The 45,464-nt window shown below is 77.0% G+C and carries 47 protein-coding genes and 1 rRNA gene; 26 read left to right on the forward strand and 22 right to left on the reverse strand.

Annotation, left to right across the window (positions count from 1 at the left end; translation table 11 throughout):
• Positions 1 to 233 precede the first annotated feature (233 nt).
• Entirely contained in the window at positions 234 to 1,850 is a 1,617-nt protein-coding gene (locus ACI8AB_RS21210) for a long-chain fatty acid--CoA ligase (protein ID WP_456951756.1), read from the forward strand.
• A gap of 9 nt (positions 1,851 to 1,859) precedes the next feature.
• Here ACI8AB_RS21210 and ACI8AB_RS21215 read toward each other — a convergent pair whose 3' ends face one another.
• On the reverse strand, positions 1,860 to 2,192 hold the full coding sequence (locus ACI8AB_RS21215) for a rhodanese-like domain-containing protein (RefSeq protein ID WP_387990640.1): 333 nt from the start codon (positions 2,190 to 2,192) through the stop codon (positions 1,860 to 1,862).
• Positions 2,193 to 2,256: 64 nt separating this feature from the next.
• Here ACI8AB_RS21215 and ACI8AB_RS21220 point away from each other — a divergent pair, with 64 nt between their 5' ends.
• Positions 2,257 to 2,775, forward strand: a complete 519-nt coding sequence (locus tag ACI8AB_RS21220; RefSeq protein ID WP_456951757.1) for a PH domain-containing protein — start codon at positions 2,257 to 2,259, stop codon at positions 2,773 to 2,775.
• A complete protein-coding gene (locus tag ACI8AB_RS21225; RefSeq protein ID WP_456951758.1) occupies positions 2,772 to 4,280 on the forward strand; it encodes a PH domain-containing protein in 1,509 nt (502 codons plus the stop codon). Before ACI8AB_RS21220 ends, ACI8AB_RS21225 begins: the two co-directional genes overlap by 4 nt.
• 108 nt (positions 4,281 to 4,388) lie before the next feature.
• Here ACI8AB_RS21225 and ACI8AB_RS21230 read toward each other — a convergent pair whose 3' ends face one another.
• Complete coding sequence (locus ACI8AB_RS21230; protein WP_456951759.1) at positions 4,389 to 5,084, reverse strand: transcriptional regulator; 696 nt, start codon at positions 5,082 to 5,084, stop codon at positions 4,389 to 4,391.
• Positions 5,085 to 5,144: 60 nt separating this feature from the next.
• Here ACI8AB_RS21230 and ACI8AB_RS21235 point away from each other — a divergent pair, with 60 nt between their 5' ends.
• From ACI8AB_RS21235 to ACI8AB_RS21245, 3 genes are all read left to right on the forward strand, one after another.
• Positions 5,145 to 5,891, forward strand: coding sequence for a sensor histidine kinase (locus tag ACI8AB_RS21235; protein WP_456951760.1), 747 nt, complete (start codon positions 5,145 to 5,147; stop codon positions 5,889 to 5,891).
• A 192-nt stretch (positions 5,892 to 6,083) separates the two neighbouring features.
• Positions 6,084 to 6,947: a manganese catalase gene (locus ACI8AB_RS21240; protein WP_387990655.1), complete on the forward strand. Its 864-nt coding sequence runs from the start codon at positions 6,084 to 6,086 to the stop codon at positions 6,945 to 6,947.
• A gap of 111 nt (positions 6,948 to 7,058) precedes the next feature.
• Complete coding sequence (locus ACI8AB_RS21245) at positions 7,059 to 7,316, forward strand: hypothetical protein (RefSeq protein WP_456951761.1); 258 nt, start codon at positions 7,059 to 7,061, stop codon at positions 7,314 to 7,316.
• A gap of 117 nt (positions 7,317 to 7,433) precedes the next feature.
• Here ACI8AB_RS21245 and ACI8AB_RS21250 read toward each other — a convergent pair whose 3' ends face one another.
• A complete protein-coding gene (locus tag ACI8AB_RS21250) occupies positions 7,434 to 9,077 on the reverse strand; it encodes a solute symporter family protein (RefSeq protein WP_387990660.1) in 1,644 nt (547 codons plus the stop codon).
• Positions 9,067 to 9,462 (reverse strand): DUF485 domain-containing protein, encoded by a 396-nt coding sequence (locus ACI8AB_RS21255; protein ID WP_387990663.1) that lies wholly within the window; start codon positions 9,460 to 9,462, stop codon positions 9,067 to 9,069. Before ACI8AB_RS21255 ends, ACI8AB_RS21250 begins: the two co-directional genes overlap by 11 nt.
• Positions 9,463 to 9,625: 163 nt before the next feature.
• Here ACI8AB_RS21255 and ACI8AB_RS21260 point away from each other — a divergent pair, with 163 nt between their 5' ends.
• Positions 9,626 to 10,864 carry a Rieske 2Fe-2S domain-containing protein gene (locus ACI8AB_RS21260; protein ID WP_387990666.1) on the forward strand — a complete coding sequence of 413 codons (1,239 nt, stop codon included), beginning with the start codon at positions 9,626 to 9,628 and terminating at the stop codon, positions 10,862 to 10,864.
• 104 nt (positions 10,865 to 10,968) lie between these two features.
• Here ACI8AB_RS21260 and ACI8AB_RS21265 read toward each other — a convergent pair whose 3' ends face one another.
• Entirely contained in the window at positions 10,969 to 11,139 is a 171-nt protein-coding gene (locus tag ACI8AB_RS21265) for a hypothetical protein (protein ID WP_456951762.1), read from the reverse strand.
• 87 nt (positions 11,140 to 11,226) lie between these two features.
• On the opposite strand from ACI8AB_RS21265, the gene ACI8AB_RS21270 reads away from it, so the two are divergent.
• Entirely contained in the window at positions 11,227 to 12,462 is a 1,236-nt protein-coding gene (locus ACI8AB_RS21270; protein WP_456951763.1) for an MBL fold metallo-hydrolase, read from the forward strand.
• A gap of 141 nt (positions 12,463 to 12,603) precedes the next feature.
• Here ACI8AB_RS21270 and ACI8AB_RS21275 read toward each other — a convergent pair whose 3' ends face one another.
• The 4 genes from ACI8AB_RS21275 to ACI8AB_RS21290 all read right to left on the reverse strand — a co-directional run bounded on the left by ACI8AB_RS21275 (position 12,604) and on the right by ACI8AB_RS21290 (position 15,641).
• Positions 12,604 to 12,747, reverse strand: coding sequence for a substrate-binding domain-containing protein (locus ACI8AB_RS21275; RefSeq protein WP_456951794.1), 144 nt, complete (start codon positions 12,745 to 12,747; stop codon positions 12,604 to 12,606).
• Between the two features lie 39 nt (positions 12,748 to 12,786).
• Positions 12,787 to 13,641 (reverse strand): Fpg/Nei family DNA glycosylase, encoded by an 855-nt coding sequence (locus tag ACI8AB_RS21280; RefSeq protein WP_456951764.1) that lies wholly within the window; start codon positions 13,639 to 13,641, stop codon positions 12,787 to 12,789.
• A gap of 88 nt (positions 13,642 to 13,729) precedes the next feature.
• Positions 13,730 to 15,220 carry an NAD-dependent malic enzyme gene (locus ACI8AB_RS21285; RefSeq protein ID WP_387990680.1) on the reverse strand — a complete coding sequence of 497 codons (1,491 nt, stop codon included), beginning with the start codon at positions 15,218 to 15,220 and terminating at the stop codon, positions 13,730 to 13,732.
• 34 nt (positions 15,221 to 15,254) lie between these two features.
• Entirely contained in the window at positions 15,255 to 15,641 is a 387-nt protein-coding gene (locus tag ACI8AB_RS21290) for a hypothetical protein (RefSeq protein WP_456951765.1), read from the reverse strand.
• 127 nt (positions 15,642 to 15,768) lie between these two features.
• On the opposite strand from ACI8AB_RS21290, the gene ACI8AB_RS21295 reads away from it, so the two are divergent.
• Both ACI8AB_RS21295 and ACI8AB_RS21300 read left to right on the forward strand, forming a co-directional pair.
• A complete protein-coding gene (locus ACI8AB_RS21295) occupies positions 15,769 to 16,692 on the forward strand; it encodes a CPBP family glutamic-type intramembrane protease (RefSeq protein ID WP_456951766.1) in 924 nt (307 codons plus the stop codon).
• Between the two features lie 36 nt (positions 16,693 to 16,728).
• Positions 16,729 to 19,935 (forward strand): BTAD domain-containing putative transcriptional regulator, encoded by a 3,207-nt coding sequence (locus tag ACI8AB_RS21300; RefSeq protein WP_456951767.1) that lies wholly within the window; start codon positions 16,729 to 16,731, stop codon positions 19,933 to 19,935.
• 35 nt (positions 19,936 to 19,970) lie between these two features.
• Here the strand turns inward: ACI8AB_RS21300 and ACI8AB_RS21305 are convergent, their stop codons facing one another.
• Positions 19,971 to 20,423: a DUF309 domain-containing protein gene (locus ACI8AB_RS21305; protein WP_456951768.1), complete on the reverse strand. Its 453-nt coding sequence runs from the start codon at positions 20,421 to 20,423 to the stop codon at positions 19,971 to 19,973.
• A gap of 176 nt (positions 20,424 to 20,599) precedes the next feature.
• On the opposite strand from ACI8AB_RS21305, the gene egtA reads away from it, so the two are divergent.
• The 9 genes from egtA (at position 20,600) to egtE (ending at position 29,046) form a co-directional block, all read left to right on the forward strand.
• A complete protein-coding gene (gene egtA, locus ACI8AB_RS21310) occupies positions 20,600 to 21,898 on the forward strand; it encodes an ergothioneine biosynthesis glutamate--cysteine ligase EgtA (protein ID WP_456951769.1) in 1,299 nt (432 codons plus the stop codon).
• On the forward strand, positions 21,895 to 23,187 hold the full coding sequence (gene egtB, locus ACI8AB_RS21315) for an ergothioneine biosynthesis protein EgtB (RefSeq protein WP_456951770.1): 1,293 nt from the start codon (positions 21,895 to 21,897) through the stop codon (positions 23,185 to 23,187). Before egtA ends, egtB begins: the two co-directional genes overlap by 4 nt.
• Before the next feature lie 2 nt (positions 23,188 to 23,189).
• On the forward strand, positions 23,190 to 23,879 hold the full coding sequence (gene egtC, locus ACI8AB_RS21320; RefSeq protein ID WP_456951771.1) for an ergothioneine biosynthesis protein EgtC: 690 nt from the start codon (positions 23,190 to 23,192) through the stop codon (positions 23,877 to 23,879).
• 24 nt (positions 23,880 to 23,903) lie between these two features.
• Positions 23,904 to 24,866: an L-histidine N(alpha)-methyltransferase gene (egtD, locus tag ACI8AB_RS21325; protein ID WP_456951772.1), complete on the forward strand. Its 963-nt coding sequence runs from the start codon at positions 23,904 to 23,906 to the stop codon at positions 24,864 to 24,866.
• Positions 24,867 to 24,935: 69 nt separating this feature from the next.
• Positions 24,936 to 25,751, forward strand: a complete 816-nt coding sequence (locus ACI8AB_RS21330) for a DUF4397 domain-containing protein (protein ID WP_456951773.1) — start codon at positions 24,936 to 24,938, stop codon at positions 25,749 to 25,751.
• A gap of 1 nt (position 25,752) precedes the next feature.
• Positions 25,753 to 26,388 (forward strand): class F sortase, encoded by a 636-nt coding sequence (locus ACI8AB_RS21335; protein WP_456951774.1) that lies wholly within the window; start codon positions 25,753 to 25,755, stop codon positions 26,386 to 26,388.
• Positions 26,389 to 26,489: 101 nt separating this feature from the next.
• On the forward strand, positions 26,490 to 27,089 hold the full coding sequence (locus ACI8AB_RS21340; RefSeq protein WP_456951775.1) for an RNA polymerase sigma factor: 600 nt from the start codon (positions 26,490 to 26,492) through the stop codon (positions 27,087 to 27,089).
• The gene (locus ACI8AB_RS21345) at positions 27,070 to 27,906 is read left to right on the forward strand and encodes an anti-sigma factor (protein ID WP_456951776.1); all 837 of its coding nucleotides are present in this window, start codon (positions 27,070 to 27,072) and stop codon (positions 27,904 to 27,906) included. The genes ACI8AB_RS21340 and ACI8AB_RS21345 overlap by 20 nt, the downstream gene beginning before the upstream one ends.
• 9 nt (positions 27,907 to 27,915) lie before the next feature.
• Positions 27,916 to 29,046: an ergothioneine biosynthesis PLP-dependent enzyme EgtE gene (gene egtE / locus ACI8AB_RS21350; protein ID WP_456951777.1), complete on the forward strand. Its 1,131-nt coding sequence runs from the start codon at positions 27,916 to 27,918 to the stop codon at positions 29,044 to 29,046.
• Here egtE and ACI8AB_RS21355 read toward each other — a convergent pair.
• On the reverse strand, positions 29,043 to 30,434 hold the full coding sequence (locus ACI8AB_RS21355) for an 8-oxoguanine deaminase (RefSeq protein ID WP_456951778.1): 1,392 nt from the start codon (positions 30,432 to 30,434) through the stop codon (positions 29,043 to 29,045). The genes egtE and ACI8AB_RS21355 overlap by 4 nt on opposite strands.
• 133 nt (positions 30,435 to 30,567) lie before the next feature.
• On the opposite strand from ACI8AB_RS21355, the gene ACI8AB_RS21360 reads away from it, so the two are divergent.
• The 3 genes from ACI8AB_RS21360 to pucD are packed head-to-tail and all read left to right on the forward strand — an operon-like array spanning position 30,568 to position 34,297.
• Entirely contained in the window at positions 30,568 to 31,443 is an 876-nt protein-coding gene (locus ACI8AB_RS21360; protein WP_456951779.1) for an FAD binding domain-containing protein, read from the forward strand.
• Positions 31,434 to 31,922, forward strand: coding sequence for a (2Fe-2S)-binding protein (locus ACI8AB_RS21365; RefSeq protein ID WP_456951780.1), 489 nt, complete (start codon positions 31,434 to 31,436; stop codon positions 31,920 to 31,922). The genes ACI8AB_RS21360 and ACI8AB_RS21365 overlap by 10 nt, the downstream gene beginning before the upstream one ends.
• Entirely contained in the window at positions 31,919 to 34,297 is a 2,379-nt protein-coding gene (gene pucD, locus ACI8AB_RS21370; protein ID WP_456951781.1) for a xanthine dehydrogenase subunit D, read from the forward strand. Before ACI8AB_RS21365 ends, pucD begins: the two co-directional genes overlap by 4 nt.
• Here the strand turns inward: pucD and ACI8AB_RS21375 are convergent.
• Together ACI8AB_RS21375 and alc are read right to left on the reverse strand one after the other, a co-directional pair.
• Positions 34,284 to 35,030, reverse strand: coding sequence for an SDR family NAD(P)-dependent oxidoreductase (locus ACI8AB_RS21375; RefSeq protein WP_456951782.1), 747 nt, complete (start codon positions 35,028 to 35,030; stop codon positions 34,284 to 34,286). The two genes, pucD and ACI8AB_RS21375, sit on opposite strands and share 14 nt — an antisense overlap.
• Before the next feature lie 9 nt (positions 35,031 to 35,039).
• Complete coding sequence (gene alc / locus ACI8AB_RS21380; RefSeq protein WP_456951783.1) at positions 35,040 to 36,035, reverse strand: allantoicase; 996 nt, start codon at positions 36,033 to 36,035, stop codon at positions 35,040 to 35,042.
• 83 nt (positions 36,036 to 36,118) lie between these two features.
• Between alc and ACI8AB_RS21385 the strand changes: the two genes are divergently transcribed.
• Positions 36,119 to 36,280, forward strand: coding sequence for a hypothetical protein (locus ACI8AB_RS21385; protein WP_387994136.1), 162 nt, complete (start codon positions 36,119 to 36,121; stop codon positions 36,278 to 36,280).
• 36 nt (positions 36,281 to 36,316) lie between these two features.
• Here the strand turns inward: ACI8AB_RS21385 and allB are convergent, their stop codons facing one another.
• From allB to ACI8AB_RS21425, 8 genes are read right to left on the reverse strand one after another with little or no spacing between them, the layout of a single operon-like run.
• Complete coding sequence (allB, locus tag ACI8AB_RS21390; RefSeq protein ID WP_456951784.1) at positions 36,317 to 37,630, reverse strand: allantoinase AllB; 1,314 nt, start codon at positions 37,628 to 37,630, stop codon at positions 36,317 to 36,319.
• Positions 37,627 to 38,310 (reverse strand): urease accessory protein UreD, encoded by a 684-nt coding sequence (locus tag ACI8AB_RS21395; protein WP_456951785.1) that lies wholly within the window; start codon positions 38,308 to 38,310, stop codon positions 37,627 to 37,629. Before ACI8AB_RS21395 ends, allB begins: the two co-directional genes overlap by 4 nt.
• The gene (gene ureG / locus ACI8AB_RS21400; protein ID WP_456901467.1) at positions 38,307 to 38,981 is read right to left on the reverse strand and encodes an urease accessory protein UreG; all 675 of its coding nucleotides are present in this window, start codon (positions 38,979 to 38,981) and stop codon (positions 38,307 to 38,309) included. Before ureG ends, ACI8AB_RS21395 begins: the two co-directional genes overlap by 4 nt.
• Positions 38,971 to 39,600, reverse strand: a complete 630-nt coding sequence (locus ACI8AB_RS21405; protein WP_456951786.1) for an urease accessory protein UreF — start codon at positions 39,598 to 39,600, stop codon at positions 38,971 to 38,973. Before ACI8AB_RS21405 ends, ureG begins: the two co-directional genes overlap by 11 nt.
• A 15-nt stretch (positions 39,601 to 39,615) precedes the next feature.
• The gene (locus tag ACI8AB_RS21410; RefSeq protein WP_456951787.1) at positions 39,616 to 41,337 is read right to left on the reverse strand and encodes an urease subunit alpha; all 1,722 of its coding nucleotides are present in this window, start codon (positions 41,335 to 41,337) and stop codon (positions 39,616 to 39,618) included.
• A complete protein-coding gene (locus tag ACI8AB_RS21415) occupies positions 41,337 to 41,639 on the reverse strand; it encodes an urease subunit beta (protein ID WP_456951788.1) in 303 nt (100 codons plus the stop codon). The genes ACI8AB_RS21410 and ACI8AB_RS21415 overlap by 1 nt, the downstream gene beginning before the upstream one ends.
• Positions 41,636 to 41,938, reverse strand: a complete 303-nt coding sequence (locus ACI8AB_RS21420) for an urease subunit gamma (RefSeq protein ID WP_456951789.1) — start codon at positions 41,936 to 41,938, stop codon at positions 41,636 to 41,638. Before ACI8AB_RS21420 ends, ACI8AB_RS21415 begins: the two co-directional genes overlap by 4 nt.
• A 58-nt stretch (positions 41,939 to 41,996) precedes the next feature.
• Positions 41,997 to 43,127 (reverse strand): epoxide hydrolase family protein, encoded by a 1,131-nt coding sequence (locus tag ACI8AB_RS21425; protein WP_456951790.1) that lies wholly within the window; start codon positions 43,125 to 43,127, stop codon positions 41,997 to 41,999.
• A 110-nt stretch (positions 43,128 to 43,237) separates the two neighbouring features.
• On the opposite strand from ACI8AB_RS21425, the gene ACI8AB_RS21430 reads away from it, so the two are divergent.
• The 3 genes from ACI8AB_RS21430 to ACI8AB_RS21440 all read left to right on the forward strand — a co-directional run bounded on the left by ACI8AB_RS21430 (position 43,238) and on the right by ACI8AB_RS21440 (position 45,240).
• Positions 43,238 to 43,600 carry a GntR family transcriptional regulator gene (locus tag ACI8AB_RS21430; RefSeq protein WP_456951791.1) on the forward strand — a complete coding sequence of 121 codons (363 nt, stop codon included), beginning with the start codon at positions 43,238 to 43,240 and terminating at the stop codon, positions 43,598 to 43,600.
• 148 nt (positions 43,601 to 43,748) lie between these two features.
• Positions 43,749 to 44,546: an ATP-binding cassette domain-containing protein gene (locus ACI8AB_RS21435; RefSeq protein ID WP_456951792.1), complete on the forward strand. Its 798-nt coding sequence runs from the start codon at positions 43,749 to 43,751 to the stop codon at positions 44,544 to 44,546.
• A 181-nt stretch (positions 44,547 to 44,727) separates the two neighbouring features.
• A complete protein-coding gene (locus ACI8AB_RS21440; protein ID WP_456951793.1) occupies positions 44,728 to 45,240 on the forward strand; it encodes a hypothetical protein in 513 nt (170 codons plus the stop codon).
• Between the two features lie 151 nt (positions 45,241 to 45,391).
• Here the strand turns inward: ACI8AB_RS21440 and rrf are convergent.
• A 5S ribosomal RNA gene (gene rrf, locus ACI8AB_RS21445) occupies positions 45,392 to 45,464 on the reverse strand; the annotation flags it as partial.

Below are 45,464 nucleotides of genomic sequence, written 5' to 3' on the forward strand. Positions count from 1 at the left end.
GGGGGCGCAGCGCGGGCCCCGGCCGCGGCCCCGGTCGGCGGCGCGGGCGCCCGCGGCGCGCCCCCCCCCCCCCCCCACCCCCCCCCCCCCCCCCCCCCCCCCCCCCCCCCCCCCCCACGGGAGCTGCGGTCGGGCGGCCCCGGCGCCCGCTGGGTCGGCACCGACGCCCTGAGGGAGCTGGAGCGGCGTACTCCGCGGTAGATCGTGAGCGCGGTCACTGGCACGATGCCGCCATGCGCGGCCTCATGCAGGACTTCCCTCTCACGATCGACGCGATCTTCCGGCACGTCGAGCAGCACTACGGCGACGGGACGATCGTCACCGGCAGCCCGACCGGACCGGTGCGCAGCACCTACGCCGAGTGGGCCGATCGGACCCGCCGGCTGGGCGGGGTCCTCGACACCCTCGGCGTCAGCGAGGACGGCCGGGTCGGCACCTTCGGCTGGAACAGCCAGCGGCACCTGGAGCTGTACTTCGCCGCGCCGGCCACCGGGCGGGTGCTGCACACCCTCAACATCCGGCTGTTCCCCGAGCAGCTGACCTACATCGCCAACCACGCCGAGGACGAGGTGGTCTTCGTCGACCGCACCGTCCTGCCGCTGTTCTGGCCGCTGGTCGACACGATGAAGACGGTCAGGCACGTCGTCGTCATGGACGACGGCGGCGACAACGAGATCCCCGACGACCCGCGCGTCCTGGACTACGAGACGCTGCTGGCCGAGGCGCAGCCGGTCGACTTCCACGTCGAGGACGAGAACCGCGCCGCCTCGATGTGCTACACGTCCGGCACCACCGGCAACCCCAAGGGCGTGGTCTACAGCCACCGCTCGACGTTCCTGCACACGATGGGCGTGATGCAGCCGAACGCCTTCGGCCTCGGCATCCAGGACGTCGCCATGCCGGTCGTGCCGATGTTCCACGCCAACGCCTGGGGCATCGCCCAGGCCGCCCCGGCCGCCGGCGCCTCGCTGGTCATGCCCGGGCCGATGATGCAGCCCGAGGCGCTGGCGAAGCTCATCGTCGAGGAGGGCGTCACCTTCACCGCCGGCGTCCCGACCATCTGGCAGGGCGTGCTGCCGCACCTGGCCGGCAAGCCGCACAAGCTGCGCGACATCGGCTGCGGCGGCTCCGCGGTGCCCAAGGCGCTGTCGGAGGCCTACCGCGAGCAGGTCGGGCTGCCGATCCTGCAGGCCTGGGGCATGACCGAGACCCACCCGGTCGCCTCCTCCGGGGTCCTGCCCAAGCGGTACGCCGACGCCGACGACGAGACCAAGGCGGCCCAGCGCGCCCGCGCCGGCATCCCGTTCCTCGGCGTCGAGGCGCGCATCGTCGACGCCGAGACCCTCGAGCCGCAGCCGTGGGACGACAAGGCCACCGGCGAGCTGCAGGTCCGCGGCCCGTGGTGCGCGAAGGACTACTACAACCCCGACGCCGGCGTCGTCCTGACCACCGACGACGGCTGGATGCGCACCGGCGACGTCGCGGCGATGGACCCCTTCGGCTCCATCCGCATCGCCGACCGCACCAAGGACCTCATCAAGTCCGGCGGCGAGTGGATCAGCTCGGTCGACCTCGAGAACGCGATCATGAGCCACCCGAAGGTCAAGGAGGCCGCGGTCGTCGGCATCCCGCACCCGAAGTGGGACGAGCGGCCGCTGGCCTGCGTCGTCCTCAAGGACGGCGAGGAGGCGACCGAGGAGGAGATCCTCGAGCACCTGAAGCCGCTGGTGGCCAAGTGGTGGATGCCCGACGCCGTCGAGTTCATCGACGAGGTGCCCAAGACCAGCGTCGGCAAGTTCTCGAAGAAGGACCTGCGCACCCGTTTCGCGGAGTACGCGCCAAGGTCCTGAGTCGGGGTCCTAGCGGACGAAGGGCGGCCGGCCGGTCTCGCTCACCAGGGGCCGGCCCGCCGCCTCCCACTCCCCCATGCCGCCGCCGACGTTCACCGCGTCGTAGCCGTTGAGGTTGAGCCACGCGGCGACCCGCGCCGAGCGCCCGCCGCTGCGGCAGACGACGTAGACCGGGTCGCCGTCGGGGACCTCGTCGAGCCGGGCCGGGACGTCGCCCATCGGGATGTGCGTGGCGCCCTCGGCGTGCCCTGCCACCCACTCGCCGTCCTCGCGGACGTCGAGGAGCACGGCGTCCTCGGGCACCTCGGCGGCGGACACGGTCGGGACCTGCTGGGGCATCATGCGCCCGATCCTCCCAGCCCCGGCGCAGGGACCCGGCCGCGCCGGGGGCTGGGAGGATCGGGCCGTGACGTCCGCTCCCCCCGCGCCCCCGGTCCGCGAGCCGGCCTGGTCGCTGTCGCGCTCGGCCATCTGGCTGTGGGTCACCCAGGGCGTCATCGGCACGCTCGTCTACGGCGTGCTCGTGGCGGCGCTCGTGCTGACCGTGCCGGCGTCGGTGGGCGGGCCGGTGCCGGTCCTGCGGTGGCTGCTGCCGGTGCTCCTGGTCGGGTACGCGGTGGTGGCGATCGGGGTGCGGCCCTGGATCCGCTACCGGGTGCACCGCTGGGAGGTCACCGCGGACGCGGTGCACACCCTCACCGGCTGGCTGAGCCGCACCTGGACGCTGGTGCCGGTCGCCCGGATCCAGACCGTCGACGTCACCCGCGGCGTGCTGCAGCAGCTCTACGGGCTGGCCAGCGTCGCGGTGCTGACCGCCTCGTCGCAGGGCACCGTCCGGGTGCCGCACCTGGAGGTCGCCGTCGCCGAGCGGGTGGCCGACGACCTGGCCCGCCGGGCCGAGCAGGTGCGGGACGAGGCCACGTGACGGACCCGGTCCTGACGGCGCCCGAGACGACCGCCCCTCGGCGCACCTCGCCGCTCGTCGTGCTCGTGCACACCGTCACCTTCCGCCAGGCCCGGCAGGTGGTGCCGGCGGCGATCCCCGTCGTCGCCGCGGTGGGCGTGGACGGGCCGGGGGTCGTCGTCGCGCTGGTCGTGGCGGTGACGGCGCTGTCGCTGCTGTTCGCCGCGCTGACGTGGTGGCGGACCACCTACCTCGACACCGCGTCCGCGGTGGTCGTCACGCGCGGCCTGCTCGCGCGGTCGGTGCGCACGGTGCCCAACGACCGGATCCGCGGCGTGGAGGTCGAGGCGCCGGCGCTGCACCGGCTGTTCGGGCTGGTCCGCGTCCGCGTCGACGCCGCGGCCGGCACGCTCACCGGCGGGGACGAGGAGGTCGTCGTCGACGGCGTCCCGCGGGCGGAGGGCGACCGGCTGCGGACCTCGGTGCTCACCCACCGGCGGGCCGCGGCGGTGTCCCCCGGCACGGACCCGTCCGCCCCGCCGCCGGCGGAGCCGGCCGAGCAGGAGCTGGCCCGGTTCGACCGGCGCTGGCTGCTGTACGCGCCGCTGGTCGCAAGCTACCTCGCCGTGCCGCTGGCCGCCGTCGGCGCGCTGTCGCGGCTGCTGCAGGAGCTGCCCCGGGACCTGCGCCCCGACCTGACCGGCCCCGACCTCACCGACGTCCGCGTCCTCGTCGTCACCGCGGTGGTCGCGGTGGTGCTGCTCGCGGTCGGGGCGGTCGCCGGGGCGGCGGTGGTCAACTGGGGCTTCCGGCTGGTGCGCCGCGGGGGCTCGCTGGTCGCCGTCCGCGGGCTGGTGACCCGGCGGCACACCGAGCTGGAGGTGGACCGGATCCGCGGCGGCACCCTCGCCGAGGGGCTGGGCATGCGGCTGGTGCGGGCCGCGCGGGTCAACGCCCTGGTCACCGGCCTGGGCGCGGCCAGCCGGCGCGGCCAGCTGTTCCCCCTGGGCCCGCGCGCGGAGGCGGTGCGGCTGCTCGGCCTGCTGGTCGACGACCCGGGCCCGCTGACGCCGCACCCGCCCGCCGCCCGCCGGCGGGCGGTGGTCCGCGCGGTCGGCACCGGGCTGCTGGTCGCCGCGGCCGGGGCCGCGCTGACGCTCCTCACCGGCTTCTGGGGCGTGCTCGCCGCCGGGATCGTGCTCACCGTGCTCGGCGTGCCGCTGGGCCTCGGCCGCTACGCCGCGCTCGGCCACGCCACCGGGCCCGGCTCGTTCAGCGTGCGCAGCGGGCTGCTGGTGCGCGAGCAGGCGGTGCTGCAGCGGCGGGCCGTCGTCGGCTGGCAGGTCCGGCAGACCTGGTTCCAGCGGCGCGCGGGCCTGGCCACCGTCGTGGCCTGCGTCGGCGCCGGCAACGGCGGCTACGCCGCGGTGGACATGGCCGCCGACGACGTCGCGGCCTTCACCGTCGCCGCGTCGGGACCGTGGGCCGCGGCGCCCGGCACGGGAGCGCCCCGCCCGACCGGCTGACCGGGGAGGTCGCTGGCCCGTCGGGGCCAGGTCACCGGAACGCGGGAGTGTCGATCATCCGCCCGGGTAGCCCGGCGCTCGATGACCGCCGCCACGCGGTACGCCCGCTCAGCGCAGGCCGCCGCCGGCCCCCTTGCCGAGGCCGACGCGGCCGGCCAGCGCGGCCGCCTCCACGCGGGTGGCCACCCCGAGGCTGCGCAGCAGCGAGGCGACCAGCCGCTTGGCGGTCCGCTCGGACACGTGCAGCGTGGTGGCGATGTCGACGGTGCTCGTGCCGTCGGCCACCAACCGCCACAGCCGGCGCTCGTCGCTGGTCAGCCGGTCGGCGACGGTCTGCTCGCCGGTGGGTGCGGCGTCGTCGAGCAGCTGGCGCAGCAGGGCCTCGGGGATGACCGACCAGCCGTCGAGCACCGACAACAGCGGGCGGACGAGGTGCTCCGGATCCGCGGACTTCGGCAGGAAGCCCGCCGCCCCCGCCCGCAGGGCCTCGAGCGCCGCGTCGGCCTCGGCCAGCCCGGACAGCGCCACCACGCGCACCGCCGGGTCGGCCCGCCGGATGGCCGCGATGGCGCGCACGCCGCCCGGGGGCGGCATGTGCAGGTCCACGACGGCGACGTCCGCGTGGTGGCGGCGCACCAGCGCGGCGGCCGCCGAGGCGTCGTCGGTGGTGGCCACCACGCGCACCCGGCCCTCACTCACACCGGGGAGCAGCAGGGACAGCCCCCGGCTGAACAACGGGTGGTCGTCCACCACGACCACGTCCACGTACGTCTGACGCCCAGCCCCGGCGTCGGTCGACCCCACGACTCTCCTCACCCGGCCCGATGCGTCCGCGCACCGGGCTCCCCGCACCCGGAGGTGCCCGTGACCCTGGCCCCCGACACACCCCGTACCGTCCGGTCCGGTTCCGGACGGCTGCTCACCGACCTGGCTCGCGTGGTGCGCGAGCACGTCGTCCGCGCCGCCCGCGGCCCGCGGCCGGGCCAGGAGCCGCCACCCACACCGGAGGGCGCGCTGCTGCGGGCGATGTGCCACGACATGCGCAGCCCGCTGGCCTCGCTGGAGGCGCTGCTCGGCTCGCTGGACCGCCAGCCCACCCAGCGCGAGGAGCTGCTGGAGCTGGCCCGCGCGCAGACCGCCCACCTGTCCTCGATGCTGCGCACCGCCGACGCCTCCGGCGGGGCGACGCGGCAGGCCCCGAGCGGCCGGCGGCTCGGCGACGTCGTCCGCGCGTCGGTGGCCGCCTCCGGGCTGCCGCTGCGGCAGCTCACCCTGGCGGTGCAGGAGTGCGCCGCCGGGGTGAACGTCGCCGACGCGCGCGTGCAGCGGATCCTCACCAACCTGCTGGAGAACGCCCACCGGCACGGCGACGGCGCCCCGGTGCTGCTCACGGCGGTCCACCGCGACCGCTGGGTCCGGCTGGCGCTCACCCAGGACGTGGCGCACCCGCAGCGGGTCGTGCAGTACCTGCGCCACGACTCGCCGCCGGTCGACCTCACGGGCCTGGGCCTGTGGTCGGTGCAGCGCCACGCGCACGACCTCGGGGGCGCCGTCGTCTGGGCCACCTCCGACGCCGGCCTCACCCTCTGCGTCCAGCTCCCCGACCGGTGAGGTCCCCCTCCTGACCGAGTCCCCTGACCTGAGCCGGCCCGCGAGGCGGCGCGAGGAGTGGGGCCCGGAGGCCGGACGACGTGGCACCGGAGGGCCACGGGACGGCACCGGCGGGCCACCCCGCGGGGGCAGATCCGGGGTGTCGCCGCAGCGGCGGCGGCGCGACGACGCAAGCCGAGTGAGGGAGAACCCGTGTTCACGCACACCCACGCCCTGCAGTACGAGGCCAAGCCCGACGGCCCCGACCCGGACTTCGCCCGCAAGATGCAGGAGATCCTGGGCGGTCAGTGGGGCGAGATGACCGTCGCCACGCAGTACCTGCTGCAGGGCTGGAACACCCGCCTGCCCGGCAAGTACAAGGACATGCTCCTCTCGATCGGCACCGAGGAGCTGGCCCACGTCGAGATGATCGTGACGATGATCGACCGGCTGCTCGACCACGCGCCGCTGAAGCCGGACTCGGCCGACCGCACCAAGGAGGCCGCGGCCGGCTACGGCCAGCACAACCCGCAGCACCTGATCCAGAACGGGCAGGGCGCGTCCTACATGGACTCGATGGGCAACCCGTGGTCCGGCGCGTACGTCACCGCCTCCGGCAACCTGATGGCCGACTTCTACTACAACGCCACCGCCGAGATGCAGGGCCGGCTGCAGGTGGCCCGGCTCTACAACATGACCGACGACCCGGGCGTCAAGGACATGCTGCGGTTCCTCATCACCCGCGACCACATGCACCAGCAGCAGTGGCTGGCCGCCGTCGAGCAGCTCAAGGAGGACGGTCTCGAGGGGCTGCCGGTGCCCGAGGCCTTCCCGCTGTCGGACGAGGTCGGCGACCTGGGCTACACCTTCATCCAGGCCTCCGACGGCCCCGAGGCCGCCAACGGCCGCTGGGCCTCCGGCCCCGCGCTCGACGGCACGGACAACCAGTTCCGTGCCGCGGCGATCGAGGCGACGGCCGACGCCCCGACGCTGGTCCCGGGCGACCCGCGGCTCTACGACACCCCGCAGACCGAGGCCCACACGCTGCTGCAGAAGGCCAAGGACCTGCTCAAGTGAGCCGCTGAACTCCCGATCACCGCGCCGTCGCCGCGCCGGCGGCCGGGCTCCCGCAGCCCGGCCGCCGGCCGGCGGGGCCGCGCCCCAGAACGGCAGTCCCCGGAGGTCCCCGTGCACCTGCCCACCCCCGCCGTCGTCCTGACGGCGGTCTACGCCGCGGCGCTCGCCGTCGCCGTGGCCGGCGCCGCCACCGGCTCGGTCCGCGAGGCCCTGGCCGGCCTGGTGGTCCTCGCCGCCGTCGTCACCCGCTGGGCGCTGCGGCGCTCCCGCCGCGCCGCTCCCTCCACCGCGGCGGCCGTCACCGCCGTCGACGCCGCGCTGCCCGACACCGCCCTCCCCGAGGCCGTGCCCGCCGCCCGCGCCGCCTGAACGCGCGAGGCGCGCGCCCCCGTCGGGGACGCGCGCCTCGGCAGGTGAGGTGCTGGAACGGCCCCCTGGCAGGGTCCCGCCCCGAGCGGAGCGAGGGGTGGGGGCCAGGAGGTCCTCTCAGTGGGCGACGGCCTTCTCCGCACCGATCCCGGTGAGCGAGCGGACCTCCAGCTCGGCGGTCTTGTCCAGGTCCGGCTTCTCCTTGGACAGGACCGTGCCCAGCCAGCCGAGGAAGAACGACAGCGGGATGGACACGATGCCGGGGTTGTTCAGCGGGAACCAGTGGAAGTCCACGTCCTGGAACAGCGACGGGGACAGCCCGGTGGCCGGGTTGACCGGCGCACCCGACACGACCGGCGAGAAGACGATCAGCACGATGCAGGCGATCAGGCCGCCGTACATCGACCACAGCGCGCCCTGGGTGGTGAACCGCTTCCAGAACAGCGTGTAGAGGATCGTCGGGAGGTTCGCCGACGCCGCGACGGCGAAGGCCAGGGCCACCAGGAAGGCGATGTTCAGCCCGGCCTGCAGGGCGAGGATGCCCAGGCCGATCGAGATCGCCCCGATGACGACGGCGGTGATGCGGGCGACCCGCACCTCGCCGTTGGGCGGCACGTTGCCCTTCTTGATGACCGACGCGTAGACGTCGTGCGCGAACGAGGCCGACGCGGTGATCGTCAGGCCGGCGACCACCGCGAGGATCGTCGCGAACGCGACGCCCGCGATGATGCCGAGCAGCACCGTGCCGCCGAGCTCGAAGGCCAGCAGCGGCGCGGCGGAGTTGACCGCACCGGGTGCGCCGAGGACGGTCTCCGCGCCGACCAGGGCGCCCGCGCCATAGCCGATGACCAGGCTGAACAGGTAGAAGATGCCGATCAGCCAGATCGCCCAGACCACCGAGCGACGGGCGTCCTTCGCCGTCGGCACGGTGTAGAAGCGCATGAGCACGTGCGGCAGGCCCGCCGTGCCGAGCACCAGGGCCAGGCCCAGCGAGACGAAGTCGAGCTTCGACGTGCTGGTCGCGCCGTACTGCGCGCCGGGCGCCAGGACGTCGCGGCCCTCGACCGCGTTGGCCTGCGCGCCGCCCAGCAGCGAGGACAGGTTGAAGCCGAACTCGCCGAGGACCCACAGGGTCATGACCAGCGCGCCGGCGATCAGCAGCGAGGCCTTGATGATCTGCACCCAGGTCGTGCCGCGCATGCCGCCGACCAGCACGTAGATGATCATCAGGGCGCCGACGAGGACCACGACCAGCGCCTGCGCGGCCTCACCGGTGACCCCCAGCAGGAGGGTCACCAGCCCGCCGGCGCCCGACATCTGGGCCAGCAGGTAGAACAGCGACACCGCGAGCGTGGAGATGGCCGCGGCGGTGCGCACCGGGCCCTGCCGCATCCGGAAGGCCAGGACGTCGGCCATGGTGAACCGGGCGGTGTTGCGCATGAGCTCGGCGACCAGCAGCAGCGCCACCAGCCAGGCGACGAGGAAGCCGATCGAGTACAGGAAGCCGTCGTAGCCGTAGACGGCGATGGCCCCGGCGATGCCGAGGAACGAGGCAGCCGACAGGTAGTCGCCCGCGATGGCCAGGCCGTTCTGGGTGCCGCTGATGTTGCGGCCCGCGGCGTAGTAGTCCGCCGCGCTCTTGTTGTTGCGGCTGGCCCGGAAGGTGATGACCAGCGTGACCAGCACGAACGCGCCGAAGATCGCGATGTTGAGCGCCGGCGTCCCGATGGTGGCGTCGGCGGCGAGCACGTCAACGGGCACGCGTGGCCCCCTTCCCGAGGTCGGTGGCGGCGCGGTGGCCGGCGGCGTACTCGTGGTGCTCGAGCCGCTCGCGCATCTCGTCGGCGATCGGGTCCGTGCGCCGGTTCGCGTGCGACACGTACACGTGGGTGATCACGAACGTCGACAGGAACTGGCCGAGCCCCAGCAGGAGCCCGAGGTTGACGTTGCCGAACACCCGGGTCGCCATGAAGTCCGGCGCGTAGGTGGAGAGCAGGACGTAGAGCAGGTACCAGGCCAGGAAGGCCACGGTCATCGGGAACGCGAAGGCCCGGAAGCGCCTGCGCAGTTCCGTGAACTCCGGCGAGTCCTGTGCCTGCCGGTACTCCTCCGGCGTCAGCAACCGCCGTTCGGCGGGTTCGGTCACGGCTGTGCCCCCTCGTGTCGACCTGTTCCGGACGTGTGACGGCGCTCACCATAGGTCGGCGACGGTTGAGTCGGAAATGATCGAGACTATCGGTGCGGAGCCGTGACCTGAGCTTCCGACCGCCGTAACGCCGCGGTAGTGCGCCGGCGGTGCACTGGACGGCATGACCGCGACGGCAGGCACGTCGACCGGACGGTCGACGGGGTGGTTCCCGGTGGCCCGCGCCACCGAGGTCGGGACGACGCCGGTGCCGGTGGGCGCCGGGGGACGCGCGTACGTCGTCGTCCGGCTGCGGCCCGGCGGGGAGGTCAGCGCCTTCCCGGCCCGGTGCCCGCACCGGCTGGTCCCGCTGGCGGCGGGTGCCGTCGTCGGGGGCCGGCTGCAGTGCCCGTACCACGGCTGGCGCTTCGACGCCGACGGCCGCTGCGTGGACGTCCCCTCCCTCGGGCCCGACGGCAGCCCGCCGCCGCGGGCGGACCTGCCGGTGCCGTGGGCGGTGGAGGAGCGGCACGGCTGGGTCTGGCTCGCGCCCGAGCGGACCGTCGTCGCCCTCCCGCCGGCCCCCGCCGCCGAGCCGGTGCCCGAGCCCGCTCCGGCCCCCGGGCCGCCGCCGGGGCCGGTGTTCGGCAACCTCGACCCGTCGCTGGAGCACGCCTGGCACCCGGTCGCGCTGTCCCGCGAGCTGCGGCCCGGCGGCTGGCTGCAGGTCCGGCTGCTCGGCCGCACGTGGGCGCTGTCCCGCGGCGCGGACGGCCTGTCGGCGGACCCGCCGGCGTGGGGCGTGCGCGAGCGGTTCGGCGTCGTCTGGCTGGCGCCGGCCGAGCCCCGCGACGTCCCGCTCGAGCTGCCCGAGGACGGCGACCGCCGCTTCGTCCGCGGCTGGCTGACGCCGGTCCGCTCGGCCGGCCCGGCCGGGCCGCTGGCCGACGCCCTCCTCGATCCCACGCACGGCCCGTTCGTGCACGGCGATCCCGAGGACGGCGCGCCGGCCCCCGAGGTGACGCCGGAGCCGGGCGGGTTCACGAGCGTGCGCGAGCAGGGCGCGACGGTGGCCACCGCCGTCCACCGCGCGCCGTTCCAGCTGCGGCGGCGGCTGGAGTCCCCGGCCTCCGGCGCGGCGACGACGACGCTGTTCCTCCTGCAGCCCGAGGACGCCGACTCCACCCGCGTCCACGCGTGCGTGCTGCTGCGCGCGGGGCACGGCGAGCCGCTGCCGGGGCCGGACGTGGTGGCCGCCGAGGTCGCCCGCACCCAGCGGGCGCTGGCCGAGGACCTCGAGCTGCAGGCACAGCTGGCCAGCACCGGGCTGCCGCTGTCGGCGCGCGACGAGCTGCACGTGCGCTCCGACCGGCACGGCCTGGCGCTGCGCCGCGCCCTGGCCGACTTCGCCGCCGGCCGCTGAGCACGATCAGGTGAGCTGATCGTGCCGCGTCCTGGCTCGGTGTCGACGGTGAGCCAGGACGCTCCGCGGTGGGCCAGGACGCTCCGCGGTGGGCCAGGACGGCGTCAGGCCGGCTCGAGCTCTTCGCCACAGGCGGGGCAGCGGGTGGGCGGGTCCTCGTCGGCCATGCGCCCGCACGCCGGGCACACCCGCGCCAGCCAGCACGCCGGGTCCCCGCCCTCGTCGTCCGGCCCGGCACCGCCGGCCGGGCCCGGCCGGACCTCCTCCTGGGACATCCCGCCTCCTCCTCGCCGTGGGGCCGACGGTACGGCGACCGGGACGGTGACGCGGGTCGCGGCGGCCGCCCGGGCGCGGCTGGGAACATGGACGTCGTGCCGTCGCCCGCCCTGCGCCGAGACCGAGCGCGCCGCACCGCCCTGACCGCCGCCGCCCTGGCCCTCCCCGCGGGCTGGCTGGCCCGCGCGCTGTGGGGGCTGCCCACGGCGATCGGTGCCGGCCGGCGGGAGATCCGGCCCACGGCGGCCGGCTCGCCGCAGTGGTCGCACGGGAAGTTCCACAACACGCTGCCCACGCCCACGCTGCCGCCGCCCAACGCCCGCCGCGGCCTGCTCCGGCAGTGGCACGACGACCGGCACGTCGGCCTGCCGGCCCGCCCGGTGCCGCTGGCCCGCCCGGAGGTCCCGGCCCAGGCCGGCGAGCTCGCCGTCACCTGGTTCGGGCACTCGAGCGTGCTGCTGGAGGTCGACGGCGCCCGCGTGCTGGTGGACCCGGTGTGGGGGCACCGCGTCTCGCCGTCGCCGGTGTTCGGCCCCACCCGGCTGCACGAGCCGCCGGCGCCGGTGGAGTCCCTCCCCCGCGTCGACGCCGTGCTCGTCTCGCACGACCACTACGACCACCTGGACCTGCCCACGGTGCGGGCGCTGGTCGAGCAGCAGGACGCGCCGTTCGTCGTCCCGCTCGGCGTGGGCGTGCACCTGCGGCACTGGGGCGTGCCGGAGGACCGCGTCGTCGAGCTGGACTGGGACGGCGCGACGACGGTCGGCGACCTGACGATCACCTGCACCGAGGCGCGGCACTTCTCCGGCCGCTACCTCACCCGCGACACCACGCTGTGGTCGTCGTGGGTGGTGGCCGGGCCGCGGCACCGCGTCTTCTTCGGCGGCGACACCGGCTACACCCCCGCCTTCGCGGGCATCGGCGCCCGGCTGGGCCGCTTCGACCTCACGCTGCTGCCGATCGGCGCCTACAACGAGGCCTGGGCGCACATCCACATGGACCCCGAGGAGGCGGTGCGCGCGCACGGCGACCTCGGCGGCGGGGTGCTGCTGCCGGTGCACTGGGCCACGTTCAACCTCGCCTTCCACCGCTGGGACGAGCCGGTGCAGCGGCTGCTCGCCGCTGCCGGGCGCTCGGACGTGCAGGTGCTCGTGCCGCGGCCTGGCCAGCGGGTCGACGTCCTGGCGCCGCCGCCGCTGGAGGACTGGTGGACCGCGGTCGGCTCGCCCGGGCCCGGCACGGGCGCGCACGACGCCGCCGGCGTGAGCGGCACCGTGCTCGCGCGGGTGCTCTCCCGGCTGATGGCCCTGCGGGCCGGCTGACGCCCAGGCGCTGCGGCGCACGACCGGCTCCGGGGGGGAGGAACACCGTCCCCTCGGCGGTCGCCCCGGTGAGCCGGGCGCGGGTGGGCACGGCCCGCACCGCCGCGCCGGCGATCCGCTCTCCCGGGTGCGTCGCCGTCGTCAGCCCGGTGACCCGACGGGGACGTCGTCGGACCCGGCGACCGCGACGTCGCCGGGGACCTGCCGGCCGTGCCGGTCCAGCACCGCCAGGGCGCCGGGGACGACCTCGTCGCAGCCGGCGAGGAGCGCGCCGGGTCCGGCCAGCGGGCGAGGACCTCCTCGGGCCCGGACCGGGGACCGCTCTCAGCGCAGCAGCTTGCTCATCCGCCGGTCGGCCAGCGGCTTGCCGCCGGTCTGGCAGGTCGGGCAGTACTGCAGCGAGGTGTCGGCGAAGCTGACCTCGCGGACGGTGTCGCCGCACACCGGGCACGGCAGGCCGGTGCGGGCGTGCACCTGCAGCCCCGACCGCTTCTCGCCCTTGAGCGTCGCCGCCGCCTGGCCGACCTGGCGCTCCAGCGCGTCGGTGAGCGTGGCCCGCAGCGCGTCGTACAGCCGGACCAGCTCGTCGTCGGAGAGCCTGTCGGCCATCTTGAACGGCGAGAGCCGGGCGGCGTGCAGGATCTCGTCGGAGTAGGCGTTGCCGACGCCGGCCAGCACGGTCTGGTCGGTGAGCGTGCCCTTGAGCTGCGCGTGCCGCCCGGCCAGCAGCGCGGCGAACTGCTCGCGGTCGACGACGAGGGCGTCGGGGCCGAGCCGGCCGATGCCGGGGACCTCCGACGGCGAGCGGACCAGGTGGACGGCGAGGCTCTTGCGGGTGCCCTGCTCGGTGAGGTCGAAGCCGTTGCCGTCGTCGAGGTGGACGCGCAGGGCGAGCGGCCCCTTGCCGGGCCTGGGCGGCGCGGTGGGCAGGCCGGTGCGCCAGTGCAGCCACCCGGCGCGGGCGAGGTGCACGACCAGGTGCAGCCCGGAGACGTCGAGGTCGAGGAACTTGCCGTGCCGGGCTGCGCCGGTGACCTCCAGCCCGGCCAGGGCCGACAGCGGCGGGTCGAACGTCTTGAGCGCCTGCAGCGCGGTCAGGTCGGCGCGCGCGACCACCCGGCCGACGGCGTTCTCGCGCAGGAACGCGGCCAGCGCCTCCACCTCGGGCAACTCGGGCACCCGGCCATGATCCCCGCCGTCGCCGCCTCCCGTCGTCCCCGGACGTGTGCACTCCCGCGGAAGTGCGCGGTGCCCGTCCGCGCGGCGCTCACCCGACGAACGACGTCCGGTCGGTGACCGTCGCGGTCGCGCCCGGCTCGGCGCGGGCGGCGTCGGCGACCGCGGCGGCCACCGCCTGCGTGACGGCGGGGTCGAACACGCTCGGGATGATGTAGTTGGCGTTGAGCTGGTCGTCGCGGACGATCGCCGCCAGCGCGTCGGCCGCCGCCAGCAGCATCCCGGTGCTGATCTCGGTGGCGCGGGCGTCCAGCAACCCCCGGAAGACGCCGGGGAAGGCCAGCACGTTGTTGATCTGGTTGGGCAGGTCCGACCGGCCCGAGGCGACGACGGCGGCGTGCTGCCGGGCCCGGACCGGGTCGACCTCCGGCGTCGGGTTGGCCATCGGGAAGACCACCGCCCGCTCGGCCATGGCGGCCAGCGCCTCCACCGGCAGCACGTTGCCGGCGCTCACCCCGATGAACACGTCGGCGCCGGCCAGCGCGTCGGGCAGCTCGCCCCGCACGCCCGCGGGGTTGGTGCGCCGCGCGAGGTCGGCCTTGGCCGGGGACAGCCGCTCGTCGTCCGGCGAGAGGATCCCCTCGCGGTCCCACACGAGCACCTGCCCGGCGCCGGCGGCGAGCAGCAGGTGCACGATCGCCGTCCCGGCGGCGCCGGCCCCGGCGACGACGATCCGCACGTCGGCGAGCCGCTTGTCCACCACGCGCAGGGCGTTGCGCAGCGCGGCCAGCGCCACGATCGCCGTCCCGTGCTGGTCGTCGTGGAAGACCGGGACGTCGAGCCGCTCGCGCAGCCGGGCCTCGATCTCGAAGCAGCGCGGCGCGGCGATGTCCTCGAGGTTGATGCCGCCGAAGCCGGGCGCGATGAGCTCGACGGTGCGCACGATCTCGTCGACGTCCTGGGTGTCCAGGCAGATCGGCCAGGCGTCGATGTCGGCGAACCGCTTGAACAGCGCCGCCTTGCCCTCCATCACCGGCAGGGCGGCGCCGGGCCCGAGGTCGCCCAGGCCCAGGACGGCCGACCCGTCGGTGACGACGGCGACGGTGTTGCCCTTGATGGTCAGCCGGCGCACGTCCTCGGGGTGCTCGGCCAGCGCCAGGCACACCCGCGCCACCCCGGGCGTGTAGGCCATCGACAGGTCGTCGCGGGTCTTGAGCGGCACCTTGGACGCCACCTCGAGCTTGCCGCCGAGGTGCAGCAGGAACGTGCGGTCGCTGACCTTGCGGACGGCCACCCCGGGCACGGCGCCGAGCGCGGTGACCATCTCCTCGGAGTGCGCGGCGTCGGCGGCCGAGCAGGTCACGTCGACGGTCAGCCCGTCGGGCCGGGAGTCGACGACGTCGATGGCGGTCACCGCGCCGCCGGCCTCGCCCACCGCCGTCGCGATCCGGCCGATGCTCGCCGGGTCGCCGTCGGCGGTCAGCCGCACGGTGATCGAGTAGGAGGCCGAGGTGACCGGCCCGCGCGGGACGGCGGCCGGCTCGCCGAGGGCGGTCGGGTCCGCTGCTGTGTCGCTGCTCACACCCCGATCGTGACACCGCCGGGCGCGCGCCGCGTCAGCCGCCGGGAACCGGCTCCAGCACGACCTCCAGGCCGCCGTCGGCGGCGGCCGCCACCAGCGCGGCCCCGTCGAGGGGCGGCGGGCCGAGCAGCGTGGCCAGGGCGGCCTGCGGCCCGGCCGGGACGGCGACGACGACCACCCGCGCCGCGGCGTCCCCGCCGCCCACCGACCAGGGCACGCCCCGCGGGCAGACGACCGCCGAGCCGGGCGGGCGCGGCCGCGCCGGCGCGGAGCCGACCGCGACCAGCGGGCGGCCGGCGGTGACGACGAGCACCACGTCGGCGCCGCGGGCCACGAGCCGGCGCGGCGGGCAGCCGGGCGGGACGGTCACCGCCTCGGCGGCGGGAGGGCCGGGCAGGGGGACGGCGTCGAGCGGCTCCATGCCCCGCACGGTGCGCCCGCGCGCTGGTGGGCCGCTGGTCCCGCCCCCGCCAGCGGCCGACCAGTCCCCGACCAGCACCGGCTCCGACGGTGGGCGCCGATCGAGACCGACCTCCCCTGGAGCCGCCATGAGCACCGCCCCGTCCCTGTCCGCCCCGTCCCCGTCCCCGTCCGCGCCGCCGGCCGCGCCGCCGGCCGCGCCCGCGGCCCGGCCGTCGCCGTGGCGGGAGATCGGCGTCTTCCTCGGCGCCACCGCCGGCCTGCTCACCCTGACGACCGCCGTCGCGGCGGCCGCGGACGCCGACGTCGCGCACGTCGACCAGGAGCCGCCGCTGGTCCAGGCGCTGCTGTTCGGCCAGGCCCTGATCCCCCTGGTGGCCGCCGTCCTCGCCCGGCTGGTCACCACCGGGACGCTGCGCCGGCCCGGCTGGGGCTTCCGCCGGACGTCGTGGCGCAGCCTCGGCACCGCCTGGCTGTGGGCCCTGCTGCCGACGCTGGCCGCCGGCGGCCTGCTGTGGGCCACCGGGCTGGCCGGCTTCGCCTCCGAGGGGCTGACGCCGACGGTGGCGCTCGGCCTGACGGTGCTGGTCCTGCCCTACGTCGCCCTCGCGCTCGCCGAGGACGTCGGCTGGCGCGGCCTGCTGGTGCAGCGCCTGGCCGAGGTCGCCGGCCCGCGCACCGTCGTCCTGGTCAGCGGGCTGGCCTGGTCGCTGTTCCACTGGCCGCTGGTGCTCTTCCTCGGCGGCGCGCCCGCCGGGATCCCGGTGCCGTTCGCGCTGCTGTGCCTGACCGTGGGCACCACCTCGCTGGGCGCCGCGCTCGCCTCGATGCAGCTGCGCTGGGGCATCTGGCCCGGCGTGCTGGCGCACGCGGTGCTCAACGCGCTGCTCTACCACGTGCTCGCGCCGCTGACCGCCGACAGCGGGCCCACCGAGTGGTTCTCCACGGAGACCGGCGCCGCGGGGGCCGTCACGCTGCTGCTCGCCGCGCTCGGCTGGTGGCGGGTCGCGCCGCTGCGCCGGTCCCCCGACGGCGGCACGCGAGCCGCCTGAGCCCGGGAGGGCCCGGACCACCTACCCTCCCCGGCCGTGGACCTGCGGCTGGACGTGCTCGGGCCGACGCGGCTGCTCCGCGACGGCGCCGCGGTGGACCTCGGCGGGCGCCGGCCCGCCGAGGTCCTCGCGCTGCTGGCCGCCGCCGAGGGCCGGACCGTGCCGGCGGCCGCGCTGGCCGACCGGCTGTGGCGCGGCAGCCCGCCGGCCACCGCGACGACGACCCTGCAGGGCCACGTCAGCCGCCTGCGCCGGCTGCTGGACCCCGGCCGCGGCGCCCGGGACGCCGCCGTGCTGGTCACCCGCGGGGACGGCTACGCGCTGGTCCTGCCGCGCACCGCCGTCGACGCGCACGCCTTCGCCGACCTGGTCACCGCCGGCACCGCCGCCGACGACCGGGAGGCCGCCCGGCTGCTCACCGAGGCGCTGGCGCTGTGGCAGGACCGGCCCTACGCCGACGTCGCCGACGTGGAGGGCGTCGTCCCGGCGGTGGCGCGGCTGGAGGAGCTGCGGCTGGTCGCCGTCGAGCGGCTGGCCGAGGCCCGGCTGGCGCTGGGCGCGGGCGCGGAGCTGGTGCCCGACCTCACCGCGGCGGCCGCCGTCGCCCCGCTGCGGGAGCACACCGCGGCGCTGCTGGCCCGGGCGCTGTACCGGGCCGGGCGGCAGGGTGACGCGCTGGACGTGCTGCGCCGCACGCGGGAGCGGGTCGCCGACGAGCTGGGCCTGGACGCCTCGGCCGAGCTGCGCGACGTCGAGGCCGCCGTCCTGCGGCAGGACGCGGCGCTGGCCGGCCCGGCGCGGACCCCGGCACCCGCCGCCGTGCCCGCGCCGCGGGCCGAGCCGGCCGGGGACGGCTTCGTCGGCCGGCCCGGCGAGCTCGCCGCGCTGGCGGCGGCGTGGGCGGCCGCGGGCGCGGGCCGCGGCACCGCCGTCGTCGTCACCGGCGAGCCGGGCATCGGCAAAACCCGGCTGGTCGAGGCGTTCGCCGCCCGCGCCGGGGCCGCCGTCCGCTGGGGGCGGTGCGCCGAGATCGGCGGCGCACCGCCGTACTGGCCCTGGCAGCAGGTGCTCGGCGGACTGCCCGAGGCGGCGCTCGGCGCGGACACCGGCGCCCGCTTCGCCCTCGGCCTGGACACCGCCCGCCGGCTGCACGCCCTCACCGCCGAGCGGCCGCTGCTCGTCGTCCTCGACGACCTGCAGTGGGCCGACCGCGACTCCCTGCACGTGCTCGAGGTGGTCCTGTCCCAGCTGCACGGCAGCCGGCTGCTGCTGGCGGTGACCTGCCGCGAGGAGGCCACCGCCGACCCGGTGCTCGCCCGCGTGCTGGGCCTGGCCGCCCGGCTGCCCGGCGCGCGGCGGCTGCGGCTGGCCGGGCTGGCCGCCGACGAGGTCGCCGACCTGGTCACCGGGCTGCGCGGGGACGCCCCGGCCGGCGCCGTCGTCGCCGCGCTGGCCGAGCGCACCGGCGGCAACCCGTTCTTCGTCACCGAGCTGGCCGCGCTGCCGCCGTCGGCCGGGGAGGCCGTGCCGGCCGGGGTCCGCGACGTCGTCCGGCTGCGGCTGGCCGCGCTGCCCGCGCCCGCGCGCGACGCGCTGGCCGCGGCCGCCGTCGCGGGCCGGGACGTGCCGGTCGGCCTGCTGGCCGCCGTCGTGTCCGGCGACGACGGCGGGGTGACGACGGCGCTGTCCGCGGGCCTGCTGGTCGAGACCTCCCCCGGCCGGGTGCGCGTGGCGCACGACCTGGTGCGCGAGGTGCTGCTGACCGACCTCGGGCCGGTCGAGCGGGCGCGCGTGCACGGCCGGACGGCCGACGTCCTGGAGGCCGGGCCCGCGGCGGCGACCGCGGCCGGCGCCATCGCGGTGCACCGCAGCGAGGCCGCGGCGGGCGGGCCGGACCCGGTGGCCGCCCGCGCGTGCCTCCGGGCCGCCCGCGAGGCGCTGGACCGGGCCGGCGTGGAGGAGTCCGCCGCGCTGGCCGACCGGGGGCTCGCGCACGTCCCGCCCGGGGAGGCGGCACTGGCGGCGGACCTGCACCTGCTGCGCGGCCGGGCGCTGCGCCGGCTGGGGCTGCTGGAGGAGAGCGGCGCGGCGCTGCGCGCGGCGGCGGACCTCGCCCGCGGGATCGGCGACGCGCCGCGGCTGGCCCGCGCCGCCGTCGCCTCCGCCGGCGGCGGGCTGGGTGGCTACTGGGCGTCGGTCGGCGCGCCGGCGGCCACCGACGTCGCGCTGCTGGAGGAGGCCGCGGCCGGCGCCGACGCGCTGCCGCCGGAGCTGGCCTCGGCCGTCCTCGCCGCGCTGGCTGTGCAGCGGTCCTCCACCGGCGAGGCGGGCGGCCGGGAGCTGGCCGACCGCGCGCTCGCCGCGGCCGGCGACGTCCCGTCCGCGCGGCCGCGGGCGCGGGTGGCCCGGTTCGTGGCCGACTGGACGCCGGCGCACGCGGCGCAGCGGGTGGAGCTGGCCCGGGCGCTGTTGCGCGAGTCGGCCGGCGACCCCGCCGCCGAGGCCACCGCCCTGCACCTGCTGCGCTGCGCGCTCACCGAGACCGTGCAGGCCGACGAGGCCGCGGCGGTGTCCCGCCGGTTCACCGAGCTGGCCACCCGGCGCGGCGACGGCGACCTGCTGCAGCTGGACGCCTGGTGGTCCGCGGGGCTCGCGCTGGCCCGCGGCGACGCCGACGGCGCCCGCCGGCTGGCCGACGCCGCCGTCCGCGAGGCGCCGACCACCTCCCCGGCCGCCGCCGACGTCACCCGGATGTCGCGGCAGACGATCGAGGGCATCGCCGCCTGGCACGAGCGCCGGATGGGCGCGCTGGTGCCCGAGGTGGTCGACCTCGCCGCGACCGTCGACGCCGGGTTCCTGTCGGTCCTCGCGCTGGCCCACGCCCAGGCCGGGCGGCGGGAGCAGGCGCACGCCGTCGTCGCGCGGTGGCTCGCGTTCCCCGCGCACGGCGCCCGCGAGCCGGTGCGGGCGGTGCTGCTCGCCGACGCCGCCCTGGAGCTGCGCGACCGCGACCTCGCCGCCGCGCAGCTGCCGGCGCTGGAGAGCTACGGCGACACCGTGGTGGTGCTGTGGGCGGGCACGACCGTCCTCGGTCCGACCGCGCTCTACCGCGGCGGCGTGCTCGGGCTGCTCGGCCGGCCGGGCGCGGCGGCGGAGCTGCGGCGGGCGCTGGAGATCTGCGACGCGTTCGGCTTCGCGCCGTTCGCCGCCCGTGCCCGCGCGCTGCTGGCCGAGCACGGCTGACCCACCGTGCACGTCCGCGGACGCGCCCGGTGGGGTCAGTCCCGGCCGCGCAGCCGGAACGGCCGGTCGGCGGCGAGCGGCTCCCGCGCCCAGGCCACCAGGCCCGCGACGTCGATCCCGTGCGGCGGCGCGGTCGCGTAGGGCGCCACGTTGCCCGCGCCGCGCTCGACCAGCCGGGCGGCGCCGCGCCCGTTGCCGCGGGCGGCGTGGGTCAGCCCGACGGCGAGCTGCGCCAGCCCGCGCCACAGCTGCCGCTCGTGCTCGGGCGCGGCCTTCCACGCGTCCTCCAGCACCTCGTGGGCGTGGAACGGGCGCCCGGCGTCGAGCAGCCGCTGCGCCTCGGTCAGCGCCTCGTCCGGCGTGCGCGGCACCCCCTCCGGCGCGCGCTCCTCGCCCACCGCGCCGCGGGGCAGCGGGCGGCCGAGGGCGTCGCGCGGCCGGGCGTTGCGGGCCCGCCCCGCGGTGTCCCGGTCCCGGGGGGCATCCACCGGACGATCCTCGCGCGAACACCGGACGACGGCGCGGTGCGTCCTCCGGCCCCGGGGGTTGTCACAGGCGCCGTGTAGTGCATGGATGTCAGCCGAGGACGGCCCCTGCGCGAGGCCGCCCCCGCACCGACCCGCGGTCGTTCGCGACCGGTCCGGACCTGGAGGGGGTGGGCCCCGTGGGCCCTGCCGTCGAGGAGCGCACCGCGCTCGACCTCGAGACCGCCGTCGCCACCGTCGCCGCCACCGCGCTGCGGCCCGGTCCGGTCGGCCGGGTCGGCCTGGAGCTCGAGGCGCACCTGGTCGACCTCGACGCCCCGGCCGCCCGGGTGCCCTGGGACCGGGTGTGCGCCGCGGTGGCCGGGGTGCCGCCGCTGCCCGGCGGCAGCCGGGTGACCCTGGAGCCCGGTGGGCAGGTCGAGCTGTCCGGGCCGCCGCTGCCCGGCGCCGCGGCCGCGGTGGCCGCGCTGCGCGCCGACCGCGCCGTCCTCGCCGCCGCGCTGGCCCCGCGCCGGCTCGGGCTGGCGCCGGTGGGCGCCGACCCGCTGCGCCGCCCGGCCCGGGTGAGCCCCGCGCCGCGCTACCGCGCGATGGAGCGGCACTTCACCGCCGTCGGCTGCGGCCCGGCCGGGACGGCGATGATGACCGCGACCGCGTCGCTGCAGGTCAACCTGGACGCCGGCCCGCGCAGCGGGTGGAGCCGCCGCGTGGCGCTGGCCCACCAGCTCGGCCCGGTGTTGGTCGCCGTCTCGGCGTGCTCGCCGCTGCTCGGCGGGCGGGTCACCGGCTGGCGCTCGTCGCGGCAGCAGGTGTGGGGCGCCCTCGACCAGGCGCGCTGCGGCCCCATCCTCGGCGGCGCCGACCCGGCCGGCGAGTGGGCGGCGTACGCGCTGGCCGCGCCGGTGATGCTGGTCCGCGACCCGGACACCGGCGACGCCGAGCCGGTGCTGACCCGCACCTGCTTCGCCGACTGGGTGACCGGCGCGGTCCCGCTGGGCGGGCGCCGGCCCACCCCGGCCGACCTGGACTACCACCTGTCCACGCTGTTCCCGCCGGTGCGGCTGCGCGGCTACCTGGAGATCCGCTACCTCGACGCCGCCCCCGAGCCGTGGTGGCCGGCGCTGGCCGCGGTCACCGCGGCGCTGCTCGACGACCCCGCCGCCGCCGACGCCGCCGCCGAGGCGACCGCGCCGGTCGCCGGCGCCTGGACCCGCGCCGCCCGCGAGGGGCTGGCCGACCCGGAGCTGCGCGCCGCCGCGGTGCGCTGCCTGGCCGCCGCGCTGCCCGCCGTCGACCCGGACCTGCGTGACGACGTCGCCGCGCTCGCCGGGCTGGCCGGGCGCGGCCGCGGCCCCGGCGACGTCCTGGCCGGCGCCGCCGGCGCCGGCGGCCCCGCGGCCGCCCTGGCCGCCGCCACCGAGACCGCCCCGCAGACCGCCACCGGGACCGCCCCCGTCGACCCGGAGGTGCACCCGTGAGCACGACGCACGAGCGGCTCGCCCGCGAACTGGAGACCGCCCGGCAGCGGACGCTGCTGCTCACCGACCTCGACGAGCCCGAGCTGCTGCGCCAGCACAGCCCGCTGATGAGCCCGCTGGTGTGGGACCTCGCGCACGTCGGCCAGCAGGAGGACCTGTGGCTGCTGCGCCACGGCGACGCCCGCCGCGCCGGCCTGCTCCCGCCCGCCGTCGAGGCGCTCTACGACGCCTTCACCCACCCGCGCGCGGTCCGGGACCGGCTGCCGCTGCTGCCGCCGGTGGAGGCGCGCTCGTTCGTCGCCGAGGTGCGCGGCCGGGTGCTCGACCGGATCGGGCGCGCCGGGCCGGACGACGACCCGTTCGACGTCGCGATGGTCGTCAGCCACGAGGCCCAGCACACCGAGACGATGCTGCAGACCCTCGGGCTGCGCGTCGGTCCGCCGGTGCTGGGCACGGGCGGCCCGCTGCCGGCCGGCCGGCCCGGGGTGGCCGGGACGTCGGTGCCCGTGCCCGCCGGGCCGTTCGTGATGGGCGTGGACGCCGCCGACGAGCCGTTCGCGCTGGACAACGAGCGCGGCGCGCACGTGGTCGACGTGCCCGCCTTCCGCATCGGCCGGGTGCCGGTGACCAACGCCGAGTACGCGGCGTTCGTCGCCGACGGCGGCTACGACACCCCCGGCTGGTGGTCGCCGCGGGGCTGGGCGCACCGGCAGGAGGCCGGGCTCGAGCGGCCGCTGTACTGGGGCCCGGGCGGCACCCGCACCCGCTTCGGCGTGCTCGAGGACGTCCCGCCCGACGAGCCGGTCCAGCACGTCACGTTCTTCGAGGCCGAGGCGTACGCGGCGTGGGCCGGCGCCCGGCTGCCCACCGAGGCGGAGTGGGAGAAGGCCGCCGCGTGGGACCCGGCGACCGGCCGCCGGCGCCGCTGGCCCTGGGGCGACGGCGGCCCGACGCCGGCGCTGGCCAACCTGGGCGGGTCGGCGCTGCGCCCGGCGCCGGTGGGCGCCTACCCGGCGGGTGCGTCGGCGTACGGCGTGGAGCAGGCGGTCGGCGACGTCTGGGAGTGGACGTCGTCGGGCTTCGAGGCCTATCCCGGGTTCACGCCGATGCTCTACGCCGACTACTCGGCGCCCTTCTTCGGCGGCGACTACCGGGTGCTGCGCGGCGGCTCGTGGGCGGTGGACCCCTCCATCCTGCGGCCGTCGTTCCGCAACTGGGACCACCCGGTGCGGCGGCAGGTGTTCAGCGGCATCCGGCTGGCGTGGGACGTCGACGAGGCGGGTGCCTGACCGTGTGCCGTCACCTCGCCTGGCTGGGGCGGCCGCGGTCGGTGGCCTCGCTGGTCCTCGAGCCGCCGTCGTCGCTGCTGGTGCAGTCCTGGGCGCCGCGGCGGCAGCGGTACGGCACCGTGAACGCCGACGGCTGGGGCGTCGGCTTCTTCGCCCCCGGTCGGGCGGAGCCGGTGCGGTGGCGCTCGGCGCGGCCGCTGTGGGCCGACCCGTCGTTCGCCTCGGTGGCGCCGGTGCTGGAGTCCGGGTGCGTGGTGGCCGCGGTCCGCTCGGCGACGGTGGGCATGCCGCTGGAGGAGAGCGCCGCGGCGCCGTTCACCGACGGCCGCTGGCTGCTGTCGCACAACGGCCGGGTCGACCGCGCGGTGCTCCCGCCGGTGCGCGACGCCGAGTCGACGGTGGACAGCGCGCTGCTGGCCGCGCTCGTGTTCTCCCGCGGCCCGGACCGGCTCGGCGACACCGTGCGCGAGGTGGCCGCCGCCGACCCCGCCGCCCGGCTCAACCTGCTCGCCGCCGACGGCACCCGGCTGCTGGCCACGACCTGGGGCGACACGCTCTCCGCCCTGGTCACCGCCGAGGGGACGGCGGTGGCCAGCGAGCCCTGGGACGACGACCCCGCGTGGACCGACGTGCCCGACCGCTCGCTGGTCGAGGTGACCCCGGACGGCCTGACCGTCACCCCGCTGACCTGACCCGCCCGCGAGCCGAGGAGACCCGTGACGACGACCCGCCACCTCGCCCCCGCCGACGTCGCGGCCGCGCTGCGCGCCGACGCCCTCGCCGGGCTGACCGCGACGCCGAAGGCGCTGCCGCCGCGCTGGTTCTACGACGCCCGCGGCAGCGAGCTGTTCGACGAGATCACCCGGCTGCCCGAGTACTACCCGACCCGCGCCGAGCGGGCGGTGCTGGCCGCGCACGCCGGGGAGGTCGCCGCGGCCTCCGGCGCCGGGGTGCTCGTCGAGCTGGGCAGCGGCACGTCGGAGAAGACCCGCCTGCTGCTGGACGCGCTGACCCGGGCCGGCACGCTGCGGCGGTTCGTCCCCTGCGACGTCGACCCGTCGGTGCTCGCCGCCGCCGCGGAGGCGGTCACCGCCGAGTACCCGGGCATCGCCGTCGACCCCGTCGTCGGGGACTTCACCGCGCACCTGGGCCTGCTGCCCCGCGGCGGGCGGCGGCTGGTGGCCTTCCTCGGCTCGACGATCGGCAACCTCGAACCCGGCCCGCGGGCGGCGTTCCTGGCCGAGCTGGCCGGCACGCTCGCGCCGGGCGACTCCTTCCTGCTCGGCACCGACCTGGTCAAGGACCCCGGCCGGCTGGTCCGCGCCTACGACGACGCCGCCGGCGTCACCGCGGAGTTCAACCGCAACGTGCTGCGGGTGCTGGACCGCGAGCTCGGCGCCGACTTCGACCCGGCGGCGTTCGACCACGTCGCGGTGTGGGACCCGGCGGACGAGTGGATCGAGATGCGGCTGCGCGCGCGGACCGCGCAGGTGGTCACCGTGCCGGCGCTGGGCCTGACCGTGCGCTTCGCCGCGGGCGAGGAGATGCGCACCGAGGTGTCGGCGAAGTTCCGCCGGGAGGGCGTCGAGGCCGAGCTGGCGGCGGCCGGCCTGCGGACGACGCACTGGTGGACCGACCCGGACGGCGACTTCGCCGTCTCGCTGTCCACCCCCGGCTGAGGTCCCTGCATCCGGACCTGCGGGGACGCCGGAAGAGGAGGTGTCAGCACCCCGACACCGGAGGACCCCGTGACCCGGACCCGCACCCTCGGCCTCGCCACCGTCGCCGGAGCCGGCGCGCTCGTCGCGCTGGGCGCCACGCCGGCCGCAGCGGCCGACACCGCCACCGTCTCCGTGCTGCACGCCGTCCCGGACACCCCGGTCGACGTGTACGCCAACGGCGAGCGGCTGGTCGACGACTTCCAGCCCGGCACGCTCACCGACCCGCTGTCGCTGCCGGCGGGCTCCTACGACCTGGCGCTGTTCCCCGCCGACGCCGCCGACGGCTCGGGCACGCCGCTGCTGTCCGCGGACGGCGTCGCGGTGCCTGCCGGCGCGAACGCCACCGTGGTCGCGCACCTGACCGCGGAGGGGCAGCCGGCGCTCACCCCGTTCGTCAACGACACCGCCGCGGTCCCCCCGGGCCAGGGCCGGGTCGTGGTCCGGCACGTGGCGGCCGCCCCGGCGGTCGACGTCCGCGCCGGCGGCCAGGTGGTCGCGCCGGACCTCGCCAACCCCGACGAGGCGTCGCTCGAGGTGCCGGCCGGCACGGTCAGCGCCGACGTCGTCCTGGCCGGCACCTCCACCGTGGCGCTCGGCCCGGCCGACCTCGCGGTGACCGAGGGCGCCACGACGGTCGTCTACGCGTGGGGCTCGCAGGACGCCGGCTTCGAGCTCGCCGTCCAGACGATCGGCGGCGGGCACTCGGCGCCGTCCGGGGTCCCCGGCGGCAGTGCCGGCCTGGCCGACGACGACGGCCTGCCGCTGCCGCTGCTCGGCCTGTCCGCCCTCGGCCTGGCCGGCGCCGGCGTGGCCGCCCGCCGGCTGGCCACGGCGCGGGCCTGACGTGCGACCCGCCGCCGCCGGCGTGGCCCTGGGCCTGGCCCTCGCCGTGGGCGTGCCCACCGCGTGGGAGCTGACCCGGCCCCCGGCGGCGGCGGGCGCGCCGGTCGAGCAGGTGCTCGGCACACCGGCCGCTCCCCCTCCGGCGCCGGGTCCGGCCGTCCGCGACGCCGCCCCGGTGCCCGTGCCCGCCGTCGTCCCGCCGGTGCGGGTGCAGGTGCCGGCGCTCGGCGTCGACGCGCCGGTCGACCCCACCGGGGTGGCGGCCGACGGGAAGATGGCGCTGCCCGACGACGTCGCCCGGGCCGGCTGGTACCGGTTCGGCCCGGCACCCGGGGCGCCCGGCTCCGCGGTCCTCGCCGGCCACGTCGACGACGCCGAGCAGGGCCTGGGCGCGCTCGCCCCGCTGCGCTCGGCCGAGCCGGGGCAGGAGGTGTTCGTCACCGACGTCGCCGGCGCGACGACGCGGTGGCGGGTGGTCGCGCGCGAGCTGCTCCACAAGCAGGCGCTGCCGGTGGACCTGCTCTTCACGCGCGAGGGGCCGCCGCGGCTGACGCTGGTCACCTGCGGCGGACCGTTCCTCCCCGACGTCGGCGGCTACCGCGACAACGTCGTCGTGGTGGCGGAGCCGGCGCCATGACGGTCGAAGGACCTCCCTGCCCCTCACCGCTCGCACGCCCGCTGCGGGCCCCCGCGGGGAGGCCACCCCGGACCGGCCGGACGGGCCCTAGGGTCGGTGCGGTGGACAGCCAGGCCGAGCGGGCGCCCTCGGGCGCGGCCGAGCCGGACGACGCCGAGGTCGCCCGGCGCTTCGCCGCGGGCGAGGAGCAGGCGCTGGCCTGGGCCTACGAGCGGTGGGCGGCGCTGGTGCACGGCATGGCGGTGCGCGCGTTCGGCCCCGGGCCCGACGCCGAGGACGTCACCCAGCAGACCTTCGTCTCCGCCTGGACCGGCCGGACCGGCTACCGCGCCGGCCAGGGCCCGCTGCCGGGCTGGCTGGTCGGCATCTGCCGCCACAAGATCGCCGACACGTGGGCGCGGCGGGACCGCCAGCGGCGCGCCGCCGAGGCCGCGCTGGCCGAGGCGCAGGCCGCACCGCCCGGCGGACAGGCCCCGGTGGACAGCACGGTCGCCGACCGGGTGCTGCTGCTCGGCGAGCTGGACCGCCTCGGCCAGCCGCAGCGCGGCATCATCGAGCTCGCCTTCTTCGCCGACCTCACGCACGCGCAGATCGCCGAGCGCACCGGCCTGCCGCTGGGGACGGTCAAGAGCCACATCCGGCGCACCCTCGAGCGCCTGCGCGACCGGTTGGAGGTGGACGGTGCCGCACTGCACGCCTGAGGACCTCGCGCTGGCCGCGCTCGGCGAGCCGCTCGCCGACGACGACGCCGCGCACCTGGCCGGCTGCGCGGTTTGCGGCGCCGAGGTGGCGCGGCTGCGCCGGGCCGTCGACGTGCTGGCCGTGCCGGAGCTCGCGGCGCCCGGCCCGCCGGTCGCGCCGCCGCCGTCGCTGTGGGCGGGGATCGCCGCGGCCACCGGCGTGGGTGTGGCCCCGCGCCCGGGCGTCGTCGCGGCGTCGGCGCCCCCGGCCGGTCCGGTGCCCGACGTCGTCCCGGTGGCGCCGCCCGTCCCCGGGACCCCGCCGGCGCCCGAGGAGGCGGTGCCCCACGAGCCGGACGAGCCGATCCCGCCGGTCGCGCCGGTCGTGCCGGTCGTGCCGCTGCGGCCACGGCGGTCGCGGCTGGCGCTCGCCGCCGCGGCGGCGCTGGTGGCCGGGCTGGCCATCGGCGCCGGGGCGGTCGCGCTCGGCAGCCGGGACGACGCCGGCGAGCCGGTCGCCGCGACCGTGCTCGACCCGCTGGAGGGCAGTGACGCCTCCGGACGCGCCGAGGTGGTCGAGCGGGCCGACGGCACCCGGGTGCTCCAGGTCGAGCTCACCGCCGGCGCGCCGGAGGAGGGCTACTACGAGGCGTGGCTGCTGACCGAGTCGGTGTCCGGGCTGGTCCCGCTCGGCGTCGTCCGCGCGGGCACCGAGGAGTTCGAGCTGCCCGCGGGCCTGGACCTGGCCGAGTACCCGGTCGTCGACGTCTCGGTGGAGCCGCTCGACGGCGACCCGGCCCACTCCGGGGTCTCCATCGTCCGCGGGCAGCTGTCCTAGCGTCAGGGAGTGACCGCGCTCGACCTGCTGCTCCCCCACGACGACCTCGCCGACTCCTGGCGCGCCGCCCGCCCCCGCCCGGCGGGCCGGCACCTGGACTCGGCGGCCTGCAGCCGGCAGAGCAACCGGGTGCTCGAGGCGGTCGCGCACCACGCCCGGCACGAGGCGGAGCTCGGCGGCTACGTGGCCGAGGCGACCGCGGGCGACCTGCTCCAGCAGGGCCGCAGCGTCATCGGCGGGCTGGTCGGCATGGCCGCCGCCGACGTCGTCTTCGTGGAGTCCGCGCAGGCCGCGCTCACCGCGCTGCTGGCCGCCTGGCGGCTGCCGGCCGGCGCGCGGGTGGCCTGCCCGCCCGGGGAGTACGCGCCGAACGCCGCCCTGCTGCGCGCCGCGGGGCTGGTGCCCGAGCCGATGGCCGTCGACGGCGACGGGCGGGTCGACGTCGCCGCGCTCGAGCGGTCGCTGGCCGCCGGCCCGCCGCGGTTCGTGCACCTCACGCACGTGGCCAGCCACCGCGGCGTCGTCCAGCCGGCGGCCGAGGTCGCGGCGCTGTGCCGGGCGCACGGCGTACCGCTGGTGCTCGACGCCGCCCAGTCGCTCGGGCACGTCGACGTCGACCTCGGCGCCGACGTCGTCTACTCGACCTCGCGCAAGTGGCTGGCCGGCCCGCGCGGGGTCGGTGTCCTGTGCGCGCGGCCGGCGGTGGCCGCGGAGCTGGTCCCGGCGCTGCCCGCACCGGCCGACCTGCCGCCCCTGCGCGCGCTGGAGAGCGGTGAGGCGCACGTTGCCGGCCGGGTCGGGCTGGTCCTCGCCGTCGGGGAGCACCTGGCCGCCGGCCCGCACCGGGTGCGCGAGCGGCTGGCCGCGCTGGGCCGGGCGGCGCGGCGGGTCCTCGACGGCGCCGGCGGCTGGCGGGTGGTGGAGCCGCTCGTCGAGCCGACCGCGACCACGACGCTGCGCCCGCCGGACGGCGTCGACGTCGTCGCCACCCGCGCGCGGCTGCTCACCGAGCACGGCATCGTGACCACGGCGGTCGAGCCCGGTCGCGCGCCGGCGGAGCTGACCGGCTGGGTGCTGCGGGTGTCCCCGCACGTCGACGGCACCCTCGACGACCTCGAGGCCCTCGCCGCCGCCCTCTAGTCCGCCTGCACCCGCTCGCTCACCCGGCGGTGGACGGCGAGCTGCTCGTCGAGGCCGGGGTGCACGGGCACGCCGTCCTCCACCACGAACCGCCCGCCGACGACGGTGTGCCGCGCGGCCACCGGCCCGCAGCGCAGCCACGCCTCCACCGGGTCGCTCAGCGCACCCGCGAACGCCGGCCCGGTGAGCGGCCAGACGGCCAGGTCGCCGCACGCGCCCACCGACAGCTCGCCGATCTCGCCGGTGCGCCCGAGGCACGCCGCGCCGCCGCGGGTGGCGATCTCCAGCGCGTCGCGGGCGCCGAACGACCCGGCGCCGTGCCGCAGCTTGCCCTGCAGCATCGCCGTCCGGGCCTCCAGCCAGAGCGACGCCGCGTCCGCCGACGCCGACCCGTCCACGCCCAGCCCCACCGGCGCCCCGGCCGCCCGCAGCTCGGCCACGGGCGACAGGCCGCTGCCCAGCACCATGTTCGACGACGGGCAGTGCGCCGCCCCGACCCGCGCGGCGCCGAGCCGGGTCACCTCCTCGGCCGAGGGCCACACCACGTGCGCCAGCCACACCCGGTCGGTCATCCAGCCGACGTCGGCCAGGTAGTCGACCGGTCGGCGGCCGAAGCGCTCGAGGCAGTAGGCGTCCTCGTCCTGCGTCTCGGCGAGGTGGGTGTGCAGCCGGACGTCGAGCCGCTGGGCCAGCTCCGCCGTCCGCGTCATCAGCCCCGTCGACACGCTGAACGGTGAGCACGGCGCGAGCGCGATGCGGGTCAGCGCGTGCGGGGAGCGGTCGTGGTGGGCGTCCACCAGGCGCTGCGACTCGGCCAGGACCTCGTCGTCGTCCTGGACGACGGAGTCCGGCGGCAGCCCGCCGTCCTTCACCGACAGCGACATCGACCCGCGGGTGAAGTGCGACCGCACGCCGAGGTCCTGCGCCGCGCGCACCTCGGCGCCGATCAGGTCCCCGCCACCGCGCGGGTGCACGTAGAGGTGGTCGGTCGAGGTGGTGCAGCCGGCCAGCGCGAGCTCGGTGAGCCCGACGTAGGCCGACACGTACGCGGCCTCCTCGTCCAGCCGCGCCCACAGCGGGTAGAGGGTGACCAGCCACTCGAAGAGCCCGCCGGTCAGCGCGGGCGCGAACGAGCGGGTGAGGTTCTGGTACAGGTGGTGGTGGGTGTTGACCAGCCCGGGCGTCACCAGGCAGCCACGCGCGTCGACCGTGCGGGCCGCGACCGGCCGCGGGTCCCCGGGCCCGCCGACCCCGCTCACCACCCCGCCGGTCACGGCGACCCAGCCGCCGGCGATCTCCCGCCGGCCGTCGTCGACGGTGGCGAGCAGGTCGGCATCGTGGACGAGCAGGTCGGCAGAGGGCACCAGCAGGTCGGCGGTCGTCTCCACCCGCGGCATCCTGCCGACCCCGTGTGAACACGGCGAGTCGCCACGTGCCGTCGCGCAACCCGGCCGGAACGAACCGGGGCTACCGTGACCGTCCCCCGGGAACCCGGCCCGCCTGATCCGACCAGGAGCGACGATGGACTTCCTGCAGCCCACGACGTGGGCGGAGGCGCTGGAGGCGAAGGCCGCCCACCGCGACGCCGTGCCCATCGCCGGGGGCACCGACGTCATGGTCGCGATCAACTTCGGCCGGCTGCGCCCGTCGCTGCTGCTGGACCTCACGCGGGTCGCCCAGCTGCAGACCTGGGAGCCCGACGACGGTGCCGTGCGGCTGGGCGCCGGCGTCCCCTACGCCCGGGTCATCGCCGAGCTCGGCGACCGGCTGCCGGGGCTGGCGATGGCCGCCCGCACCATCGGCTCGCCGCAGATCCGCAACCGGGGCACCGTCGGCGGCAACCTGGCCACCGCCTCCCCGGCCGGCGACGCGCACCCCGCGCTGCTGGCCGCCGGCGCCGAGGTCGAGGTGGCGTCGGTCCGCGGCACCCGCCGGATCCCGGTCGCCGAGTTCTACACCGGCGTCAAGCGCTCCGCGCTGGCCGACGACGAGCTGATCGCCGCCGTCCGGATCACCCCGCCCGCCGGCCCGCAGCAGTACAGCAAGATCGGCACGCGCAACGCGATGGTCATCGCCGTCGCCGCGTTCGGGCTGGCGCTGCACCCCGACCGCCGCGCCGTCGGCACCGGCATCGGGTCGGCGGCGCCCACGCCGCGCCGCGCCCCCGCCGCCGAGGAGTTCCTCGCCGGGGAGCTCGACGGCCTGTGGGAGTCCCGCGCCGAGCTGCCGCCGGCCACCGCCGCCCGCTTCGGCGAGCTGGTGGCCGGGGCGGCGGCGCCCATCGACGACGTCCGCGGCACCGCCCGCTACCGCGTCCACGCACTCTCGGTCATGGCCCGGCGCACGCTGACCTGGGCCTGGGCCGACTACCGGAAGGGGGTCCCGACGTGCGCCTGACCTGCACCGTCAACGGCACGCCGCAGCAGGTGGACGACGTCTGGGAGGGCGAGAGCCTGCTGTACGTGCTGCGTGAGCGGATGGGCCTGCCCGGCTCGAAGAACGCCTGCGAGCAGGGCGAGTGCGGCTCGTGCACCGTCTACCTCGACGGGCGGCCGGTGTGCGCCTGCCTGGTCGCCGCCGGGCAGGCGCAGGGCCGGGAGGTCGGCACCGTCGAGGGGCTGGCGGGCGAGGACGGGCTGCACCCGGTCCAGGAGGCGTTCCTCGAGGCCGGCGCCGTCCAGTGCGGCTTCTGCACGCCCGGGCTGCTGGTGGCCACCGACGACCTGGTCCGCCGCGCCCGCGACGAGGGCCGCAGGCCCGCCGACGCCGAGATCCGCGAGGCGCTGGCCGGGAACCTCTGCCGCTGCACCGGCTACGAGAAGATCCTGGACGCCGTCCGGCTCGCGGCCGACCGCATGGCAGGTGATGCGCGATGAGCACCCCCACCCGCGCCCCGAGCGGCGCCCCCTCGCACCTGACCGGCCCCGGCAGCGGCGGCGGCGGGGTCGGCACCGACGCGCAGCGCCCCGACGGCGTCCTCAAGGTCCGCGGCGAGTTCGCCTACGCCAGCGACCTGTGGACCGACGACATGCTGTGGGGCGTCACGCTGCGCAGCCCCCACCCCTACGCCCGGATCCGCTCGATCGACGTCGGCCCGGCGCTGGCCGTCCCCGGCGTGCACGCCGTCCTCACCTCCGACGACGTCCCCGGCGAGAAGGTCTACGGCCTCGAGCTGGCCGACCAGCCGGTGCTCGCCCTCGACGTCGTCCGCTACCAGGGCGAGCCGGTGGCGCTGGTCGCCGCCGACCACCCCGACACCGCCCGGCGCGCCGCGGCGCGGATCGTCGTCGACTACGACGTCTGGGAGCCGGTCACCGACGCCCGCGCGGCGCTGGGCCACCCCACCTGGAACCAGGTGCACGACGCGCCGGCCGAGGTCACCGAGCTCAGCCGGGAGAGCGCGCACCTGCACCCGCACGGCAACCTGGTGCGCCACCTCAAGGTCCGCAAGGGCGACCCCGCGCCCACCGCGGACGTCGTCGTGGTCGGCGAGTACGAGGTCGGCATGCAGGACCAGGCGTTCCTGGGCCCGGAGTCCGGGCTGGCGGTGCCCGCCGAGGACGGCGGCGTCGACCTGTACGTGGCCACCCAGTGGCTGCACGTGGACCAGCGCCAGGTCTGCGCGGCGCTGGGCATGCCGCCGGAGCGGGTGCGGCTGACCCTGGCCGGCGTCGGCGGCGCGTTCGGCGGCCGCGAGGACCTGTCGATGCACGTGCACGCCTGCCTGCTCGCGCTGCACACCGGCCGGCCGGTGAAGATGTCCTACAACCGCGAGGAGTCCTTCTTCGGCCACGTGCACCGCCACCCGGCGACCATGCGCTACGAGCACGGCGCCACCCGCGACGGCGACCTGGTCTACGTGAAGGCGGAGATCCACTTCGACGGCGGCGCCTACGCCTCCAGCACGCCGGCGGTCGTGGGCAACGGCGGCACGATGGGCATCGGCCCCTACGTCGTCCCCAACGTGCACGTCGACTGCTACGGCGCGTACACCAACAACCCGCCGTGCGGCGCCATGCGCGGGTTCGGGTCGGTGCAGACCGCCTTCGCCTACGAGGCGCAGATGGACGCGCTCGCCGCCGAGCTCGGCATGGACCCGGTCGAGCTGCGCTGCCGCAACGCGATGGCGCAGGGCTCGGAGACGCCCACCGGCCAGGTGGTCGACAGCCCCGCGCCCGTTGCGGAGCTGCTGCGCCGGCTGGAGGCCATGCCGCTGCCCCCGGCGCCCGCCACCGGCGACGACGTCGACCTGCGGCACATGCCCGGCGGGGTCTCCAACACCACCCACGGCGAGGGGGTGCGCCGCGGCGTCGGGTACGCCGTCGCCTACAAGAACGTGGCCTTCTCCGAGGGCTTCGACGACTACTCGACCGCGCGGGTGCGGCTGGAGGTGGTCGGCGGCGAGGCGGTGGCGACCGTGCACACCGCGGCGGCCGAGGTCGGCCAGGGCCTGGTCACCGTCGAGCAGCAGATCGCCCGCACCGAGCTCGGCGTGGACGCCGTCGTCCTCCACCCGAAGGACACCGGCGTCGGGTCGGCCGGGTCCAGCTCGGCGTCCCGGCAGACCTACGTCACCGGCGGCGCGGTCAAGGCCGCGTGCGAGGCGGTCCGCGGCCGGGTGCTGGAGCTCGCGCGGTCCGCCGTCGGCCGGCCGGTGGCCGACCTGCGGCTGGACGGCGGGAAGGTCGTGTCCGACCTCGAGGGCGTGGCGCTCCCGCTGGCCGACGTGCTCGGCGACGAGGCGGTCGAGGAGACCGTCGAGTGGCGGCACCGGCCGACCCAGGCGATCGACCCCGAGACCGGCCAGGGCTTCGCGCACGTGCAGTACGCCTTCTCCGCACACCGGGCCGTGGTCGACGTCGACACCGAGCTGGGCCTGGTGAAGGTCGTGGAGATGGCCTGCACGCAGGACGTCGGCAAGGCGATCAACCCGCAGGCCGTCGTCGGGCAGATCCAGGGCGGCACCGCGCAGGGGCTGGGCCTGGCGGTGATGGAGGAGATCCTGGTCCGCGACGGCCGGGTGCAGAACCCGTCGTTCACCGACTACCTCATCCCGACCGTGCTCGACATGCCGCCGATGCGCATCGAGGTGCTGGAGTACGCCGACCCGCACGCGCCCTACGGCCTGCGCGGCGTCGGCGAGGCGCCCAACATCTCCTCCGGCCCCGCGGTGCTCGCCGCGATCCGCCGGGCGACCGGCCTGCCGCTGCGCCGCGTGCCCGTCCGCCCGGAGCACGTCACCCGGACCTGATCCCCGCCAGCCGGTCCAGCGCGGCCAGCACGCGGTCCTGCAGGGCCGGGTCCTCCAGGGCGCGCGGCGTCCGCGCGGGACGACGGCCGGCGGTGTAGCCGCCGGGCCAGTCGCCGGCCGCGGCCAGCGCCACCCGGGCGCCGCCGTCCTCGACGTCGCCCGGCGCGCCCGGGGAGGCCAGCTTGGTGCGCACCCAGCCCGGGTCGACCGCGCCCACCCGCAGGTGCGGCAGGCGCCGGGCCCAGCCGAGGGACAGGACGACGTCGAGCGCCTTGGAGTCGGCGTAGGCGCGCCCCGTTTCCCGCGGGCCGCCGAGATCGTCCGGGTCGACGCGGCCCGAGCCGACCATGCCGCTGCCGAGGAAGACCAGCCGCTCCCGGACCCGCTCGTGCGCCAGGGCGGTGAGCAGGTGCGGGGCGAGCGCGTTGACGGCGAACGCGAGCTCGTGGCCCTGCGCGCTGACCGGCGCGCCGTCCGGCGGCCACACGCCGGCGTTGTGCACGAGCACGTCCAGCTCCCCGAGCTGGCCGGCGAGCGAACGCACCTGGTGGAGGTCGGCCAGGTCGCCGGTGACCAGCCGGACGGCGCCGAGCCGGCCGAGCTCCTCGGCGACCGGGGCGCCGCGGGCCTCGCTGCGCGCGTGCAGGACGACGGTGTGCCCGTCGCCCAGCAGCCGCCGCGCGGCCGCCCGGCCGATGGCGTCGGTGGAGCCGGTGATCGCGATCGTCGCCACGGACCGGCCCTACCCGCGCGCCGTCGCCTCCCACCGCTGCCGCAGGGCGGCGCGGCCGGCCTCGGTCGGGCGGCCCCACAGCCGCAGCCGGGCCATGCCGCCGTCGGGGAAGACGTCCAGCCGCACCGCGGTCACCGCGGCGTCGCCGGGGAGCACGAACCGGTGCCGGGTGTCGGGCTGCAGCGGCGTGCGGGGCAGCAGCTCCACCTCGGCGCCGTCCGCCGTCCGGCCGGTCAGGGACGCCGCGCCGGGCGCGTTGCCGAGGAACCACGAGGTGTCGAGCTCGGCGAGGGTCACCGTGCCCTCGCAGGCCAGCGCCACGTCGACCCAGTCGTTGCCGTCGTCGCGGCGGCGGGCGTTCTCCCAGCCCTCGCCCATCGAGCGGGCCTCGCCGCGGCCGGTGAGCTGGTGCGGGCTGCCGTAGTAGGCGTTGCTCACCCCGGTCACCCGGCCGCCGTTCTCCAGCGCGGCGAGGTCGCACGGGCCGGCGTCGAGCAGGCGCGGGTCGGGCACCACCTCGCCGTGCACCCGCAGCCGCGCGACGCCGCCGTCGGGGTGGATGGACAGCCGCACGTGCGTCACCCGCGGCCCCGGCTCGACGGCGAAGCGGTTCACCGTCCCGCCGGCCAGGTCCGACAGCGGCAGCAGCGGGGACCAGACGGCGTCGGCCAGCGCGGACGCCGGTGGGTGCCCCTCGACGGAGGCGCCCTCCAGCGCGGCCCGCGGCGGGTAGTTGCCGAGGAAGAACGCGGTGTCGACGACGACCGCGTGCACCACGCCCGGCATGCCGAGGCGCACGACCGCCCAGTCGTGCCCGGGCTCGCGCCGCCGGCGGGTCTCCCAGCCGTCGTACTCCTTGCCGCGGGCGCCGAAGTCGTCGCGCGCCCGCGCCGGACCGGGCAGGACCAGGTTCTCCTTGCCGGCGAAGAACTCGTCGTTGGCCGCCACCACGGCACCGCCCTGGGTGCGGACGGCGAGGTCGGGCAGGTCGAACGGGTCGCTCACGGGACTCCTCGGGGTTCGGCGGGGGTCACTGTCGCACGGGCGGGGTAGGGGGCCGGGGTCCGCGAGAGATCCGAGGAGGACCCGTGTCCGAACCCACCGACGACCTGCGCGAGCGCGCCCGCGAGCACGTCCGGCAGATGCCCGCCGAGACCGCGCTGGGCAACGCCGACCCCGCCGGCGGCTCCACCGACGACCCGAAGATCATGGACCAGGCCGCCCGCGAGGAGGGCGAGCAGCAGTCCTGACCGGTTCCGCCGATCGCGCGCGGATGGCGGGTCTCGTCAGCGGTCCCCTCGGCCCAGCAGCCGGCCGAGGGGGCTGCCGTCGGCCTCCCGTCCGCCGAGCCAGGTCCGCCGGACGACGCCGGTGAGCTCGCGCCCTGCGTACGGGGTCACGGGGTTGCGGTGCTCGAGCCGGCCCACGGTGAACCGCTCGTCCGGCGCGAAGGCCACCAGGTCGGCGTCCCTCCCGACGGCGATCGCGCCCTTGCCCGGCAGCCCGGCCAGCCGCGCCGGCGCCGCCGACATCCAGCCCACCACCTCCGCCAGCGGCACCCCGCGGGCCCGCGCGCCGGTCCACACCGCCGGCAGCGCCACCTGCAGCCCCGCGATGCCGCCCCACGCCAGGCCGAAGTCGCCGACGTCGAGCCGCTTGAGCTCCGGCGTGCAGGGCGAGTGGTCGCTGACCACCATGTCGACGTCGCCGACCGCCAGCGCGCCCCACAGCGCCTCCCGGTGCGCCGCCTCACGGATCGGCGGGCAGCACTTGTACGCGGTGCCGCCGTCGGGCACCTCCTCGGCGGCGAACGTCAGGTAGTGCGGGCAGGTCTCCGCGGTTATCCGCACGCCGGACGCCCGCGCGGCGCGCAGCAGGGGCAGCGCGTCGCCGTCGGCCAGGTGGACGACGTGGCTGCGCGCGCCGGTGTCCCGCGCGGCGGCGACCAGGCGGCCGATCGCCGTCTCCTCCGCCGCGGGCGGGCGGGAGGCGAGGAACGCCGCGTAGCTGGGGCCGGCGGGCTCCGGCGCCGCGCCGATCACCGCCTCGTCCTCGGCGTGCGCGATCAGCAGCCCGTCGAACGACGCCAGCTCGGCCAGCGCGGCGCGCAGCCCGGCGTCGTCCAGCGGCGGGAACTCCGGGACGCCGGAGTCGAGCAGGAAGCACTTGAACCCGACGGCGCCGGCCTCGTGCATCGGCCGCAGCTCGCCGGTGTTGCCGGGCACCGCGCCGCCCCAGAAGGCGACGTCGACGGCGACCTGCCCGGCCGCCACCTCCCGCTTGACCCGCAGCGCCTCGACCGTGGTGGTGGCCGGCACGGAGTTCAGCGGCATGTCCACGATCGTGGTGATCCCGCCGGCGGCCGCGGCCCGGGTGGCGCTGGCGAAGCCCTCCCACTCGGTGCGGCCGGGCTCGTTGACGTGCACGTGGCTGTCGACCAGCCCGGGCAGCAGCACCTCGTCGTCGGCGAGGGTGACCGCGCCGGCCGGGACGTCGTCGAAGCCGGTGACCGCGGTGACCACGCCGTCGGCGGTGTGCACCGCGGCGGCGCGCTCGCCGCCGGGCAGCACCACCCGCCGCGCCCGGACGACGACGCTCACGCCACCGCCTCCACCGCGCGCACCACGGAGTGCAGCTCGGCGCCCCACGCGGTGGCCACCCACCCGTTCTCCAGCGGCAGGCGGACGGCGTCGTCGGCGGTCAGCACCCCGGCAGCCTGCCCCACGTGCACCGTGGACGCGTAGGCGCGCGGCGCGACCGGCGGCAGGCAGGCCGGTGCCCCCGGCCCCAGGCCGACGGTCGTGTGCACCAGCGGGCGCCCGTCGACGACCACCCGCGTCGTGCCGGTCCACCGGCCGGGCTCCTCGCCGGTGCGGCCGAGCAGCACCTGCTCGGTGGCGGTGAGCACGGCGCCCGGTGTGAGCGTCGCGGTCAGCCCGGCCCGGTGGTGCGCGCCGCGGGCGACCACGGTCGGCTCCATCCGCAGGTCGAGTTCCCCGGCCACCTCGGCGACGACGCGCTGAGCCGAGGGCCGGTCGCCGTCGCGGGCGGGCAGCGCGACGGCGGCGGCCACCGAGCGCACCGCCAGCACGGCGCCCTCCTCGACCACCAGCCGGATCTCGGCGTCGTCGCCGCCGAGCGGGCCGAACGCCGTCGCCACCAGGTGGACGGCGGACGGACCGGTCCGGCGCACCGCCAGCTGCCCGCAGCTGCGGACCACCGGCAGCACCGTGCGCCCGCCGGGCCCGCGCCGCGCGACGACCTCGACCCGCGTCCTCACGCCCGCTGCAGCCGGCGGGCCCGCACCTGCTCGCGCACCCACTCGGCCACCTCCGTGGCGGCCGGGTCCTCCCGCAGCGAGACGAGCAGGGTCGGCTTGTCCCCGCGCACCACCGCGGAGTCGCGCCGCATGACGTCGAGGTCGGCGCCCACCAGCGGCGCGAGGTCGGTCTTGTTCACCACGAGGAGGTCGCTCGCGGTGACCCCGGGCCCGCCCTTGCGCGGCACCTTGTCCCCGCCGGCGACGTCGACGACGAAGACCTGCACGTCGACGAGCCCGTAGCTGAAGCTCGCCGTCAGGTTGTCCCCGCCGGACTCGACGAGCACCAGCTCCAGCCCGGGGTGGCGCGCCTCGAGCAGCTCGACGGCGTCGAGGTTGGCGGTGATGTCGTCGCGGATCGCGGTGTGCGGGCAGCAGCCGGTCTGCACCGCCTCGATCCGGTCGTCGGGGAGGACGGCGTTGCGGCGCAGGAAGTCGGCGTCCTCGGTCGTGTAGATGTCGTTGGTGACGACGGCGAGGTCGTACTCCGCGCCGAGCGTGCGGCACAGCGCGGCGGCCAGCGCGGTCTTCCCCGAGCCGACCGGGCCGCCGAGCCCGACGCGCAGCGGCCCGCCGTGCCGGTGCGGGACCTCCGCGTCGACGTAGTCCTGGACGTTGTGGTCAGGAGGCAAAGAAGCGGTCCCCTCTCGTAGCGTGCACCTCGGCCAGCAGGTCGAGGAGCGGGTCGGTGTCGGCCGGGAGTCCCTCCCGGACCGCCGCGTCGGCGACGGCGTCGATCTCCGGCGCGAGCCGCGCGGTGACGGCGGCGACGGTGAGCGGGTCCATGGCGAGCAGCCGCTGGGCCGCCGTCGCCGGGCCGCTGACCGACAGGTAGGCGGCGGCCGCGGCCGCGTCCCGGGGCGTGAGCCCGCCCGCGGCCGCGGCGACGCCGAGCGCGACCGGGTGGTGCGGCGCGGCGGGCAGCGCGTCCCACAGCGGCGAGGGCCAGGCGCGGCGGCCCACCCGCACCAGCCCGCGGCCCTGCTGCCGGGAGGCGGCCCGCAGCGCCGGCGACGGCGTCCGCGCGTCGGCTTCCGCATCGAGCGCCGCCAGGTCTCCTCCCACGGAGGAGGCCGACGCCAGCCCCGCGGCGACCCGACCGGCGGTCTGCAGCCGGCGCAGCAGGAAGGCCGCCAGCGACGCCGGGTCCCGCACCAGCCCGGCCGCGACCGCCTGCTCCACCCCGCCGGAGTGCGCGTGCCCGCCCGCGGGGAGCCGCGAGTCGGCCAGCGTGAGCAGAGCTGAAGACATGGGAGGAGGTGTCCTCTAGAACAGGAAGTACCGCTGCGCCATCGGCAGCTCGCGCACCGGCTCGGGCTCCCACACCTCGCCGTCCACGGTCACCGTGAAGGTGTCCGGGTCGACGCGGATCTCCGGCAGCGCGGTGTTCTCCGGCATGTCGGCCTTGGTCAGCCGGGTGGTGTCGGTGACCGCGGTCAGCCGCCGGTCGATGGCCAGCCGGTCGCCGAGCCCGGCCTCCAGCGCGGCGGGCGCGACGAAGTGCACCGAGGTCAGCGCCGGCACCTTCCCGTACGCGCCGAACATCGGCCGCGGGAGCTGCGGCTGCGGCGTCGGGATGGAGGCGTTGGCGTCGCCCATCTGCGCCCACGCGACCATGCCGCCCTTGAGCACCGCGTGCGGGCGGACGCCGAAGAACCGCGGGTCCCACAGCACCAGGTCGGCGAGCTTGCCCGGCTCCACCGAGCCCACCTCGCCGTCGATCCCGTGCGCCACCGCCGGGCAGATCGTGTACTTCGCGACGTACCGGCGGGCGCGGGCGTTGTCCGCGGCGCCGTCACCGGCCAGCGACCCGCGCCTGCGCTTCATCACGTGCGCCGTCTGCCAGGTGCGCAGGACCACCTCGCCCACCCGGCCCATCGCCTGCGCGTCGGATCCGATCATCGAGATGGCGCCGATGTCGTGCAGCAGGTCCTCGGCGGCGATCGTCGTCGGCCGGATCCGGCTCTCGGCGAAGGCCAGGTCCTCCGGCACGGAGGAGTCCAGGTGGTGGCAGACCATGAGCATGTCGAGGTGCTCGTCGAGGGTGTTCACCGTGTGCGGCCGGGTCGGGTTGGTCGACGACGGCAGCACGTTCGGGTGCCCGGCCACCGTGATGATGTCCGGCGCGTGACCGCCCCCGGCCCCCTCGGTGTGGTACGCGTGGATCGACCGCCCGGCGATCGCGGCCAGGGTGTCCTCGACGAAGCCGGCCTCGTTCAGCGTGTCCGAGTGCAGAGCCACGGGGACGCCGTTGCGCCCGGCCACGGTCAGGCAGGCGTCGATCGCCGCGGGCGTCGAGCCCCAGTCCTCGTGCAGCTTGAACCCGCTCGCCCCGCCGCGGAGCTGCTCCTCCATCGACTCGTGCGAGACGGTGTTGCCCTTGCCCAGCAGCGCGACGTTGACCGGCCACGGGTCCATCGCCTCGAGCATCCGGGCCAGGTACCAGTCGCCCGGGGTGATCGTGGTGGCCTTCGAGCCCTCCGCCGGGCCGGTGCCGCCGCCGATGAGCGTGGTGACGCCCGAGCCGAGCGCCGTCGGCACGATCTGCGGGCAGATGAAGTGGACGTGGCAGTCGATGCCGCCGGCGGTGAGGATCCGCCCGTTGCCGGCCATCACCTCCGTGCCGGGGCCGATGACCAGGTCCGGGTGGACGCCGTCCATCGTGTCGGGGTTGCCGGCCTTGCCCAGCGCCACGATCCGCCCGTCGCGGACGCCGACGTCGGCCTTGACGACCCCCCAGTGGTCCAGGACGACGGCGCCGGTGATGACCAGGTCGGGCGCGCCCTCGGCCCGGGTGGCGCGGCCCTGCCCCATCGACTCGCGGATGACCTTGCCGCCGCCGAACACCGCCTCCTCACCGGCCCGGCCGGGGCCGCCGCAGCGGTCCTCCTCGACCTCGATCAGCAGGTCGGTGTCGGCCAGCCGGATCCGGTCGCCGGTGGTCGGCCCGTACAGCTGGGCGTAGCGCTCACGGGACAGCTGCACCATCAGCCGAGCCCTCCCTCCGCGGTCAGGCCGGGGACGACGCGCGCGCCGGCCAGCGGCACCAGCGTCACGGTGCGGGTGATGCCGGGCTCGAACCGGACGGCGGTGCCGGCGGCGACGTCGAGCCGGTGGCCGTGCGCGGCGGCGCGGTCGAACCGCAGCGCCCGGTTGGTCTGCGCGAAGTGGACGTGCGAGCCCACCTGCACCGGCCGGTCGCCGGTGTTGGTCACCTCGAATTCGGTCCGCGGGGCTCCGGGCAGCGTCTCGATGACGCCCTCGGCCGGGATCACCTCGCCGGGGATCACGGGATGGGGTGGTGGACCGTGACCAGCTTGGTCCCGTCCGGGAAGGTCGCCTCCACCTGCACCTCCTCCAGCAGCTCGGGGACGCCGTCCATGACGTCGTCGCGGGTGAGGACCGTGCGGCCCGACTGCATGAGCTCGGCGACCAGGACGCCGTCGCGGGCGCCCTCCAGCACGTGGTCGGTGACGATCGCCGTCGCCTCCGGGAGGTTCAGCAGCAGCCCCCTCGCGCGCCGTCGGCGGGCGAGGTCGGCGGCGTAGGAGAGCAGCAGGCGCTCCTGCTCGTGCGGGGAGAGGTGCACGCGGGGTCCTCCGGGGTCGGCGGAGCCCGGACGCTAGTTCCCCGATGTGTCGCGGCGGTTACCGGAGCGGGCGGAAGAACTCCCGGACGTCGGCCACCAGCTCCGCCGGCCGCTCCATCGCCGCGAAGTGCCCGCCGCTGTCGTGCTCGCGCCAGGCCCGCAGGTCGGTCAGCTGCCGCTCGGCCCACGCGCGGGGCGGCACGAAGATCTCGCCGGGGAACATCGACACGCCGCTGGGGACGTCGACCCGCGGCGTCCGCTCCCCCGGCGCCCGCGCCATCTCCCAGTACATCCGCGCCGACGACGTCGCCGTGCCGGTGAACCAGTACACCGAGACGTCGTCGAGCAGCCGGTCGACGCCGAGCACCCCGACCGGGTCGCCGCCGGTGTCGGTCCAGGCGTGGAACTTCTCGAGGATCCACGCGCACTGGCCGGCCGGGGAGTCGGTGAGGCCGTAGCCGAGCGTCTGCGGCCGGGTGCGGTGCTGGTGGCTGTAGGCCGAGCCGTCGTCGCGGAAGGCCCGCATCCGGTCCAGCGCCCGCTGCTCGCGCTCGCCGAAGTCGCTCCGGCCCTCCGGCGGGAGGGTCACCACCATGTTCAGGTGCACGCCGACCACCCGGTCGGGGTGCCGCGCGCCCAGGTTGGCCGACACGAACGACCCGATGTCCCCGCCCTGGGCGCCGAAGCGCTCGTGCCCGAGCCGGCGCATCAGCTCCGCCCAGGCGTCGGCGGTCCTCGCCGGCCCCCAGCCGGGTGCGGCCGGCTTCCCGCTCCACCCGTAGCCGGGCAGCGACGGGACGACGACGGTGAAGGCGTCGCGCGGGTCCTCGGGGTCGGTCAGCGGGCCGATCACCTCGAGGAACTCGACCACCGAGCCGGGCCAGCCGTGGGTGAGGACCAGCGGCAGGGCGTCCGGGTGCGGCGAGCGGACGTGCAGGGCGTGCACCGGCAACCCGTCGATCTCGGTGACCACCTGCGGGAACGCGTTGATCCGAGCCTGCCGGGCCGGCCAGTCGTACTCCTGGGCCCAGTACCGGCAGACCTCCTGCAGCACGTCCAGCGGGACGCCCTGGGTCCAGCCCTCCGCCGTCGGCGGGTCCGGCCAGCGGGTGCTCCGGAGCCGGCGGCGCAGGTCCTCCACCGCGTCCCCCGGCACGTCGACGGTGAAGGGCCTGACGACGTCGTCCACGAGCGCGACCGTAGCCGGGGTCGACGCCGTCGACGAGCCGGTTCTACGGTTCATTACATGAGTAATGGACCCAGGGACCTCGGGGACCCGGGTAGTGGCCGGCGCCCCCGGTGAACGAGGACGCCGGCCCGATCTTCCGGCAGGTCGCCGCGCAGATCGAGAACGCGATCGTGGACGGCACCCTCGCCGAGGAGAGCCAGGCGCCCTCGTCCAACGAGCTCAGCGCCTTCCACCGCATCAACCCCGCCACCGCGGCCAAGGGCCTCAACCAGCTGGTGGCCGACGGGGTCCTCTACAAGAGACGAGGAGTCGGGATGTTCGTCGCCACGGGCGCCCGCGAGCAGCTGCTCGAGCGCCGCCGCAGCGAGTTCGCCGACCAGTACGTCCGCCCCCTGATGACCGAGGCCCACAAGCTCGGCATCTCCACCCGCGAGCTGGCCACCATGATCGACCGCTGGGAGGACGAGCGGTGAGCGACGCCGCCACGCTCACCGACGTGACGATGCGGTACCGGGAGCACACGGCTCTCGACGGCGTCACCGCCGGCTTCGCCACCGCCGGCTTCGCCACCGACGGCATCACCGGCCTGCTCGGCCGCAACGGGCCCGCAAGACCACGCTCATGCAACTGCTCGCCGGGCACCGGGTGCCCACCAGCGGCCGGGTGCGGGTACCGGGCGCCGACCCCTACGAGGACGACGCCGTCCTGCAGCAGGTCTGCTTCGTCGAGGAGAGCCAGCGCTACCCCGACCACTTCCGGGTGCGCGACGCGCTCTCCGCGGCCGCCACCCTCTTCCCCACCTGGGACGAGGACCTGGCCCGCGCACTGGTCGCCGACTTCGACCTGCCGGCGCGCCGGCCGGTCGTCAAGCTGTCCCGCGGCATGGCCTCGGCCGTCGGCATCACCATCGGCCTGGCCTCCCGGGCGCCGGTCACGTTCTTCGACGAGCCGTACCTGGGTCTCGACGCCGTCGCCCGGCAGCTCTTCTACGACCGGCTGATCGCCGACTACGCGGAACAGCCCCGCACGATCGTGCTGTCCACGCACCTCATCGAGGAGATCAGCGGCCTGCTCGAGCACGTGGTGCTCCTCGACGCCGGCCGGGTGCTCCTGGACGACGACGCCGAGCGCCTGCGCGCCTCGGCCCTCACCGTCACCGGGCCTGCCGCGCGGGTGGCGGCCCTGGCGCAGGAGCACGAGCTCCTCACCACCGACGCCCTCGGCGGGTCCGCCCGCGCGGTCGTGCGGCTGCGCCGGCCGGTGGACCCCGGGGACCTGGCCGCGACCGGGCTGACGGTCGAGCCCACCTCACTGCAGCAGCTCGTCGTCGCGCTCAGCACGCGTTCCGCCGGGACGCCATCCGCGGCGGCGGCCCGCACCGCCCGCTCGTCCACGCCCTTCGAGGGAGCCACCCGATGAACCGTGTCCTCGCGGCCGCCCGGCTGCACTCGATGAACCCGGTGCTGACCGTCGGGATCCCCTGGGGTCGTGTCGCTCAGCTTCGCGATCAACCTGGCGGTCTGGTCGCTTAGCGACGCCGGCACCCAACCGGGAGGGGGGCATCACCGGAGGCGTCGCCTCGCTCTACATCACGGTGCTGGTGGTCTTCGTCCAGTCGGTCACCCAGGTGCTGCCGTTCGCGATGGACATGAGCCTCAGCCGGCGCACGTCCTACCTGGGGACTGCCCTTGCCGCGGTGGCCGCGGCACTCGCCTACGGTGTCGCGCTGTCGGTCCTGACGTCGATCGAGGACGCGACCGGCGGCTGGGGGATGAGGCTGAACTTCTGGGCGCCGGGGCGATTCGACGTCGACGACGCCGGCCTGCAGGTGCTCGTGTCCGGCGCCCCGATGCCGGCCGCCGCCTTCCTGGGCGTGGCGATCGGCGTCGTCATGACGCGCTGGGGCCAGTTCGGCATCTGGGGACTGGTCATCGGCGCCATGCTGGTCTTCGGCGGCCTCGCGGTCCTGGTCTCCTGGCGGGGCTGGTGGGGCGACGTCCGCACCTGGCTCGTCGACGAGTCCGTGCTCACCCTCGCCGTCGCCATCCCGGTGGCCCTGGCAGCCGTGACGGCGGTCCTCTCCTTCACCGGCCTCCGCCGCATCGTCCCCTGACAGCCGACGACGGCATTCCATCCACAGCCCCGGTTCCGTCGTGACGGAAGCGGGGCCGTGCCGCATTCCTCCGGGTCCGCGACATCGACATCACCCCGGGAATGCCGAAAGGGCCCCCACCGGGTGGTGGGGGCCCTTTCGGTGAAGAGTTGTCCGGCGGCGTCCTACTCTCCCACCCCGTCTCCGGGGCAGTACCATCGGCGCTGAGAGGCTTAGCTTCCGGG

The sequence above is a fragment of the Geodermatophilus sp. SYSU D00698 genome (assembly GCF_054050335.1).

Excerpts from the sequence above, each read along its gene's own strand:
- ACI8AB_RS21295 (WP_456951766.1), top strand. The coding sequence starts at position 15,769 with ATGAGCACCGCCCCGTCCCTGTCCGCCCCGTCCCCGTCCCCGTCCGCG.
- ACI8AB_RS21260 (WP_387990666.1), top strand. The coding sequence starts at position 9,626 with ATGACCGCGACGGCAGGCACGTCGACCGGACGGTCGACGGGGTGGTTC.
- ACI8AB_RS21210 (WP_456951756.1), top strand. The coding sequence starts at position 234 with ATGCGCGGCCTCATGCAGGACTTCCCTCTCACGATCGACGCGATCTTC.
- ACI8AB_RS21270 (WP_456951763.1), top strand. The coding sequence starts at position 11,227 with ATGGACGTCGTGCCGTCGCCCGCCCTGCGCCGAGACCGAGCGCGCCGC.
- ACI8AB_RS21290 (WP_456951765.1), bottom strand. The coding sequence starts at position 15,641 with ATGGAGCCGCTCGACGCCGTCCCCCTGCCCGGCCCTCCCGCCGCCGAG.
- ACI8AB_RS21405 (WP_456951786.1), bottom strand. The coding sequence starts at position 39,600 with ATGTCTTCAGCTCTGCTCACGCTGGCCGACTCGCGGCTCCCCGCGGGC.
- ACI8AB_RS21215 (WP_387990640.1), bottom strand. The coding sequence starts at position 2,192 with ATGATGCCCCAGCAGGTCCCGACCGTGTCCGCCGCCGAGGTGCCCGAG.
- ACI8AB_RS21360 (WP_456951779.1), top strand. The coding sequence starts at position 30,568 with ATGGACTTCCTGCAGCCCACGACGTGGGCGGAGGCGCTGGAGGCGAAG.
- pucD (WP_456951781.1), top strand. The coding sequence starts at position 31,919 with ATGAGCACCCCCACCCGCGCCCCGAGCGGCGCCCCCTCGCACCTGACC.
- ACI8AB_RS21410 (WP_456951787.1), bottom strand. The coding sequence starts at position 41,337 with ATGGTGCAGCTGTCCCGTGAGCGCTACGCCCAGCTGTACGGGCCGACC.
- ACI8AB_RS21265 (WP_456951762.1), bottom strand. The coding sequence starts at position 11,139 with ATGTCCCAGGAGGAGGTCCGGCCGGGCCCGGCCGGCGGTGCCGGGCCG.
- ACI8AB_RS21435 (WP_456951792.1), top strand. The coding sequence starts at position 43,749 with ATGCAACTGCTCGCCGGGCACCGGGTGCCCACCAGCGGCCGGGTGCGG.